We start from the raw sequence: 57,671 nt of genomic DNA, 5'->3' as shown, positions 1-57,671 counted from the left end.
TTCAAAATTAAAATCTGATGAATGGCATGACATGGTTGATGTAAATATTAAAGGCGTTTTAAATGGAATTGAAGCTGCTTTGCCTGAATTTATAAAACAAAAGTCAGGACATGTTATTGCTACTTCATCTGTGGCAGGCTTAAAAGCTTATCCAGGAGGCGCTGTCTATGGTGCCACAAAATGGGCAGTTCGTGATTTAATGGAAGTATTACGTATGGAATCCGCTCAAGAAAAAAATAATATTAGAACAGCTACGATTTATCCTGCAGCAGTGAAAACAGAATTATTAAATACCATTACAGATCCTTCTACTGCTTCTAGTACTGAAACAATGTATGACGAATATCAAATATCTCCTGATAACATTGCAGAAATAGTAGCATTTGCTATCAATCAACCTGAAAACACTAATATAAATGAGTTTACTGTTGGACCAACTAATCAACCATGGTAAGTGAGGTGAGTTACGATATTGAACACAGCTAAAATAAAGGTTGAAGATACAATATTTACTGCAAATTTTTTTGATAACCCGACTGCAATTGAAATAGAAAATCTTTTACCGTTGAAACTAACGATGAAAGAATTAAATAATAATGAAAAATATTATAATTTTCCTCAAAATTTTTCAAAAAATCCTCAGTTTATCAAACAAATTAACAAGGGGGATATCATGTTATACCAAGATAACTGTCTCGTTATCTTTTATAAAGATTTTACAACTAATATTCAATATACACCCATTGGTAAAATAAATAATGTAGAAAATCTTGGAATCATAGATAATTCCTCAGATATTTCAGTATCTTTTATAATCTAACATAAAGTAACTTAAATTTTTATTTATTTATGTGTGTATCAAGTATTATATATCATATAATTACACCCTATTCAATTTTCGAGAAATATTTCTCAATAATTTCAATTGTATAAACGATATAAAGAAACGCTCGCATTATACGAGCGTTTCTTTATATTCTTGTATTCTACTTCCGATTTCATCTCTAATACGTTGAAATTCTGACCATTCTTTTCCTGCTGGATCATCAAAGCCCCAGTGTTCTTTTTTGACGTTAGGTGGTATGATGGGACAATTATCATCTGCATTGCTACATAATGTTATGACTAAATCTGATTGTCTTAAGATATCATTATCAATCAAGTCTGATGTATGATTTGAGATATCAATACCTACTTCTTTCATAGCTTCTACTGCTTTTGGATTAACACCATGTGTTTCAATACCAGCTGAATAGACATTCCAATCTTTACCTAATATTTTCTTTGCCCAACCCTCAGCCATTTGACTACGACAAGAGTTGCCAGTACATAAAAAATAAATTGTTTTCTTATCCATATTTAAAGCCTCATTTCTTAAAATATAATTAGTGTGAGATATAAACCTAAGAGTGTGACAAATAGTACCGGGATAGTAATAATGATTCCAGTTTTAAAATATATTCCCCACGAAATCTTTACACCTTTTTGTGTTAACACATGTAGCCACAATAATGTTGCTAATGAACCAATCGGTGTGATTTTTGGTCCTAAATCAGAACCTATTACATTGGCATAAACCATACCTTCTTTAATGGTTCCTACTACATTAGATTGTCCAATCGCTATAGCATCGATTAAGACAGTAGGCATATTATTCATAATGGATGATAAAAATGCTGATATAAAGCCCATGCCCATAATACTACTGAATAATCCATGATTTGAAATATTAGATAATACATCAGCTAAAATTGATATGATGCCAACGTTTTTTAATCCAAATACAACTAAATACATCCCTATAGAAAATAGAACAATATTCCATGGTGCACCTTTAATTACTTGTTTAGTATGAACTGCTTTAGATTTACGAGCTAAGATCACAAAGATAAGTGCAATCGTACAAGTAATGATTGAAACAGGGATTTGAATAAACTCACTAACAAGATAGCCTACAAGTAATATTGCTAATACTAGCCAAGAAATCTTAAATAATTTTAAGTCTTTAATTGCATCATTTGGGTTCATAAGATTCTTTTTTTCGAAAGTTTTTGGTATAGATGTTCTGAAATAAAGCCATAATACAAATATGCTAGCGATCAGAGAGAATATATTTGGAATAATCATTCGACTAAAGTACTCAATAAATCCAATATTGAAGTAATCAGCAGAAACGATATTTACTAAATTACTCACAATTAATGGAAGTGATGTAGTATCAGCAATAAATCCACTTGCAATAATAAAAGGGAATATCGTTTTTTTACTGAAACCCAAATTTCTTACCATCGCTAATACAATTGGCGTTAAGATTAAAGCCGCACCATCATTTGCGAAAAATGCAGCTACTATTGATCCTAATAGCATGATATATACAAACATTTTTAAGCCGTTACCGTTTGAAGCTTTGACCATATGTATTGCAGACCATTCAAAAAATCCAATCTCGTCTAATATTAATGAAATAAGAATAACAGCTACAAATGTTAAAGTGGCATTCCAAACGATACCTGTTACCTCTAGTACATCAGAAAAGCTAACAACACCTGTAATAATAGAGATGACCGCCCCAATTAAAGCTGTAATACCAATATCTAAACCTTTAGGTTGCCATATCACAAAGATTAAAGTTAAAAGAAAAATTACAATTGCTAAAGTCGTCATCATCAACATTCACCTGATTTTATATTTTTACATACACAACGTTGGTTAGATGTGTTAATAATGTTTATATTTTGATTGAGCTCATCTAAAATAACATGATTAAGTTGATACATATGTTTGTTACCATCTTTACGTGTATAAACTAATTCGTTATCTACCAATAACTTCATATGATGACTGAGTGTTGGTTGTGAGAATTGAAAGTGCTCCAACAAATCACAAGCACATAATTCACCACAAGAAAGTAAGTCTAATATTTCCAATCTACTTGGATCTGATAACACTTTTAATATTGTTGAGAGTTCTTTATAAGACATATATGTACCTCCTAGATATTATATAGATATGTGTTTGATTGTCTCGTAATTACAAATATTAAAATTGGGATTTAAGAGTAGTTACTATAGTTTAATTAAAAAAGGCACATCCACATTATTGAACAATTGCTCAATATGTGATGTGCCTTTTTTAAAATTTAATATTTAAATATTAAATAAATCATTAAATGATTCTATCATAGTAGGATGTGTATATATATTGTCACGTAAAACTGTATAGTCAATATTTTGGTCAATAGCTAGTTTTACTAAATTAATGATTTCCTCGGATTGTAAACCATATAAGGTAGCGCCAAGTATTTTATTTGTTGTTGCGTCTATCACAACTTTAAACAGACCTCTAGGGTCATTATTAATTTTGTGACGAGGTATATTACTTACTGGTAGTTTACCTTCTTTAATTTCATACCCTTGTTCTTTTGCTTCTTTAGCAGTCAATCCTACACGAGATAATGGAGGATCTATAAATACCGTATAAGGTACTGCACCTCTATTTTCTGTAGTGCGAGCACCTGAACCGAATAATTTGTCTTTAACAATTCTAAAGTCATCTAAAGAAATATAAGTGAATTGCATGCCACCTTTTACATCACCTATTGCATAGATATGTTTTACAGCTGTTTCCAACTGATTATTGACTTCTATTTCGCCACGTTCACCTAGTTTAATATCAGTGTTTTCTAAATTTAAGTCAGTATTTGGCTTTCTACCAATTGCGAGTAATACCGCTTCTGCTTCAAAATCACCTTTATTCGTTTTAGCGATTGTATATCCATCTTTATCTTCAAATTCTGAAGTTTGGGCACCTAACTCGAATTTTACACCTTTATCTTCTAAATCTTTAATCGCATGTGAAACGATTTCTTCATCTTCTCTTGCCATTAGTTTGTCATTAGCTTCTAATACAGTCACTTCTGTATCAAAGTTCGAAAACATAGATGCGAATTCTAAAGAAATATAACCTCCGCCAACAATAACTAATCGTTTAGGTTGCTCACGTAAATTCATTATTCCTGTAGAATCGTATAAATGCTTAGATTCTTTAATACCTTTAATATCAGGAATAACTGGTATTGCACCAGTGTTTATCACAATGTCATCTGCTGTTAAAGTATCTACTACTTTGCCTTGCTCATCTAATAATTCTACTTCCGTATTGGATTTAAAGCTAGCCTTGTAATCTAATACCGTTATATTTTTATCGTCTGCTAAGTTATGATAATTCTTTTTATTAAGGGCCGTTACGACTTCTTCTTTACGCTCAAATGCTTGATTGAACGAACCACGCTCTAATCCTTCGTGCACTAATGTTTTAGATGGAATACAACCGATATTTATACATGTACCACCATACATTTTTTTGGATTGTTCAACAACTGCTACTTGTTTCCCTTGAGCCGAAGCTGTTTTTGCTAGTGTTTTTCCACCTTTACCAAACCCTAAAATTAATAAATCATACTTTTTCATTGTAACCCTCCATTAATATATCGTTTAATATATCTCCAATAGAAATATTTTGATAATATTTTTCAATTATTTCAAATTCTCTTCGATGATAGTTTGACATTACTCGACTCATTTCATTTGAGATTTTACAGTCACTTTCTTTTGTACCTGTATAAATTCTGCCAAATGATTGACTAGAAGCGAATAATTTAAATAAATTGGATAATGGCGTATCTAACACATTACCATTTATACGATACCCTCCATATTTGCCCTTTTGTGTTGTAATGTAACCTTCTTCTAATAGTTTGCTCATAACTCTTCTTAATTGCACAGGATTAACACAAACTTTTGATGACAATTCGACACTACTAAATCTTTCAGATGAATGTTTACTTAAGAAAGTTAATACGTGAACTGCGATATTAAATTCTAAATTCAATGAATCATCTCCTTTTTAAATGTAACTATAATAATTACATTTAAACATATCTACTTCTTAAGTTCAAATAAAAAAATCACGCCTATAATAAGACGTGATTTTTTCTTATAAAATTATTGATTGTTGTTGATATAAGAATCTGGATTAACTGAATATTGATTACCTACGCCACCTTGCATACGTTGGAAATGTAAGTGAGGTGCTGTTGAATTACCAGTATTACCTGATTGTCCAATTTGTTGACCTGCTTTTACTTCGTCACCTTTATTTACATTTAATTTATTCATATGCATGTACCATTGATAATAATCACTATTTTTCTCTTTTATTGTTACTTGGTTACCACCACCGTAGTTACTCCAACCACTTTGAATCACAGTTCCATCTGCTAAAGCGTATACAGGGGTATTTTCTTCCATAGCATAATCTACACCGTAATGTGCACCACCGCCGTGATATTGACCATATTCTTGTAACTTTTTATTTTTAGTAAGCCAATTTGATGAAGCTTCTGCATTACCTTTGGCTTCCTTAGTGTTTGCTGCATCGTTGTTATGAGTTGATTGTTCTTTAGAAGAAATATTGTTATATTGAGCTGATTCTTGATTATCATTTGTTTCATTAGAAGTCGCTACATATCCATTACTTCCTGTTTCATCATGCTTATCTGTTTGATTATTATTTGCTAGCGTTTCTTTATTTGTTTCAGATGTTTGATTTTCATTTCCATTATTTACTTGATAACCTTTATCCTTAATTGTTTGATTTGATTGAGATGGTGAATAATCATTATCATCTTTTACAAAATAGTAATAATGCGTAGCACCATTTTGATCTAATTCATACGATTTATACTCTTTACGATCAAACATAGATTGATTCCAATTACCGTCTAATGTGTGGTGATAGTTCCCTTTACTATCTATTGTATAATAAACACCATTTTCAATTCCCGTATAGTTGTGAGTATTTTGCGTAGATACACTACTTTGTTCTTCAGCTTGTGCATCTTGTTGAGCAATACTCATAGTTAGAATTCCAATAGTCGCTATTGAAGTTGTTAATATTTTTTTCATTTTAATAAACCTTCCTTTTCTTTAACTATAGAACTCAATCTATCACGTGCTTTAATGAAAATAAATACTTGTAATCGATTTGTGCATACTAAATAAAAAGCTGTAATATTTCCAAAATAATATTACTGATTTCTGAATTTTTGATATTAATGTAAACTCTTATTTCACATAAGGTGTATGCTTTAAAAGGACTATTTTTTCAAAAGACTCATTACAAACTAAGAATCTAATAACGTTCAAAAGATAACTAAATAGATGTTAATATTACTCCTAAAGTAAGATATTAAATTAGAAGGCATTTAAATGATACACTTCGCTTATTAGTGATTTTGCGATATAAAGTTAAAATATGGTGCGCATAGCTTACCGTTCACCATAAAATTTATCTATCACATTTTTTTAAAATTAAAACTCTAACACTTTTAATAATTAAAAATTTAATATCATTTTGATTTAGATCACATAAAAGAAAATACAAATGAAGTATTGAATAGCAGGTTGTTTTGTTCATAGACCCTAACTTCTCTTGCTTAATGTATAATTTTCATAAAAAATCGACCTCTTTTTGAGGTCGATTTTCTTTGCCTGCAAGAAATGGCTATATTGATATGCTTATTATAAAGTAGAAAATTGTCGTATTTTTGTCGTTTTTTATTTTTATTTTACCATGTTATAATATAAAAATTATAGGAGGTATAAAAAATGAATTTAGGAATTTTATTTATTCGACTATTTTTAGGTATTACTTTTATTATACATGGTAGCCAAAAAGTTTTTAGTGGTTTTGGCGAGCCAATGAGCATGATGGAATCGTTAGGAGTTCCTGCCTTTATTGGCATTATACTGGCTCTCTTTGAATTAATAGGTGGCATTCTAATTGTGTGTGGTTTATTTATTAATTTCATGGCTAGTGGTTTCATAGTTATCATGTTAGGTGCTTTATTTACAGTACATTTAAAACAAGGTTATATGGATTCAGAATTTGTTGTTGCATTACTAATCATGAGTGTTTCTATGTTATTATCTTATGATTGGAAAAAAACAATTCAATTATATTAATAAAATGATTGTTTTTATTTAGGATGAATGTCTATAGGTCTAAACAAAGAAGCAGATAACTCACTATGAGCTGTCCGCTTCTTTAGTCCACTTATTTATAGATGGTGGTCTCATAGTTATTTATTTTTATCCTATATAGTATACTTTCTATATAGTTCAGATTAAACCTACAACAATTAATCATGTGGTCGCTATCGATTTAGCGTTATTTTGTTATATATTCATACCTCTAAACAAAAGCATAGCAATACTTATTATTATATTTCTACTGCTTCCTAATGGTTTAAAATAATCATCCCAGTTATATAAAGCGTTCAACACTATATTAAGTATTTTCGCTAAACCTATTCCAAGCATTCTACATACAATCATATAATGTCTTAATAACTTCAATATTCCATTATAAAAGATATATAAGGTGTCAGTCTCTTAACATTCCAATTTTATATATTATATGATCAAGCTCTTCTTTCTTTTGTTCTAATTGCTTAATTGTTAATAACCTTTGCTTTTCTAACATTTCCAATCTTTTATATTTTGTAGTTTCCCCTTTTTCAACAAGAAATTTAAACTCTTTTATTTCTTTTAATGCCATCCCTGTACCTCTTAAATGTTTTACAAATGTAATCCATCTTATATTTTCTTCGGAATATACACGCTTGTTACTATCATTTCTATAATCTGGCGAAATTAATCCCTTTTCTTCATAAAATCTCAAAGTTTTTATAGGTAAATTTGTAATTTTCGAAACTTCTCCTATGAACAATTTGCTTGACCTCCAGTAACTGTACATATTTATACTATTAATTGTACAAAATAAATCAATATGGAGGTAATAAAATGACTTTTTCAAATAATACAATTTTAATCTCAGGTGGTTCTTCAGGTATAGGGCTAGGTTTTGCAAAAAAATTTTTAGAATTAGGTAATCAAGTAATCATTACAAGTCGTTCTAAAGAAAAGTTAGATTCACTCGTAAATTCACATCCTAATCTTTATGGTTATATAGTGGACGTTACAAATGTTGAATCAGTATATTCACTAAAAGAACAAGTTTTATTAGATTTTCCAAACCTTAACGTATTGTTTAATTCTGCAGGAATCATGAAATCTTTTGATCTATTTGATGATAATGTGAATCCTCAAATGTTACATTCAGAAATAAATACTAATTTAATAGGTACTATTAATATGACGAAAGTGTTCTTAAGTCATCTGATTAAACAAAATACCCCCTTAATTATTAACGTGTCAAGTGGTCTTTCCTATGTATCTTCTGCTGCCCATCCTATTTATTCAGGCACTAAATCAGCTGTACACATGTTTACTGATGCAGTACGTGAACAGGCTATTTATAAAGGATATAACCATTTAACGGTAATGGAATTAGTTCCACCATTAGTAGCTGAGACTAATTTAGAAGAACATGCTCCAATAGATGCACCTAACAATATGAAACTTTCTGATTTAATTGATCAAGGTATTGAAGCAATTCAACAAAAAGTAATTCGATTAGATGCAGGTTATGCAAAAGAAATGCATCGTCAAGCATTAAAAGATTCTGATACATTTACTCATACTACAGCTCAAGTAATGTTACCTAGATATTTTTCATAATCTATAAATTTGGCGACATTTTTTGGGCATATCTTTTCAACAGAAATGAGCACTTAAAAAACAAATTATTCACATTATATTTTATAATATTGTTCAAGATTTTAATCAAGTGCTTTTAATTTGCTTAAATGAAGCGTTTCTTTGAAAGAATTCGATATCCAGCATGAGCAGTCATTAAAGAGAGTGGCTATGATTAATATTTTAATAATCGAGCTAGTCATAGTTTAGTATATGAGTATATGAATCCCCATCATTCCAAAAAAGACCACGACATTATTTGTCGTGGTCTTTGACCTAAATTTAGTATATTTTTAAAGACTTTTAAGAATATATTCATTATATGACTACTAAAATTTTACCGTTTTTAATATCTATTAAGCAATTTACAAGTTGTTCACTTATAAGTGAATTTCATTCTAGCAGTGCTTTTTCAATATTAATTACATCTGCATTTCATTTTAATATAATAGAATCTATTTTTTGTTTTATTTGTGATAACTTTCTGCTTATATCAGTAAAACGTGAGGTTTTTTCACATTTAAATTTTCATGATGAAAAGTAGTCCGATTAATAGAAAGAAGTATCGCTTGGATTTTACGCTCTTCTTTTTATTACTTATAATTTATACATTACTAAGGTAATTTACTATAATGACTGAAGTTCTAGGAAATCCTTTCCTATTAAGAATTGTTCTTACTTTGCCTAAAAATTTTTGACTTTTATTTAAGTTTAATGATCACTTCTTTTAACATTATATATGAATTTACAAATTGTGACTGATTTACTATTCATATATAATTCACGCTTTAATAGATTATCCTCATTGATGTTAAAAATAATATATCTAATTACTTCTTTATTTTAAAAACGATAAATATTCTTAAGTTCAGCGATAATTTTTAATGATAAACTCTAATATCACCTTAATTTATATAAGTCAGTTCTCCACTGAATTTATCATGTAATTCACGATTTTTTTCGAAAATGATTTTATTACTTAATTGCTTCTTAAGCTTCTACTTAATCATTTTCTCTAATAACTTTATATTTTGAATAACCTCTTCTGGATTACTCAAGTGTATTTTATGGGTTGTATTTGGGATATATTTCACTGTGTTGATTCTACTTATTAATCTTTGATTCTCAATCAACTTATGCCATGTCGATTCAAATAAGCACGCTTCTTTATAAGGTATATTTTCCTTTACTAACTCTTGGATACTATAATTTTTATCCCTTCCTAAAACTATTAGCGGTAAATTCATTTGTTTAAATTCTTTCTTTATGAGTTTCGTATCTTTTCTCCAATTTGACACTTCATAGAACATTGCTCTATATAAGTTAGGAAACGTATAAAAATTAATTAATTCATCATTATATTGAGATATATCGATTTCTTTTTTTATAGCTTCTTTATCCAGTTCTTTCATTTTGTCACAAAACTTTATAAAGTCTTCTTCTGTCGTTCCCTTATTTAACTCAGGTGCATCTAATTCATCTAATATTTGTTCATCAACAGATGTTGAATATATCAATAATATAGATTTAACACGTTATTGATACATTTGTATAAAACGCTGTACGCATAATCCACCGTGTGAGTGTCCTCCTAAAATCACTTTATCTTTTATTAATTTTTCATCTAACATCTTAGATACTATTTTAGACGTATGCGTTACGTTTAAATCATTTGTATTTATAGTACTTTCACCCAAACCGGGTCTATTAAATAATATACATTGATAGTTATCTTTTAATCTCATAGCAATTTCTCTAAACTCACTTAAATGACTATATAATCCCGTAAAAAATATAATTGGTTGCCCTGTCCCATAAATTTCTATCTCTAATAACCCTTTATCTAATTCAACTAGTTGTTTCATAAGACATCCCCTTCAACATTTTTTATTTGACTACCGTTATGATAAATACAGATATAAATACAATGATACATACACTCAATATATTATTTGCCTCTCTAGAAGAGTTATAATCCACTTCCATTTATTCCAAGAACACTATTTGAGATATTTTCAATCGATCCATGTTCTTATAATATCATCTACTTGATACGTTTCATCTATCATATAGATTAAAAGCAATGCCCTTTTAAACCTTGCATAATATAAAGCTTTTAGTGGGTATATACCTAGTGAGTAGTAAACTAAAGCGTTTACATAAATTTAACTATTTATCTTCATTTCATTATACCAAGTTTAATAATTACATTTATAATCAAATTAATAAAATAGAAAAATAAATTCAATAAAAATTTCTAAAAAACACTTCTATACATTTAAAAAATAAAATTATTATTATAATTTTAAGAAACACTACCAATTCTTTACTTCTTAATATATACTTAAATTGAATAAAATAATATTTGGGAGTGTTTATATATGAAAAAACAATTTATTTTAGCATCTGCTTTAACTTTAGGAATATCAAGTTTAGGCATTGTAGGTATAGCAAAAGCTGATGTTATAAGTGTTAATGGTGGCTCTGAGAACGTAGATAATTACAATGGTTTAATACAGTCGGAAACTCATGATAATAATTCTGATATTACAACAAGAGCAATAACAACAGGCAAGAAAAGTGGTGGTTTTTGGATTAGAGGTATACGAAATAAAACAGTAGTATCAGAATATAAACACTATAAAAAATCAGCTAGAGGAACAGCAATTAATGGAAAAGGGATTGTTGGAGATGGTGGTTGGAAAAAAGCAGGTACATATTCTAAAGGACATGTTAAAAAAACTGGTTCCGGTAACAAATCTTACTATGATCATAAATAGTTGAAATATTACCCATTAAGATAATAGTTCTTAGTGGGCTCTTTTTATAGAATCGAGGTAAACATGAAAAAAATCATATTAATACTAGCAATAGTTCTATCTCTTATCGTAAATTTTATTTTAATTGACTCTTATAAATCATTATCATTTTACAATACTATAGAAAAACAAAGCGAAAAAATTCAATTTGCTTTCGATACAAAAAAACAATACAGCAAAGATTCTACACATTATTTTAAAAAATTATCGAGAGAGTATAATGTACCAATTACTAAGGTGACCTATTTAAGTAATGATAAGATTACAATCAATACAACAGATATACAATTAAAACAAAAGGTAGATAAAAATAAAAATCTCAATTTATTCGATAGCAAACTGAAAGTTAAAGTATACGATTTAAGCAATACTAATCTATCTGAAGAAGGTACATATTTCCTTTCAGGTGATAAGCAAAACATAGAAAAAATAATTGGTTTAATAAATAAGAATGTTGGTTCAGCACAAAAAGTTGACAACACAGTAAATCAGCATATTCAAATTGATCAATTTACTATAATTCTCTCAAGTTTATTCTTATTTATACTTTTATCGGTATTTATACATTATTTACAAAGTAAAAAGAATGATAATAAATTATTATATGATTTAGGATACAGTAAATTCAATCACATTATTTTTTTGTTCAACGATTTAAAATACTATTTTTTAAGTTACACACTTATCAATGTAGTTTTAAGTATACTTATGTATCTATTTATTTTTAAAGACAATCATCTCATATATGTAATAGTTCTTACTTTATGTACGACATTCTTCTTAACTATTTTATGTGTTGGTATTATAATTATCACGTTTAATATTTTTATAAAGCAATATTCTAAAAATATTAAACAAAGTAATCCGTTTTTAATGATGTATACATATATGGCACTATCTATAATTGCAGTTATATTTTTATCCTTATCAACTGATAACTTGGTGAAAAATTATAAAGAATATAAAAATCAACAAAGTAGCATTAAGCACTGGAATGTTTCAAAAGATACTTATAAAACAGAAATTTTAGATTTAGGTCAAATAAAAAATGAAGAACTAGCTAAAAAATTTAATAGTAATTTGAAAAACTATTATAATAGTTCATATAATAAAGGATTTATTATTGATACAGGGAACTTTTATAATTCTGATGGAAGACCACTATATAAATTAAATGAAAAAGAAAATACAAATATAGAACCTGATGGTAAAACAATTACAGTAGACAAAAATTATTTAAAAGAACATCGAATCAAAACAAATAATAACAAAGATGTCTTAAATTGTATTGTCCATAGTGATAATACACAAAACATTATTGTTCCCATAAAATATAAAAAATATGGTGAAATAATTGAAGATAATTTTAAAGATAATTTTACATTTAGAAAAGATATAGAGCATTATAAAAATAAAACAAATAAAAACTTAAAAATTAATATTATATGGACAAATAACCAAGTTAGTTACCATACATATGATAATGAAATTGGTGGGAAAAAAAATATAATAGTTGCACCAATTGCTATAATCGAAAGTGGTAATACAGATCCTCTTAATTTTGGAACATATTTTTCTACAAGCTATTTCTTTAAGAGCCAGTTGGATAATCCTTATATGACTATAAGAAAAGGTTTAGAGAAATATAATATAGATGGCTATATACCAAGTGTCATGTCTGTTTACGATACAAAAGTAGACGAAGTTAATAATCTAAAAGTAAATACAGTTAAATATACGCTATTAGCTTTTATGACAGGAATAACATTTATAATGATGACATTCACTTTTATTAGATTATATTTCACATCTTATCAATACCTAATATTTATCAAACGTAATTTAGGGTATAGTTATTTTCAAATTCACAAGTCAATTTTAGCGTTCCTTTTATTTATTAATTTATTAATGGCAATCCTAATTTTAATCCAACAAAACATCATATCTTATTTTATCTTTATTAGCATCATTTTAATTGAAATAATTATATTTTATTATTCGTTTATAAAATTGAATAAAGAAAATACAAATGAAGTATTGAAAGGAAAAAAAGATGATTAAACTTAAAAATATTCATAAATCATATGACAATAAAAATATTATAAAAAATTTTAATTATAGTATAAACAAAGGTGATTTTGTTATTATAAAAGGGGCAAGTGGAACAGGAAAATCAAGCTTATTAAATATTTTTGGATTATTAGAATCTCCAGATATTGGTGAAGTAACATTCAATGAAACACCTATTCATAATGAAAAAAACAAAAGATTATTTAGACGAAAAGACATTGCCTATATTTATCAAAATTATGGACTATTAGAGAATGAAAGTATTCTTAAAAATTTAACCTTACCTTTAAATATTTCTAAAAAAGATATAAATAAAATTGAACGAGTTACTAATCAATTAGGAATATCTCATATACCTTTAAAGACCAAAGTATATACTTGTAGCGGCGGAGAACAGCAAAGAATCTCTATTGCAAGAGCAATTTTAAAAGAACCTTCTTTAATTATTGCTGACGAACCGACCGGCAATTTAGATAAAGCAAATGCTTTTAATATTATGGATATCTTCGAAGAATTAAATAAAAAAGGTATAACAATAATAATGGCAACACATGACCATAAGTTTTTTGATATTGGCAATAAGCAAATAGATTTAAACTTTAAAAGTACTGACTGAGTCATTCATTCCTTTCTTTCTTATCCAAAAAACACTCATTATTCTTAAGCTTTATGACATCGCCTTTTCTGTTGTAAAGTCATAAAAATAAATAGCACATCGTAGTTTGATCAGTTTCAAAGGAAGTGATTTTTTTGGTAACATTAGCAGAAATTATAATTTTCATAGCCTGTATTTTCATTGTATCTATTACTGTTAATAGACTTTAAAAGTAGTAATATGAGAAACATATCTGTAAATACAAAAATGTATTGATACCATTTCTTTTTAAAAAATCGATTTTCTAAAAATGTTCTGTAAGTCCAAATAGCAAAAAATACAAGGAATAACATAAATGTCTTTACTAAGCTTTCCAACGATACTAGATTAGAAGATATATGTTCAACAGTATGATTAATAGTAGATAGAACATATACAAAGACTAAATCAAAAAACAATTCGGACATACTAACTTCTTTCTTGATCATTTAACAATCACCCTCTTTTTCTAATAATTTGAACTTATCATCCAAAGTTTTTAAAGCTTGGTCGATAAGTTCCTTTTGTTTAATTAGATTTTCTTGGTGTTCGATAAATATTTTTTTCCTTTCTAAAACTGTAGAGCGTCCTTGATCATAAAGTTCAGCTATTTCTTTTAATTTGGAAACAGGCATGTGTGTTTGACGCATACATTTTATGAATTCTAACCAATACAAATCTTCAACCTTAAAATCACGGTAACCATTGTTATCTCTTTCAATAAATGGAAATAGGCCTGATTTATCATAATATCTAATGGTATGCTCACTTATACCGACACTTTCAGCTGCTTTTTTTACGTTCACTATTTTACCTCCTTAGTACAAGAAGAGGCAGCTCTGTATGGCTACCTCTCATTTATAAACTTTTTTTGATTAATTATTTAAAAATTTTAAGCAGTTAAATTTAGAATTAATGTCTCATAGTTTGATTCAATAATTGCTTTAAATCCAAAAGTAGATTCTAAATCATTTTTTAGTCTATTAATATCTTTATAGTATATTTCACCAATATTTGAAATTAATAAACCAATACCGTTTATATCATTATGAAATAAGCTATTTCGATGAGATAGCTCTATAATTGCTTTTGCTAAATATTCAACATAGTTATCTACATTTATATATGTTTCTTTTTCATCTATGACTTTTTCTTTGGTAATAATACTTATAGTTGTAGTATCCCCATTATAAGAGGCTAAAAAATAATACATAAAATTCTCCTCCTTATTTAGCGTGTTGTATAACCACCATTTGCAAATAAAGTTTGTCCATTAATCCACCAACCATCTGTTGTTAAAAACTTAATAATTGGTGCAATATCATTGATATCTGTTAATTGATTGTGTAATGCTTGTGATTTATGAAACTCTACGGCTTCGTCGCTTTCTTGAGGGTAGAAGAAAGGTGTGTCCATTGGACCAGGTGCAACTGCATTAACAGAAATACCTCTATCCATAAATTCTTTTGACGCAGCACGAGTATAGTGTTCAATAGGTGCTTTCTCACCAGCATAAGTAGAATAATAACCCGTATATGCAGCAAGTAAAGATGTTGCAAGTGTTATAATTTTCCCATTATCATTCATATGTTTTTCTGCATATTGTATAAAGAAATAAGCCGATTTAGCATTAATAGCTGACATAGTGTCAAACTCATCTTCAGTTATTTCAGAAATAGGTTTTTTGAGTACTTTACCAACAGTGTTAATTGCAATATCAACTTTTCCTAAAGTAGATTCAGCGTGCTTAAATAAATCTTCCACATTTTTTACTTCTGTGAGATCTCCGGAAAATAAAGTTCCTTCTGAACCCAATGATTTAATTTCATCTAATGTTGCCTCAGCTTGTTGCTTACTATTATCATTATGATGATGTACAACAATTTTTGCGCCTTCTTTTGCGTAAGACTTACTTAACAAAGCACCTAAATTTTTGGCACCACCAGCAATTACAACGACTTTACCATTTAATGATTCATATTTACTCATCTTATTACCTCCTTTAAGTATAATTAAACAATACACCTTAGAGTGCAATATCAAACAAGTGGAAATTTGAATTTTTAAACAAAAAAGAAGGAAATTATGTTATTAGGAATATCAAGACTAATACCTTTAATTAGAGTAATGATTGGTATTATAAAAAGAGTGAATAAAATACATTAAAAAATAATCAACTCGTGTTTTTAGCTTAGTATAAAATTGAAATGGTAGCACGTTTATGTTAATGCAAAAGAGTAAATAAGAGCAATAAAAAAGAGGCAACATTCGCTAACATGTTACCCCTTCAGAGCCACTTGAAAAGACGGTGACTTTTTGTAAAGGTATAAAAATAACTATTACCCTGTCAAAGTTGGATAGTTATTTTTTTGATCTATATTGCTAATTAACACTAAGCCAATGATTGTTAATTAGCAATAAACATTTCATAATCAGACATGCTTCTCACTTCTTGAAAAGAAGTTGATGCCAAATATATAAATTATAGGCATCACCTTACTTTAATGAGATTAGCCTCCATCTATCCAACTTGCCCTGCTCAATATCATAACATCTAACTGAATAATTGAAATATATTTATGATCTATTACTATAGATAATCATTCCATTGATGATTTGGATTAGTTAATTTTAAATTTTTCACATTCTTTAAATGTCATATTCACACCTTCAAATTATCATATATTTATTCGTATTTTACTAATTTAAATCAAGATTATGTTTCAGCCTTTCAACATAACCTTGATTAATTAATACTTTTTAACACATTTATATCTAATAACTCCAGGATATTTCTCACCTAAAGAAAAAATTTCAAAATCTAATCTTGAATAGAAAAGTGCAGCATCTCTATCCGTTTCTGCTACTATTACTTTATTTGGATATAAATCGTGAATTGCATTTACAATTGTTTTTCCTATTCCTTGCTTTTGAAGATGATTCAGAACGGCTATATGCTTAATAATAACTTCTTTATCGTTAGTAGATACACCTAGTAAACCAATAATATTGTAAATCTTAAATATAAAAGGAACCTAGTTCCGTATAAATATTTTTTAATTTATTTTTCATGTCTATTAAGTCTCCATTAAAAGCAATCATCATAACCAAATCAGAATATTTATCATTATATCCTTGAACACCTGAACCAATTTGAATGATTCCATCAACATTTTCATTTACTAAACTGTCTATAATTATATTTCTAATATTTTCTCTGTCTAATGCACTATACATTTGAATACATATTTTCTTTAAATTTGATAACTTATTATTAATTAATCTGATATACATTCTTCATCTTCTTACCCTATTTTTTGTTTTATTTGTGATAACTTTCCCCACGCATTATTTTAAATGCTCTATACACTTGTTCCATCAGGATGACTTTCATCATTTGGTGTGGGAAGGTCATTTTGCTGAATGATAGGGCGTAGTTGCTGCGTTGTAATACTTTTTGATGCAGTCCGTTTGATCCGCCGATGATAAATGTGATGTGTGAATTGCCTCTTGTCATGAGGTTATCGATTTCTTTACTGAGTCCTTCGCTTGTTAACATTTTTCCTTGTATTTCCAGGGTAATAACGTAACTGTCTTGTTTGATTTTAGACATGATTCTATCCGCTTCTTTTTCTTTCACAATCTCTATATCTTTATCGCTCATATTATCAGGTGCTTTTTCATCTGCTACTTCGATGAGTTCTGTCTTTGTATATGCACCTAAGCGTTTGTTATATTCATCTACGGCTTGTTTCCAGTATTTCTCTTTTAGTTTTCCTACCGTTATGATTGTTATCTTCATTTTTATCCACCTTTATTCATCTTGTTAAAAGTTATCCACATGTTATTAACTTATACACAGTTTTCTTTATTATTATATCAACAATTTTAATTTTTTGTACGATTTCTAAATATTAAGTCGTTTATTTTTATACATTTTATTATGATTTATCCACGGATTTATATACATTGTGGATAAAACAGTGGATAACTACATATATTATTCACAGTTTGTGGACATTTGTGTATAACTGTGGGTATATATGTGCACAAACTAAAAAGATATCCCCAAATCAATAATTGGGGATATCTTTTTTTTAAATATAGTATATTGGTGTTGCTTTTTCTTTATCTGTATCACATAAAATGACTTCTTTATTTGTATCAATATCATGTTCGTTTAATACTTGACCGACACTCATTCTTGCTAAATCTTTCATGTTGTTGTCTTGGCTTAAGTGTGACAGATAGATACGTTTCGTGCTACCTGTTATAACATCACACATTGCATGTGCTGCATCTTCGTTAGATACGTGACCCATGTCGCTTAATATACGTTGTTTCGTCTTCCATGGATATTTGCCCATTCTTAACATATCCACATCGTGATTACTTTCGAATACAAAGGCATCACTTCCGTGTATCATGCCTTTCATGCGATCTGACACATAACCTGTATCTGTAATCATCGTTAACTTTTTATAGTCGTTATTAAAGATATAGAACTGTGGGTCTATTGCGTCATGTGACACGCTAAATGATTCGATATCCATACCTGCTAAAGTCTTTGTTTCATAAGGTTCAAAGTGAAATTTTTGATCTAGTGGTATGTTTTTATCTTTAACTTCTATCATTTGCCATGTCTTTTTGTTCGCATAGATAGGTAGTTTATACTTTCTTGCGAGTACACCTAACCCTTTTATGTGATCGATATGTTCGTGGGTTACTAAAATACCTTCTAAGTCGCTGATGTTACGGTCAATTTGTTGAAAGAGACCTTCTATTTTCTTTCCTGTTAAGCCAGCATCGACAAGTAGGCTTCCTTTATCTGATTCTATATAAGTGGCATTTCCTGTACTGCCACTTGCGAGTACGCTCATTGCGATCACAAGTGTTCATCTCCTTTAATTACTGCTTCTCTTACGATTCTTCTAATATGGTAGATTCTGGTTTAATAGCATCGATATACAATGTCTTCGTATCTGTTTTACCGTCTTTTTCGGATTTAATTTTAACTTCCCATGACGGTACAAGTACTTGTCCGCCTATTTCTTTAACGACACTGTAGTAACCTAACCTTACAGACTCTACTTTATCACCTTTTTTAAGGTATGTGTTGTAATACAATGTCTCTAAAGCTGTCTTCGCATCTGCTATTTTGCGTTTATTATTGTTGTCGCCATTTCCTGGTTTAAGTTTGTCTAAATACGTTTGTGTATATGACTTAGCTTTATCATTATCCATATCTATGACGATTTGTCCTTTGTTGTTGTTGAGTATTGGTAAATCTTCATAGTTTTGTTCATAGACGACTTTGTTTTTATCTGTGTTGTTCTTTTTATATTCGTAATCTTTACCTTTAAAAGCATCTTTGTTAATAAAGCTCTTAAATGATGTTTGTTTACTATCTTTATCTAAATCTGCACTGACGTCTTTGTTGATTTTCGTGTCTTTTTCACTTAATGAATAAACACCTTCAAGTTCATCTGAATCGAATGATTTACTACTACCTGTTATGGCTTGCATCTTCTTATCTCGATATTCTGGTAACTGCGGAATGTCTATGCCTTCTTTAGCAAAATTAACATCTGATTGTGCGTTTGATTCTTGAACAATAGAATTATTTACTTTATTAAAGTATACAACGACTAATCCTATATTAATGAGAATAAACACAATGATGAAGAGTGACTTAGCATGTTTCCAATCCATTAAGAAAGCCCTCCATTCTCGTACCGTTTCCATTCACCGTCATATTTTACATACCATTTCGGTGTAAATTCAATCGTGTCTTGTAAGTTATTAATTTCGTCTTTTGGTAATGATAAATCATAACCAATTGCTAAATTCGTAACTTTGTTAAAATCAATCGAACCATTTGAAGCTAGGTTAAATCTAACTTCTTCTGATGAAGGTAATCCATCCGCTTCTTTTTTAGACGGTACGGCTACTCCTGTTGTAATAAGACCGCGATTATATTCATTAATCGTATCTCTACCCCACACCGCTTCTATTGAAGATAACTTATCATCATTAAACACTGGATAATTATTTAAGAACATTTGATAGTCTATTTTACCAGACTTTTGATCCGTACTAAATAGACGGAATTCATCTGTATATCCTGCATGTTCATTAATAAATTTAAATGAATTTGTAATCGATTTTGACATATCTTTTTGACGATTTTCATCTTCTGATAAATTCGTATAACGATATGTTTGTTTCGCTTCATTCACGGTAGAAATCCCCGTATTGTTATTATAAGTCGAGACGTTATGTTCATTACTACGCGCAATCACCGAATCACCGAGAATAACGTCATTTAATTCAGATACGGATATTTTGTTAGAAACGTAACGGTAAATATTCATATTATCCGCATTCTCTGGTGCATAAATTTGATTGATTTCATTCGTAGTCGTCTCATTTGTAATCATGCCTGTATAAGGTTTCAAATCAGGTGCTGCTTCTTTATTCACCTTATCAAATTGCGTGCTTTTAATATTTGTCTGTAGTTTAACAGCCTTTTGTTTATTCTCACTTAAAAGATACACAACAGCTTCTTTCGTTGATTTCGTATCTACAAGTATTCGGTCAAAATTAATATTAGGATAATAGTTCATATTCATGCCTAATACTTGGTTCAAATACATTTCACTCGGAATGCTATCGGGGAAGTCTAAAATCGTATATCGTTCAGATAAATCTTCAAGTTGAACGACTGACTCACTGCTTAAAATATCAACTTTCTTCACTTCTTTACTCAACAATTGATCAGTAATCTTCTTGATATCTTTCACGTTAGACGTCCCTTTCACGTCCGTGCCATTTCGATTAATCATTCTAAATGGCATAATCACACTATCAATAGGCTTACTAATTTTAGGTCCAATAGAAGGTGTTTCTGTATTCACATCTGTTTCTAAATCTGTCAGTTCAGGTGTAAATGTCCATACACGGTATGTCATAAACACACTGATAAGCACAAGGATTATGAGGATAGTAGATTTAATCAGTTCTCTATTACGCATCCCAATCACCAAACTCATCTTCCATGACTTCACATGGTAATGTTATATAGATGGATGTACCTTGACCTTCTTTACTGCTCGCCCATATTCTACCTTTATGTGCTTCTACGATTTCTTTAGTGATGGCTAAACCTAAACCTGTACCACCCATTTTACGTGCTCTCGCTTTATCTACTCTGTAGAAACGATCAAAGATTTTATCTACTTTATTCACCGGGATACCAATACCATTATCTTTAATTTGTATTGTCATTCGGTTATATAAAGTATTTTGTTTCACATGAAACTCTACACGTTTATGAGATTCTTGTGAGTATTTAATCGCATTTGTAATAACGTTATCAAACACTTGTGTCATCTTATCTGGATCAATTTCAACGAATAAACCTTTAACAGGTATGTCTCTAATAAATGTCACGTTCTTACCTTGTGTCATTTCATGTCTATTAATGATTTTGTTAATAAACATATTAAAATCAATCAATTCAGAGTTCATTTGATCACTTGAACTGTCCATTTTAGAAAGTTGTAATAAGTCATTAACAAGACGAATCATACGGTCTGTTTCTTCACGTGTAACATTTAAGAATGTTGGTGCAACTTCGGGATCTCGCCATGCTCCTTCTTCTAATGCTTCTATATAACTTCTCATAGATGTTAGTGGCGTACGCAATTCATGTGAAACATTCGCAACGAATTCACGTCGTTCATTTTCTAAAATGTGCTGCTCCGTAACGTCATGTAATACGGCAATATAACCATTGATAAATCCTGTATCTTGAATAATTGTACTGAAGTTAACACGCGCGATAATACCTTCTTCACTATTAATATCAATAATGAAACTATCATTATTCTCTTGTAAGTCATCTAATGAATAATCATCATCAATATTTAGAATATCTAATATATGTTTCGCTTCTACATCGGCACGTTCTAGACCTAACATTTTAAGCGCCATTTCATTAATAATACGTACGCGACCGCGTCTATCAGTAGCAAGGACACCATCGCTCATATGTGTGATAACCGAGTCTAGACGACGCTTTTCACTTTCAGTATTAGCTTGTGCTTCTTGTACACGTTTAGATAAGTTGTTAAATGACAGCGCAAGTTCACCGATTTCGTCATTTCCGTATATCTTAACGCGCTGCGTATAGTTACCTTTAGACATCTCTAACGTTTGGTTACGCATGTCTGATATAGGTTTCGTAATGGTTCTCGCAATGAAGAAACCGAGCACGATTGTGATCAATAATGAGATTGCTGTACCGATGATGAAGATTTGGTTAATGTTGTTTAACTGTTCGTAAACAGAATCAATATCTGATTCAACATATATATCTCCGACGACTTCACCTTCGTATTCAACAGGTTTATTTTTGATCCATACTCTATTACTATCGGATGAATCATTTTTTAATACGATTTTATCATTAGCTTTTCCTAAAGATAACGCCTTTTGTACAGAGCTATCGTTTACTTTTTGATTGACGGTATTTTGATTAGTAGCTTTAGATGTCGCCACAATAATTTGATCTTGATCAATAAACTTAATCTCATCAATTTCAGTTCTATTGGCATAATCATCTAATATACTTTGTATTTCTTTTTGGAAGTTCCGATTTGGATCTTCTGAGTTGTACGTTTTCTTTATGTTGTAATTAATCTGTTTCACGTGCTGTTCAATATTTGTCTTGAAGTTACGTGTCAGTTCTTTCTCAAGACTATTTGTAAAATATAATCCAATAATTTGCATACCAATAATGATTAATAAAACATAAATAACGACAAGTTTAATGTGTAAGGACTGAAACTTCTTTAGCCAATTCATAATATCAGCCTACTCTTGTGTTTGTAGGAAATAACCCACACCTCTACGCGTCACAATATATTCTGGGTGTGATGCATCGTCTTCGATTTTTTCACGTAGACGACGTATCGTAACATCAACTGTACGTACATCTCCAAAATAATCATAACCCCATACAGTTTGGAGTAAGTGTTCACGCGTCATAACTTGTCCAATATGTTTTGCTAAATAATGAAACAATTCAAATTCACGGTGTGTCAATTCGATATCGACACCACGTTTTTTAATTGAATATGCATCAGGATATACGGTAATATCTTTAATGACGATTTCATTTGTTTCTTCGTCTTCTGTTTGCGTTGGTTGAGAATAATGTCTACGTAAGTTTGCTTTCACACGCGCGATTAATTCACGTGTTGAAAAAGGCTTCGTCACATAATCATCTGCACCTAACTCTAACCCTAGAACTTTATCAATTTCTGAGTCTTTTGCTGTTAACATAATGATTGGCATTTCAAATTTCTTACGAACCTCTCTACAAACTTCCATACCATCTCTACCAGGTAGCATAATATCTAGTAATACGATGTCTGGTTCTTCTGCATATATCAAATCTACTGCGTCATTACCGTCATATGCGCAATAAACATCATAACCTTCTTTTTTTAAATTAAATTCAAGTATATCTGCAATTGGTTTTTCATCATCAACGACTACTATTTTTCTAGCCATACATTTACCTCATTTCTTTTTGAAAATAAGTATCTCTAAGCACACAATTGTGCATGATATCCTATACTATAATTTAACACTATTTGTCTATTAATTCTATTGTTTGACGTTAATCTATGATTGAACAACAAAAAAATGCTTATCGTTATTACGATAAGCATTAAAAGCGGTCCCGACGGGAATCGAACCCGCGATCTCCTGCGTGACAGGCAGGCATGTTAACCGCTACACCACGGGACCTTATGTATAAAATTGAGATGGTGACCCCTACGGGATTCGAACCCGTGTTACCGCCGTGAAAGGGCGGTGTCTTAACCGCTTGACCAAGGGGCCTCTATTTAACACAAGATTGATTATAGCATGACTAATATACAGAAGACAAGATTTTATTTTAAATTTTTTATATAATAAATATAGAAGTATTAAAAAGGGATGATAATATGGAACAAGCACAAGCTATTAGAAAAGGACATCGTAAATTACGTAAAGGAGAAATCCTCAAACGATTCATATTTATCACCATCGGCAGTATATTAATGGGGGTAGGGTTAGAATTATTTTTAGTTCCTAACAATCTACTAGATGGTGGCATTGTCGGTATCGCAATTATTTTGAGTCATCTCACCAATTTAAAGCTTGGAATATTTATCTTTCTACTAAATATTCCGTTTTTCTTTTTAGGATACAAGCAGATTGGTAAGACATTCACGATTTCTACAATTTACGCAATTACAATATTATCTATTACAACAGCCTACTTACATCATTTTGATCCTTTTATTAAAGAAGCGTTTTTAGTAACGATCTTTGGAGGCGCAATTATTGGTTTAGGCGTAGGTCTCGTAATACGATATGGAGGATCTTTAGACGGATCTGAAATCAGTGCTATCTTAATCAGTAGTAAAGCACCATTTTCAGTAGGCGAAATTGTCATGTTGATTAACTTCTTCATATTTACAGCTGCAGGATTTGTATTCACTTGGGAATCAGCGATGTTTTCCGTTATTGCTTATTTTATAGCTGCTAAGATGATTGATGTAACCGTTCAAGGATTTGATGAATCAAAAGCCGTATGGATCATCAGCGATACATATAGAGATATCGGAGAAGCCATCAATGACCGACTTGGTAGAGGTGTGACATATCTGAATGGAGAAGGCGCATATACAGGCGAAGATAAAAAAGTCGTATTCTGTGTCATCACACGATTAGAAGAATCCAAACTAAAAGATATCGTAACAGAAATAGATAACACCGCATTCCTATCAATTGGTGATGTGAGCGAAGTAAAAGGTGGACGCTTTAAGAAAAGAGAAATACATTAAATCACAGTAAAATGCATAAGAATTTATGATTTCAAAGTATAGATAGACGTCTATGATTGCGGACAGTCTTAATTAGGAAGCCTGATTAAGTTAGTGTCTAGAGCGCAGTTGGTAGACAACCTTGAAATGATAAGTTTTTATGCTTTTTTTGTTGGGGGTGGATGTATGGTGAGAGTCGGGCGATGTATGAGGGACGACGGGTTAGGATTGAGTTGGGTCAAGGTGAGGTTGATTTAGGGTTCGCGGAGAATCTCTTGGCTTTATTCAGAAGTTAAGCTATGACTTGAGTAATCTCTTGGCTTTATTCAGGACTTAAGCTAAGACTTTGGCGATCTCTTGGCTTTATTGGGAAGTTAAGCTAAGACTTGGATGATCTCTTGGCTTTATTCAGAAGTTAAGCTATGACTTGAGCGATCTCTTGGCTTTACTCGGGAGTTAAGCTATGACTTGGGCAATCTCTTGGCTTTACTCAGGACTTAAGCTATGACTTGGATGATCTCTTGGCTTTACTCAGGACTTAAGCTAAGACTTGGATAATCTCTTGGCTTTACTCAGGACTTAAGCTAAGACTTGGACGATCTCTTGGCTTTATTGGGAAGTTAAGCTATGACTTTGAACAGAACTCAAAAATATAAAACTTAATGAGTCTATTATATGTTTCATGTAGTCCCTTAATGACCTTTATTTTTTCTGATTGTTGCTTCCATATATATATCGGTCAAGGCCTGTAACTTTTTTGATAGGCTATACCTGCCTTTAACGTCTCATTTTCATTTCTAAGTCTTTCAAGTTCTTCGCGTTCATTTTCATTTAAAGGTAAATTTTTATTATTTGATTTAGTTCGTTTTTTAGCCATACTTTAAGATCCTCCTTTTGTTTATTATCTTGTCTAAATTTTAAAACAGATAATTTAAATTTGCTAGTATAAACAGTATGTCTACTTTTTACACTCCCAAACAATCAATTATGTACATTTTTACATTGACATTTAACTCACATGTTCATCAATCTCGTGAGTTTATTTCACCTTTAACTCACATCTGCCCCCAATCTCGTCCGTTTCCCTAAACACCCCCAACAACTCAACTCACTCCAACTCAACTCACTCCAAACCTTACAACACCTTTTCCCAATATGAAAAAACCAGCAGATACGCTACATATCTGCTGGTTTCTCTTTATTTATTAGTCCCATAAGTTTTCTAGTAGGTTTGTTTGGTTTCTATCTGGTCCTACTGAGAAGATAGAAATTTTAACGTTACATAATTCAGAGATGCGTTCTAAATAACGACGTGCGTTATCTGGTAATTCTTCTAGTGAACGGCATCCTGTGATGTCTTCTTCCCAACCTGGTAGTTCTTCAAAGATTGGTTTACAACGTTCTAATTCGTTTAAGTTTGCTGGATATTCAGTGATTTCAACACCATCAATTTCGTATGCTGTACAGATTTTAACTGTTTTTAATCCTGTTAATACGTCAATTGAGTTGATTGATAAATCTGTAATACCACTTACACGGCGTGAGTGACGTAGAACTACTGAGTCAAACCAACCTACACGACGTGGTCTTCCAGTTGTTGTACCGTATTCACGACCTACTTCACGGATATGGTGACCATCTTCATCAAATAATTCTGTTGGGAATGGACCGTCTCCTACACGAGATGTATAAGCTTTACATACACCAATTACTTTAGATACGTATGTTGGACCAACACCGCCACCTACTGTAACGTTACCTGCAATTGGATTACTTGAAGTAACGAATGGATATGTACCGTGGTCGATATCTAACATAACACCTTGAGCACCTTCGAATAATACTTTTTCATTGTTTACGAAAGCATCATCTAATAATTTAGCTGTGTCTGTTACATAATCTTTCAAACGTTGTCCTGCTACATAGTAAGTTTCAAAAATTTCTTCAAAAGTGAAACCTTCAGCGTTGAACATTTTTTCGAATAATTCATTTTTATATTCAAGATTTTCTTTTAAGCGTTTTTCAAATGTTTCTTTATCTAATAAATCAGCCATACGGATACCGATACGTTGTGCTTTATCTACATAAGCTGGACCGATACCTTTTTTAGTTGTACCAATTTTGTTATCACCGCGTTTTTCTTCTTCTAATTCATCTTGTTTAAGATGATATGGTAAGATGACTTGCGCACGGTTTGAAATTCTTAAATTGTCTGTTGCAACTCCGCGTTCATTTAAAGCATCTAATTCTTTCAATAAAGCTACTGGATCAACAACTACACCGTTACCGATAACACTTGATTTCTCTTGATAAAAAATACCTGATGGTACTAAATGTAATTTATAAGTTTCTCCATCAAATTTAATTGTGTGACCTGCATTGTTACCACCTGAAAAACGTGCAATAACGTTTGCATCCTCTGCTAAGAAATCTGTGATTTTACCTTTACCTTCGTCTCCCCATTGCGTCCCAACGACTACGATTGATGACATGTGAGCACCTCCGCTTTTTCTCATTAACCATTAAGTATTCTATCAGTACTATCCTTAAATTGCAAACTAAAAACGAACATTGATTGCGAGTGTTAAATTACAATTCTTATTCATACCGGAATTGCTAAAAAACACCTTAACCACAGTATTTAAAAGGATTATAATCGTTTTATTCATTTTCAAAAACACAAACTTAAGCACATAAGTGTTACTTTACACAAAACAAAAGACGTACATTTTTGCTTAATATGCAATAAATGTACGTCTTTTAGCTCAAAAACTTTTTTTATCCAAATTCCATTCCAGCATGTTGATAGTCAATATCGGTGAATTTGTTATATTGTTTCATGAAGTGTAGTTTAACGGTTCCTGTTGGGCCGTTACGTTGTTTAGCGATAATGATTTCAATTTCACCATTCTCGTCTTGTGCACCCGCATCGACCGCTTCTCCGTCTTCATCTTCGCCACCTCTTGAATAATAATCATCTCTATATAAGAAAGCAACAATATCCGCATCTTGCTCAATCGAACCAGATTCACGAATATCACTCATCATTGGTCTCTTATCTTGTCGTTGTTCAACACCACGAGATAACTGACTTAACGCAATAACAGGACATTCTAATTCTCTTGCGATTGCTTTAAGCATACGAGAAATTTCTGATACTTCTTGTTGTCTATTATCTGAGCTACGAGAACCACTACCTTGAATTAATTGTAAGTAGTCAATCATGATCATATCTAATCCATGTTCTTGTTTGAGCCTACGACATTTAGCACGAATATCCGTAATTCGGATACCTGGTGTATCATCGATAAATATTTTCGTTCTTGATAGTTTACCTACTGCAACTGTAAACCTGCTCCAGTCTTCCTCGGTCATTGAACCTGTACGTAATCTATTTGAATCTACATTTCCCGTACTACATATCATACGTGTAGCAAGTTGATCAGCACCCATCTCTAAAGAGAAAATACCAACTGAATACAAATCTTGGTGTGTTGCAACTTGTTGTGCGATATTTAATGCGAAGGCAGTCTTACCTACTGATGGACGTGCCGCAATAATGATTAAATCATTTCGGTTAAACCCTGCTGTCATTTGGTCTAAATCTCGATAACCAGTTGGTATACCTGGTGTTTGTCCATTATTTTGATCGAGCTGTTCGGCATTATCAAACACAATACTTAATACATCTTTAATATCTTTGAAACCTTCCGTACCTCTTGAAGCAGAAATCTCTAAAATTCTCTTTTCTGCATCTCCTAACAATGATTCTAAATCAAGCTCAGGATTATACCCATCTTCAGCAATACTATCCGCCACACGAATGAGTTGGCGTTTCACTGCATGTTTAAACACAATATCTATGTAGAAATGTATGTTTCTTGTTGTTGGGACATTATTTGCTAATTCTGCTAAATAGGCTGGACCGCCCGCTTCTTCTAATAATGATTCTGCTGCTAACTGATCCATCAATGTAACAGAGTCAATTTCTTTATTCTGTTCATTTAGCATTAACATCGCTCTAAATATGTGTTGATGATTTGCACGATAGAAAGCTTCAGGTATTAATGTTTCACCTGTTGAGTTAATCAGTTCAGGATCAATCAAGATTGCACCGATAACAGATTGTTCAGCCTCTATACTATGGGGCATTTGTTTTGGGTTCATCATATTATCCATACCATCCATACTGATTACTCCTTTCCATTTTTTAATAATTTTTATTATAACGCATTAAAATAGGTCGGTAAATCAAATACCGACCATTTTATTGATGCCTTTATTCTTCAACAACATGTACTTTTAATGTGCCAGAAACTTTGTTGTGTAGTTTAATTGGTACATTTGTATAACCTAAACTGTGAATACCATTTGGTAAGTCCATTTTACGTTTATCAACTTTGATTTGGTGTTGTTTATCTAATGCTTGCGTAATTTGTTTCGTACTTACTGACCCAAATAATTTACCGCCTTCACCTGTTTTAGCCGGAATTTTAACTTCTAATTCTTTAAGTTTTTCCGCAAGTGCTTTAGCATCTTCTATTTCTTGTTGTTTGATTTCTTCTTGACGTTTGTTTTGTTGTTCTAATTGTTTTAGGTTTCCAGGTGTCGCTTCTACAGCATAATTATTTTTGATTAAATAGTTTTGGCCATATCCTACTGGTACGTCTTTCACTTCACCTTTTTTACCTTTACCTTTAACATCTTGTGTGAAAATAACTTTCATTATTCTTCCACTCCTTTTTCATCTGATTCAACAACCTGAATTAATGACTCGATTGCTTTTTCTACTGTTGTATTTTTAATTTGTGTTGCAGCATTGGATAAGTGGCCGCCTCCACCAAGCGCTTCCATCGTTAATTGTACGTTAACTTCTCCTAATGAACGGGCAGAAATACCAATTGTATCTTCTGACCTTCTTGCTACTACATAAGATGCTTCTACACCTTCTAAGCCAAGCAACTCATCTGCTGCTTGTGCAACTGTAACGGGGTGATACGTTTCATGATCTTCACCATGCGCAATTGCGACACCACCGTGGAATAATTTAACCGTCTTAATTAAGTCTGAACGTTTAATATACGTATCGATATCGTCTTTTAAGAAGTGCTGGCAAAGAATGGTATCTGCACCATGACTTCTTAAAAAGCTCGCAGCATCAAATGTTCTTGATCCTGTTCTTAATGTGAAATTACGTGTATCCACAATAATACCGGCTAACATAATCGTTGATTCGATTCTCGTTAAACGATGTTCTGTTGGTTGATATTCTAACAACTCAGTAACAAGCTCAGCTGTTGAACTTGCATAAGGTTCCATATAAACAAGTAATGGACTTGAGATGATACTTTCGCCTCGACGATGGTGGTCAATAACGACTTTTCTATTTGCTTTATTAAGCAAGTTCTCATCAATTACAAGTTCAGGTTTATGTGTATCCACGACAACGAGTGTTGTACGAGGTGTCATTTCATGCCAAGCTTCTTCTGATGTAATAAATCTTTCTTTCAAATCAGGCTTCTCGTCTATTTCAGCCATCACACGTTCTAATGTACTATCAATATCCGAATCGTTTAATACAATATATGACTCAAGATTATTCATCTTCGCAATACGTGATACACCGATTGCTGCACCGATTGCGTCCATATCTGGTGATTTATGACCCATAATGATCACTTTGTCGCCTTCAATTAAGATATCTCGTAACGCATGGGATATCACACGCGCACGTACTCTCGTTCTTTTTTCCATCGGGTCAGTCTTACCGCCGTAGAATCTCACGTTACCATTACTATTTTTAATGGCTACTTGGTCACCACCACGGCCGAGTGCTAAGTCTAAACTTGATTGTGAAAGTTCACCTAGCTCAATTAAGTTCTCACTACCTTCACCAATACCGATACTCAGTGTTAATTGGTGACCGATGTCTCTTGTCTTATCTCTTAAATCATCTAATAAGTTGAATTTCAACGTTTCGATATCTTCTAATATACTCTTGTTTAATAACGCTATAAATTGATCAGCACTATAACGTTTAATAAACAATTGATAACGTGATGACCAGTCATCTATAACACTTGTAATCAGACTATTGATTTCTGAACGTTGAGAGTCATTCATGTTCTGTGTAATTTCATCAAAGTTATCTAAGAAAATAGTTGCTATGATTGGTTTTTCATTTTCATATAATTCATATACACGGGAAGATTCAGTAATATCAAACAGATAAATAGACTGTTCATCTTCAGTATAAGTGACTTTATATTTGTATGATCCTTCTTCAATCTCTACTTCTGAAGTATTTTCTAATCTTTTTAAGATATTCGGAAATACTTCGTTAATTGGTTCGTCTAAAACGTCTCGTTCTAATCGTTTATTAACAAAATTATTAATCCATTCGATATGGTCATTTTTGTCTAATAATATGACGCCTATTGGTAAGTCACTGACTGCACTTGTTTTACTTTTCGTAATTCTACCGGCTAAACTCCCAATATATAAATCTAATTTCAAAAAGCTCTGTCTAACAAAAAATATGCTTACTGCAATTAGAATTATCGTAGCAACCGTCGAAATAATCGCCCAAAATATTGAATTAAAAAAACTGAATACAACTAGCACCAAAGCTAATATCATCATAATTATGTACGGAAATATTAGGGCTTTTTTAACAGATTGACGGTTCATAAACTCACCTCAATTTACTTTTTTATACGTTGTTTCAAGTTAAACCAAATATCCATTAATCCGAATAAGTACGCAAATGGTTTAAATATAAATGCCAATGCAAAGATGATGACACCTACTATAATTGGTAATTTTTTAACTTTTACAAATAAATGGAACAACGATAATGCTTGTATAAATATAACCCATTCTAACACAAATTGTAAGTTAGTGACTATGCCATACGCCACTACATTATCTTTCGTGACAAACAAGCTCACAAGTACTGTAATCACAAAAACGAATGCAACGCTTCTGTTGATTTGCCACATAAATAATGGTCTGAACACAGGTGTTGCGACTTTGAATTTTCTTAAAATCGGAAACGTCACAACTAAATTCACAAGCACAAATAAGAATACCCATAATACTATATACCCAGGAATGCTCGCTTGTAATATTTCTAATGAAACTTGTAAAGATTCTTCAATTTCAGTTGTTATATTACCACCCATTTGAAAATACGACACTAATACATCATGGTACTGATTAAAGAACTTGCTCGTTAAAGGTAAGTTTCCCGTAATTTGTAAAATTAACACACTACCTATCGTTAAAATACTCATAAATGTTGTCACTAAGTACAAAATACGTTCTTTAGATGTACGCTCAATAAGTAACTGTCCAATAAATACACTCATAAAAATAACAAGTGTCATGGCAGTTAATAAGAATACATGATTAAATAACACAGTTGCACATAACGTTATGACAACCGTCACAAAAAAGGACGGTTTAGAGCGATACCAAAGAATCGTTCCTGGTATCGTAATAAATGGTATGATCAATATTGCTAATAATGGTACAAAGTTTATAATAGCGGCACTTAGAACTAGTATAAGTGTTGCTATGATTGTCGCTTTTATATCGACTTTAAAAGACAAATTTTTCACTTCCCAATCTAAATTAAACATCTTTCTCTATTTTACAGATTTTTATCCTTTAAAACAATGTAGGTGACTTTTAAGTTGATATCAGCGTGCTTTAAATTTATATAATTTTAAGAAATGATAAACGTTAGGTGCCCAATCTCCAAAATTCAATAAAAACCCATCATGGCCCACGTTGTCTGGCACATAGAAATGTCTATGATACTTAAAGAATCGACCTAAAGCTCTCACTTGGTCATCTGGATATAATAAATCATCCGCAAATCCTAATGTTAATACTTTCGTTTCTAGTTGAAGTAGACGTTCCTCAACATCATCTCGTCCTCTAAATATGTCGTGACTGTCTAAAACATCTAACAATGTTAAATAGCAGTCTTTGTTAAATACTTCTTTAAATTTATTGCCTTGATATTTTTGGTAGCTTACAACATCATCTGCAGAAAATCTTGATTCGTAATCTTTACTTGAACGATACGTTAAAAAGCCAAGTTGTCTTGCGATGCTTAAACCATCTTGTCCGTTCATATGAATGACTTGTCTTGCAATCTCATTAAACGCTCTACTATATGATGAAGTCTTCTCTGTAGCAGCTAATATGACTGCTTTTTTCACTTCAATCGAACCGTCATAAAGCATTTCTAACGTTTGCATACCACCTAAAGAGCCACCAATTAATACATCAATTTTTTCATAGCCAAATTGTTTCAATCCTAATATGTTTGCTTTCGCAACATCTCTCATCGTCAAATGTTCCGGGAAATTTGGAGTATTCAATCTTGAACTTGATCCATAAGGACTGCCAATTACATTAAATGTTATAAATTGATAATCATTAATTGAAAGGTAACCGCCATCTATAATTTCACGCCACCAACCTGCATGCTCATCATCACCATATGTTAAATGGTTGCCTGTTAGCGCATGACAAACTACAACGAGTGGCTGGCCTTTATAACCCACATACTCATATTGAAGTTTCAAGTTATCAATCACTTCACCAGATTCTGTTTCAAAATGTCCAAGATCTACTATGCCTGTTTCTCGAGAAATAATCACATTAAAACCCCCCTCTTATTTAAATTGAAAGACTTCTTACTCGTCAAAGAAGTAAGAAGTCCTCATCATCCTTATTATGCGAGTATACTCGTTGGTAGTAGCACCGTATCTATTATGACCGGTTGCTGAAGTGTCGTCGGGCCAATTCCCTCAACTTCTCTGAATAAGCTTTGCTATGTAATTTATATTAAGAATACTAGAAATGAGCATTTCTTTCAATAAGTTAACGAATGAAATTAAAAGACTAATCTCACAATCGCCATAATAAACATACCAGCTATAACTGTAATCGTTAAACTTTTAAATATGAGTGCTATTAGAATTGTTGGTATCGAGACTATAATACTCTCAAAATTTAACGTAAACCCCGCATTGCCTTCTTGATTTAACATGCCTTCTAGTATTAATGCCGTAAAGAGACATACCGGCACATATTGTAACCACTTGATCACACTTTCAGGTAAGTCCGCTTTTGATAACAATACAAATGGAGAAACACGGATAATCCAAGTTAAAACAAAACAACTTATCGTAATTAAAATTAAATACATCGATATACTCATTTATCAAACACCACCCCTACGACAGAAGCAATAATTGTCGACACAATAATGGATAAATAAGTTGGCATAAATAATGTCAGAATAAGCATGCATACAATCGTTAATAATATTAAATAAAGATATACTAAGACTTTGCTTTTATGTATCGTTTCAAACTGAGCAATTAATAAAAATATAAACATCGCTGTTAAAGCATAATCGAGGCCAAACATTTCAGGTTTAGGTATTAAGTTACCGACTAAACCGCCAATAATAGATGTGACAATCCATAATAAATAAGCTGAAATATTTAAACCATGCATCCAAGTCGCATTGAGTGATTTCTCTTTCACATATTTCGTAATCGCAACACCGAATGACTCATCCGTTACAAGTGTGCCTATTCCTATATTCGACCAAAAACCATTTCCTTTAAATGCTGGGACTAAAGCCAAACTTTGAAGAAACATTCTTGAGTTAACAAAAAATACCGTCAATAGAATTGCTGAAATAGGGGAGTGGATGGCGACCAACGCACATATAATAAATTGAGCAGCACCCGCATAGACAAAAATAGACAACAATGCAATTTCCAAAATAGATAAACCAGATGAAATACCGACGATACCAAAAGCTAATGCAACACTAAAGTATCCAAGCATAGTTGGTATACAATCTTTAACACCTTGAAGAAACAAACCTTTATTCGTAATACTCGTACTTGTCACAACGATGCCTCCAATCTACAGTTAAAGGTAAGTCTAACGTTTGTCTAACCTCAATCTTACTTACCTCTAAAGAATTTTAATATGTATTAGTTTTATCATACCTATATTACTTTATCAATAACACTTGATTAAATATTCGGAAAATAATTAATCAATTTGATACTGGATTAATCATTTGGGCTTAGATGGCCATAGATGATCAAGTCTTCGTGCGTTATACCTTGATTTTGTACCTTAGCGCACGATATCTCTCAGTCTTCGTGCGTTATGCCCTTATTTTGTACCTTAGCGCACGATATCTCTCAGTCTTCGTGCACTTATATTTATATCTCAAACCATATAAAAAACAGCAGAAATTCAATTGAATGAATTTCTACTGTTTGATTATCTATATAAATTATTCACTTAAACCGAATTCTGCACTTGCCTCGAATTTAACATCTCTACCGATCATCACGCCACCAGTTTCTAATGCTTGGTTAAATGATACGCCGTATTTTTCACGGTCGATTTTACCAGTTACTGCGAAACCTGTTACTGTTTCACCATTTAATGGGTTTTTACTTACGCCGTTGAAATCAACGTCAAATGTTTCTTCGTGTGTTACGCCAGCGATTGTTAAATCACCTGTAATTGAATCTTCACTGATTGATTTTGATTCAAATGTAATATTTGGATTTTCATCTGCACTAAAGAAGTCAGCTGATTTTAAGTGAGCGTCACGGTCAGCGTTTTTAGTATTGATTGAATCTGCTTTTATTGTAACTGTTGCTTTTAATGTAGAAAGGTCATTAATATCTCCTGATACTTCTACGTTATAATCTTCAAAAGTACCTTTAACGCGAGATACCATTAAATGTTTTACTGTAAATTCTAAACTACTGTGTGCTTTGTCGAAATTGAAATTAGTCATCTGTCAAAACTCCCTTTATTTATTTTGTATAATTAGTATATCAAATATAAAAAGTATATTCAAGCATTAAATCAAAAAAAGAGTAACCAATATATGATTACCCTTTTTGTGAGATTTAACTCACTTATAATTCAATTGTTTTTAAGCCGCCCATAAATGGTACTAATACTTCAGGTACAGTGATTGTACCGTCTTCATTTTGGTAGTTTTCAACGATTGCAGCAAATGTACGACCTACTGCTAATCCACTTCCGTTTAGTGTGTGTACGTATTCTGGTTTCGCATCTTTGCTTCGTTTAAATCTTATATTTGCTCTTCGTGCTTGGAAATCTGTCATATTTGAACATGAACTGATTTCTTTATAATCGTTGTAACTTGGTAGCCATACTTCTATATCATATGTTTTAGAACTTCCAAATCCAATATCCCCTGTACATAAGTTCACAGTTCTGTATGGTAATTCTAAAGCTTGTAAAATATTTTCAGCGTGTTGAGTTAATTCTTCTAGTGCTTTAAATGAATCTTCAGGTCTTTCATATCTCACCATTTCAACCTTATTAAATTGGTGTAATCTAATTAAACCTCTTGTATCTCTACCTGCTGAGCCAGCTTCACTCCTGAAACATGCAGATTGCCCTGTAAATTTAATTGGGAATTGTTCATCTTGTAACACTTCATCACGATAGAAGTTTGTTAAAGGTACTTCAGCAGTTGGAATTGTATATAATCCTTCTTTTTCTACTTTAAATAAATCTTCTTCAAATTTAGGCAATTGGCTAGTACCAAACATAGAATCTGCGTTTACAAGTTGAGGCACCATCATTTCAGTATAACCATGTTGCGTTGTATGCATTGTTACCATGAAGTTCATAAGTGCTCTTTCAAGTTGTGCACCTTTGCCTGTTAAGAATACGAAGCGTGCACCTGATACTTTAGCAGCTCTTTCAAAGTCTGCCATCTTAAGATTTTCAACTAAATCCCAGTGCGCTTTAGATTCAAAATCAAATTGACGTGGTGTACCCCATTTACGTACTTCTACATTATCATCTTCATCTTTACCCACTGGTGTTTCATCACTAATTAAATTAGGAATTCTTACTAATCTGTACGTAACATCTTCATTTAATTGATTTAAATTTTGGTCGATTTCTTTAATTTGATCGCCAACTTGACGCATTTCTAAAATAACATCGTCTGCATTTTCTTTATTGCGTTTCTTCTGCGCAATTTCACCGCTTACTTTATTACGACGTGATTTAAGTTCTTCTGTTTGAGCAATGAGTTCACGGCGTTTTTTGTCTAATTCTAAAATTTCATCGATGACCTTTGGATCGTCACCTCTTTTGGCTACTTTATCTTTAACAAATTCCGGTTCAGACCTAATTAATCTTATGTCTAACATAATATTTCCTCCCTCTTATACTATAATTGTTTAAGAAAAAAGCACCACGTTCCTCGTTGTTACACAAGGGACGTGGTGCTTACGCGTTGCCACCCTATTTAACAGTTATTAAAAACTGCACTCTAAGTCATATAACGGTTTCTACCGATTGTTCTTCTTAAAAGGATAGATTCGTTTAAGTTTCATGACTTGTTTACACCAACCACAAGCTCTCTATACATGTACGCTTAAATTACTTATTCCTAAACAATATAGTTATTAAATTAACATAAATATATCAAATTGATATCATATTTTCAAGCTATACTTATGATTCAGTCAAGAGACCTGTGTTTTCATAGACTTTTTTGCCGTTAATGATGACTGTTTCGGCATGATTTACACCGTAATGATATGGTAAATATTCATGGTTTGGAATATCCCATACAACTACATCAGCTTGATCGCCAACTTCAAGTGTACCTGCTTCTGCATCAATTGCTTTAGCTGCATTAACTGTAACAGCATTCCAAATTTCATTAGGCGTAAGCTTAAGCTTTAATGCCGCAATGCTCATTACAAGTTGAAGATTGTTCGTAACACAGCTACCTGGATTGAAGTCTGTCGCAATTGCAACAGCACCATTATGATCAATCATACCTCTTGCATCTGCATATTGATCTTTACCTAAATAGAACGTTGTGCCTGGCAATAATACAGCTACAGTGGCACTGTCTTTTAACGCTGCCTTATCTTCTTCACTAGAAGCTACGAGATGGTCTGCAGATATTGCACCTTCATCTATCGCTAACCCTAGTCCACCAAGTGGATCGATTTCATCAGCATGAATTTTAACTTTTAAACCTTTATCTTTTGCTGCTTGCATATAACGTCTTGATTCATCAATTGTGAACACACCTGTTTCACAGAAGATATCCGCGAAGTCAGCTTTATCTTTCACATCATCTAATAAATCAATCATTTCTTGTAAGAATGTTGCATTGTCTTTCGCATCTTTAGGCACTGCGTGTGGTCCTAAAAATGTATGTTTCATTCGAATCGGTAAGTCTTGCGCTAATTGATGTGCCACATTTAATTGTTTTAATTCAGTTGCTTTATCTAAACCGTAACCACTTTTAGCTTCTACAGTTGTCGTACCGAATTGAATCATTCTAATAATTTCTTTTTTAGATTTTTCGTATAGTGTTTCTTCACTTGATTCACGAGTCGCTTCAACCGTACTTAAAATACCGCCACCTTGTTTCAAGATATCAAGATAACTTACCCCTTGTTGTTTAAGTGCCATTTCATGTTCTCTAGATCCACCAAACACTAAGTGTGTATGTGCGTCTACTAAGCCTGGTGATACGACTTTATGAGTGGCATCAATGACTTCTTTAGCTTCAAATTCTTCAGTATGATCACCTGCATAAACGACTTTACCTTCATTTATAACAACTGTGCCATTCTTGATAATATTTAATTCATTTAAAGCTTTCCCTTTAAGAGGTCCGTCAGTTTTCTTCGGTAAAATTAATTCGCCTATATTTTGGATTATGATATCATTCATGGTTATCTTTCTCCTTTAACATTGGAATATCTACGTTTCTTTCTTTTGCAGTATCAATTGCAATGTCATACCCTGCATCAGCATGTCTTGCTACACCCATACCTGGATCAGTTGTTAATACTCTGCCTAGTCTTCTATCAGCGCGTTCACTACCGTCTGCTACAACGACCATACCAGCGTGTAATGAGTATCCCATACCTACACCGCCACCATGGTGAACTGAAATCCAAGAACCACCTGCAGCTGTGTTTACAAGTGCATTTAAGATTGCCCAGTCACCTACAGCATCTGATCCGTCTTTCATTGATTCTGTTTCTCTATTTGGTGATGCTACTGAACCTGAATCTAAGTGGTCACGTCCAATAACGATTGGTGCTGATATTTCACCTTTTCTAACAAGTTCATTTAATGCTAATCCCATTTTTGCACGTTCGCCGTAACCAAGCCATGCAATTCTTGAAGGTAAGCCTTGGAAAGCAATTTTTTCACTTGCCATATCCAACCAGCGCATTAATTTTTCGTCTTCAGGGAAGAGTTCGCGCATTAATTCGTCTGCTCTTTCAATATCTTTAGGGTCGCCACTTAAAGCAGCAAATCTAAATGGTCCTTTACCTTCACAGAATAATGGACGGATATATGCAGGTACAAATCCTGGGAAATCAAATGCATTTTCTAAACCTTCATCAAATGCTACTTGTCTAATATTATTACCATAGTCAAATGCAACAGCACCATTTTTTTGGAATAATAACATTGCTTCTACATGTTTTCTCATAGATGCTGAAGACAATTCTACGTATTTTTTAGGGTCACTTTCACGAAGTTTATCCGCTTCTTCAAGTGAATATCCTTCAGGCACATAACCGTTTAATGGATCATGTGCAGAAGTTTGGTCAGTCACGATATCAATTTTAAATCCCCTATTTAAGATTTCATGATGAATTTCAGCAGCATTACCTACTAAACCTATTGATAAAGGTTTACCCGCTTTTTTAGCTTCTTCTGCTTTTTCTAAAGCTTCATCTAATGAATCTGTCATAACATCGCAATATCTTGTTTCGATACGTTTTTCAATTCTAGACGGATCGACGTCTACACAGATAGCGACCCCACCATTCATCGTTACAGCTAATGGTTGCGCACCACCCATACCGCCTAATCCAGCTGTTAACGTAATCGTACCTTTTAATGATCCTCCAAAATGCTGGTTCGCACATTCAGCAAACGTCTCGTAAGTACCTTGAACAATACCTTGAGAACCGATATAAATCCAGCTACCAGCAGTCATTTGACCGTACATCATAAGCCCTTTTTTATCTAATTCATGGAAATGTTCCCAGTTAGCCCATTTAGGTACTAATACAGAGTTTGATAATAATACACGAGGTGCTTCTTCATGCGTTTTGAAAACAGCAACTGGCTTACCAGATTGAACAAGCATCGTTTCATCATTCTCTAATCTTCTTAACGTATCAACAATCGCGTCGAAACTTTCCCAGTTACGCGCAGCTTTACCAATACCACCATATACAACTAACTTCTCAGGATGTTCCGCAACCTCAGGATCAAGGTTGTTGTATAACATTCTTAGAACCGCTTCTTGTTCCCAACCTTTACACTCAATTTCTAAACCTTTTTTCGCTTTAATTGCTCTAGACATATCTCATTTCCCCTTTTCTAAAATATTAATAAACTAAATGGTATTGCAATTAATAAAGTAAGTGCAACACGGATAAACCAAATCACTACTAACTTCCATATTGGAATTTTGATATCTGTTGCTAAAATACAAGGTACCAAAGCAGAGAAGAATATAATTGCTGAGATACTTGTAATTGCTGTAACAAACTTCACTTCAATTGATGCTTTAACAACTAGAAGAGAAGGTAAAAACATTTCTATAATTGAAATCGTTGAAGCTTTTGCTAATAACGGTTTATCATCTATTGGAAAAATATAAATAAATGGATAAAATATATAACTTAGCCAATCAATAATAGGTGTGAAATTAGCTAATACTAAACCTAGAAATCCGATTGATAGGATAGAGGGTAGTATAGCCATTGTCATCTCTATACCATCTTTTAAATTGGTCATGATATTTTTAAATAATGTTAATGATTGGTGTGATTGTCTTTTTGCTTCTGTATAAGCTGTTTTAATATAACTACCTTGGACTTTTACTTCTTTTTGACCTTCTTGGTTATTGTAATATGCTTCCGATTCTCTTGAAATCGGTGGTAAATGTGCAGAAATTGCAGTCACAGCAAATGTAATAACTAATGTCGACCAAAAGAATAAATTCCACATATCCATTATATTTAGTGTCCTTGCGACAATTACCATAAATGTTGCTGACACTGTAGAAAATCCAGTCGCAATGATAACTGCTTCTTTCTTGTTATACATGCCATCTTTATACACTCTATTTGTGATCAATAAGCCTAATGAGTAACTTCCAACGAATGAAGCTACTGCATCAACAGCAGACTTTCCAGGTGTCTTAAATATTGGTCTCATAATAGGTTGCATAAAGACCCCAATAAATTCTAAGAGTCCATAACCTACTAAAAATGATAATGCAATGGCACCTACAGGAATCAATATACTTAGTGGTAACATTAACTTTTCAAATAAGAATGGCCCATAGTTAGGCTGAAATAATAGTTTCGGTCCTATATTAAAGACGTACATACACCCTATTATTGCACCGATGATTTTCACGACAACTAAAATAAAATCTGTCACTGACTTTTTAAAATCCATTCTTATGATAGGTAATATTGCGCCAATTAATATAATGATTAAAGCATAATAAGCAGTATATCCTCCTAATAATGAACGCAATGATAAATGTATATGGTCTACTAGTATCGTATTATTCTTACCAATCGTTATAGGAACAAAAAATAATATAATTCCTAATAAACTAAATACATAAAACCTCCACATATCCTTACCTTTGTTGTTTAGTTGTTGATTATTCATCACAAAACCCCTTTGTTTGTTAAATGATTATCTTAAATATTCACAAACTTTCTCTATATCATGATGGAATACTCTATCTTGTGTTATTGAAGGAACAATCGCTCTTAATTCATCGTATTTCTCTTTTGTCTTAGGCGACAGTTTCTCTACCCCTTTAATTTCTACAGCTTGTAAAGCGATGATACACTCTATTGAAATGACTCTTCTTACATTTTGGATTATCTGATAAGCATGCCTAGCACCAATCGTTCCCATTGATACATGGTCCTCTTGGTTTGCAGATGATGGTATTGAATCAACGCTTGCTGGATGTGCTAATGTCTTATTCTCTGAAACGAGTGATGCTGCTGCATATTGCATAATCATAGCACCACTTTGTAATCCTGGCTCTGGACTTAAGAATGCTGGTAAGCCTCCATTGAGTTGTGGATTAACTAATCTTTCAAGTCTTCTTTCTGATACATTCGCTAACTCAGCGACACCTATTTTTAAGAAATCAACGGCAAATGCAATGGGTTGCCCGTGGAAGTTACCACCTGATATTACAAGAGTTTCATCATCATTATCAAAAATCAACGGATTATCATTAGCTGCATTCATTTCAAATTCTAATTTTTCTTTTACATAATTCAGTACTTGGAAGCTTGCACCGTGAATTTGAGGTATACATCTCAATGTGTATGCATCTTGCACGCGCACTTCACCTTGTTTAGTTGTTAATTTAGAACCTTCTAACCAATTTCTCATACGCTCTGCTACTTCAACTTGTTCGTTAAAGTTTCTTACGATATGCACATGTTCATCATATGCGTCTACAATACCGTTCAGTGCTTGATGCGTTAAAGCAGCAATCCATTCTGCATGATGCGCAATATTTTCAGCTTCAATATATGCAATCACACCTTGAGATGTCATAGCTTGTGTACCGTTTATAAGGGCTAATCCTTCTTTTGCTTGTAATGAGTGTGGCTCTAATCCTACTTCGTGTAAGACTTCTTTCGCATTTCTTGTTTCACCTTTATAATGGACATCTCCTTCGCCAATTAAGGCTAAAGCTAAATGAGATAATGGCGCTAAATCTCCTGAAGCACCTAATGATCCTTGCTCAGGTATGACAGGGATAATTCTTCGATTAATAAATTCTACAAGTAACGCTACAAGTTGCTCAGTAACACCTGAATGTCCTTTTAACATAGTATTTAACCTTAAAACCATCATGATTAATGACACATTATCAGGAAATGGTTTACCTGTACCACAAGAATGAGAACGAATTAAATTGACTTGTAAATCGTTATATTTTTCTTGTTCTATTAGCACATCACTAAATAATCCGAAACCAGTCGTAATACCATAAATCGTTTCTTTATTTTTAATGATTTTTTCAACTGTTTCACGACTTTTTCTGACATTAACTAATGCCTCTTCTGAAATGGATATTTGACCATTTTCTTTTAAGAATTGTTTAATGTCTTGAATTGTTAATTCTTTACCATTCAATACTAAATTCACTAAAAAACACTCCTTTTTAGGACACAAAAAATACAACAAACCTAAATTTGTTGCACCTTTCTTCTATCTAGTATCTAATAGGTGTTTCTATGTCTTATATATGATTAATACCTAATCCAATTGTTTCATGCTCTTTACCTTTAATAGGTGCGCCGATTGTGCCATATAAACTCACAGCTATCCATTCACCTTCTGTTTTATCTTGATAAGGATAACCTCTTACTATTGAAAATTTCAAACCAACCGTTCGCATAATTTCACCAATAGATAATTCACCTCTTGTAATACCATTCACCGCTTCTAAAATCGCATGGTATAACGCGTGTGTTTCTCTATACTGACTTTCCGAAATAATCCCTTGTCTTCTAGCTGCTGTTTCAACAGATGAAATAATTTTATTTAATGACATCGTACCAATTTTGCCTACAATAAATCGCATGTCATGACATTGAGGCATTAACTGCTTTGCTGTTTGTTCATCTGTGATTGTTAATAACGTAGCATACTTGCCAATTGATATTTGTTCAGTCATGTGAAAGCTCCTATCTTATCTAATAACTAATGTCTATATTTATTTTAAGTATACGCTTTCAGAAATTTTCTGACAATACTTTTTAGAACATCCATAACTCAGTGATTGATTAATATATTAGTCTGTTAAAGTAATTTCTTTGTGATCTTTTAGAAAATACACTGTTCAATTTCAACTTTAAGTGGCATAATAAATCGTACAATTATTTGAAGGTGGGTTAATATGAAGACTATTTCATCTGTCACAATTCCAAAAAGAGAACAAGAATCTCACAAAGGGGATTATGGTAGGATATTATTAATCGGAGGTAATGCTAATTTAGGTGGGGCTATTATTTTAGCAGCTAGGGCATGTGTTTTTAGTGGTAGTGGGCTTATAACCGTTTCTACACATTCATCAAATTTTGCTGCATTACATTCAAGATGTCCTGAAGCAATGGTTTCAGATATCACTGATTTAAAAAAGCTTTCCAAATTAATTGAGCAATCGGATTGTATATTAATTGGTCCAGGTCTCGGTTTAGATTTTAAAGGGAATAACACATTAACATTTCTATTTCAGAATATTCAGCCACACCAAACATTAATTATTGATGGAGATGCTATTACAATTTTAAGTAAGTTAAAGCATACTTTACCTGAATGTGAGATTATCTTTACACCTCATCAAAAAGAATGGGAAAGACTGAGTAATATCCCGATTGAAGAACAAACATATGAAAATAATAAAGAAGCGGTTGATGCTTTAAATGCAACAGTCGTATTGAAAAAACATGGTACTGAATTATTCTTTAAAGATCATGAATATAAATTATCTATCGGTACACCTGCTATGGCAACAGGTGGAATGGGAGATACGTTAGCAGGTATGATCACAAGTTTCGTTGGACAATTTGAGTTAGAAGAAGCGGTTATTAACGCAACTTATATTCACAGTTATATTGGTGAAAAGCTTTCTAAAGATATGTATATCGTACCGCCATCCAAACTTATAGATGAAATTCCATATGCTATGAAATCATTCGAAGCATAAATATTCAAAATAAAAAAGCATATCACGCTACTGATGATGATCAGTAAGATTGTGATATGCTTCTTTTATATATTATTCTTCGTTATTATCTTGTTCTTCGATGTCTTCATTCACACGTTCAATGAAGTCTTCTCTTAAATCTTCTTTACCATCTTGTGTTTCAGTTTCAACAACTTCAGTCTCTGTTGTTTCTTCTAACACACCTTCAACTGGTGATTCTGCAATTTCATTTTCATCTGGTTCAACTTTAGCTACTGTTGCCACATGTTGATTATCACCTAAACGAATTAATCTTACACCTTGAGCACTTCTACCATTTTGAGAGATATCCGCTACGTGTAGTCTAATAATAACACCTGAATTTGTAACAATCATCAAGTCTTCGTCACCGTTGACAGTTGTGATACAAACAAGGTTACCATTCTTCTCAGTTAGCGTGGCAGTCTTAATACCTTTACCACCTCTATTAGAAATACGATATTGATCAGCTGAAGTACGTTTACCATAACCTTTTTCAGTTACGATAAGTATTTCATCTTGTTGATCTTCATCTGTTACATCTAATCCAATAACTTCATCATCTTCTCTTAATGTAATACCCTTCACGCCAGCTGCTGTTCTTCCTAATGGGCGTAATTTAGATTCATCAAAGCGTATCAATGATGCATGTTTCGTACCAATAATGATTTCTTTCGTACCATCCGTCAGTCTAACCGCAATAAGCTCGTCGCCTTCTTTAAAGTTGATTGCAATTTTACCGTTTTTGTTAATTCGTGAGAAATTAGATAATTTAGAACGTTTAACTGTACCATGTTTAGTAGCAAAGACTAAGTAATCTTCTTCACTTGATAAGTCTTTAACAGCTATCATTGTACTAATCATTTCATCTTTATCGATTTCTAAAGCATTAACGATTGGTAAGCCTTTAGATTGTCTAGACATTTCAGGAATTTCATAACCCTTAAGTTTGTATACACGACCTTTATTCGTAAAGAATAAGACATTATCATGTGTACTTAAAGTTACGAGTTGGCTAACAAAGTCATCTTCTATCGTATTCATACCTTGTACACCACGTCCACCTCTATTTTGTGAACGATATGTAGATACCGGTAATCGTTTAATATAGTTGTTATGACTTAATGAAATAACGATTTGTTCTTCTGGGATTAAGTCTTCATCTTCAATTTGATCAAGACCCGCTGCCGTAATTTCTGTACGACGCTCATCACCATATTTATCTCTTATTTCAGTAATTTCTTCTCGGATGATTTCTAGTAATTTTTCTTCATCACTTAAAATCTCTTTTAATTCTTCAATAAGTTTAAGTAAATCTTGATATTCTTTTTCGATTTTGTCGCGTTCTAAACCAGTTAAACGACGTAAACGCATATCTAAAATCGCTTGCGCTTGTCTTTCAGATAGGTTGAAACGATTTTGTAAACCTTCCATCGCTTCTGAGTCACTTTGTGATTCACGAATTAATGTAATGATTTCATCGATATGATCTAACGCAATTCTTAATCCTTCTAGAATATGCGCTCTATCTTGAGCTTTTTTCAAGTTATATTTCGTACGTCTTGTTACGACATCTTTTTGGTGTTCTAAATAATGATATAGAACTGCACGTAAGCCTAATAATTTAGGTTTACCATCAACTAGTGCAATCATATTCACACCAAATGATGTTTGTAATGGTGTTTGTTTATATAGATTGTTCAGAATAACATTAGCATTTGCATCTTTTCTAACTTCTATAACAATACGTACACCGACTTTTAAGCTTGTTTCATCTCTTAAGTCTGTAATACCTTCAATTTTCTTATCACGCGCTAATTCAGCAATTTTCTCGATTAATCTTGCTTTATTAACTTGGTAAGGTATTTCAGATACGACGATACGTTCCTTACCATTTTTCATAACTTCAATTTCAGAACGAGCTCTCATTAAGATTGATCCACGACCAGTTTCGTATGCACGTCTAATTCCGCTTCTACCCATAATTAAACCAGCTGTTGGGAAGTCAGGACCTTGAACGATATCCATTAACTCATTTGTTGTAATTTCTGGGTTATGACTAAGCGCTAATACGCCGTCTATAACTTCATTTAAGTTATGAGGTGGAATATTTGTTGCCATACCAACTGCGATACCTGATGTACCATTCACCAATAAATTAGGGAATCTTGCAGGTAAGACTACCGGCTCTCTTTCATTTCCATCGTAGTTGTCTTGGAAATCAATCGTATCTTTATTGATATCTCTTAATAATTCACTTGTGATTTTAGCCATACGTGCTTCTGTATAACGCATTGCAGCAGCACCATCACCATCCATAGAACCAAAGTTCCCTTGGCCATCTACTAATGGATATCTATAACTAAAGTCTTGTGCCATACGTACCATTGCTTCATAAATAGATGAGTCACCGTGTGGGTGATATTTACCCATTACGTCACCAACAATACGTGCAGACTTCTTGTAAGGTTTGTCTGAAGTCATACCTTGATCATTCATACCATATAAAATACGTCTATGAACTGGTTTTAAACCGTCTCTAACATCGGGTAATGCACGAGATACAATTACACTCATTGCATAGTCTAAGAATGATTCTTTCATTTCTTTACTGATGTTACGTTCACTAACTCTTGATTGTGGTATTTCAGCCATTAATCATATCCTCCTTAAATCGTAAATGATGCTTTATATATCTAACGTTGCGTATTCGGCATTTTCTTCAATAAATTGACGACGAAACTCAACAACATCTCCCATAAGCATTTCAAAAGTTTCGTCAGCTTCTATCGCATCTGTTAGTGTTACTTGAAGCATTGAACGATGTTCAGGATTCATTGTTGTTTCCCACAATTGATCAGCATTCATCTCTCCAAGACCTTTATAACGTGCTATAGACAATTTCGGTGTTGAGCTAAGTTCTTCTTTTAATTTATCTAATTCTCTATCGTTAAATACATAATATTTTTTCTTACCTTGTTCAACTTTGTATAAAGGTGGTTGTGCAATGTATACATAACCCGCTTCAATAAGTGGTCTCATAAATCTATAGAAGAATGTTAATAATAACGTTCTAATATGGGCACCATCGACATCGGCATCTGTCATGATAACTAATTTATGATATCTCGCTTTACTAATATCAAACTCTCCACCAATACCTGTTCCCAGTCCTGTAATCATGGCACGAATTTCGTTATTACCTAAAATTCTATCTAAACGTGCTTTTTCAACGTTTAAAATCTTACCACGTAACGGTAGAATCGCTTGTGTCTTAGAGTCACGACCTAATTTAGCAGAGCCACCGGCAGAGTCACCCTCAACGATATATAATTCACATTCTTCAGGTTTCTTACTTGAACAGTCTGCAAGTTTACCAGGTAAGCTTGAAACTTCTAATGCAGATTTACGTCTTGTAACTTCTCTCGCTTTTTTAGCGGCAAGACGTGCTCTAGAAGCCATGACACCTTTATCAACAATAATTCTTGCCACGTTTGGATTCTCTAATAAGAATCGTTCAAAGAGTTCAGAGAATAATTTGTCAACGATTTGACGTACTTCTGAGTTACCTAATTTAGTCTTTGTTTGACCTTCGAATTGAGGATCACCGTGTTTAACAGATACAACAGCAGTCATACCTTCACGTACGTCTTCACCAGAAAGCTTTTCTTCTCCTTCTTTAAGAAGCTTATTCTTAATACCATAGCTGTTAATAACACGCGTTAATGCACGTTTAAATCCATCCTCATGCGTACCACCTTCATAAGTATGAATGTTGTTTGCATAAGTTAATAAATTCGTCGCAAAACCGTTGTTATATTGAATTGCAATTTCAACTTCTACGTCATCTTTAGTATCGTGAATATAAATTGGCTCATCATATAGTACTTCTTTAGATTTATTTAACATTTCAACATAAGATTTAATACCGCCTTCATAGTGGTATGAATCTTCTTGAATGTTTTCGTCATCTCTTTCATCTCTCAAAGAAATTTGGATACCTTTATTTAAGAATGCTAATTCACGAATACGTTTTTGTAATGTTTCATAGTCATATTCAGTTGTTTCAGTAAAGATTTCACCGTCAGCTTTAAAGCGTATTGTTGTACCTGTATGATCTGTATCACCAATGACTTTCAAATCAAATGCTGGTACGCCTCTTTCATACGCTTGATGATAAATTTTATTATTAAGGTGAACGTAAACTTCTAAATTAGAAGATAACGCATTTACGACAGATGAACCTACACCGTGTAAACCACCAGATACTTTGTATCCGCCACCGCCAAATTTACCACCGGCATGAAGTACTGTTAAGATAACTTCTACAGCAGGACGTCCCATTTTCTCTTGAATATCAACAGGTATACCTCTACCGTTATCTGTTACTTTAATCCAATTGTCCTTTTCTATTACAAGTTCAACATGATCTGCATATCCAGCTAATGCTTCATCGATACTGTTATCTACAATTTCCCAAACGAGATGATGTAATCCTCTTGCAGATGTAGAACCTATATACATACCAGGGCGTTTACGGACTGCCTCTAAACCTTCTAATACTTGTATCTGATCTGCACCATAACTTGAAGCGTTATTTTGTTCTGACACGTATTTCCACCTTCACTTTCATCTACTCAATAATATTGCCTTTAGATACGTTAAATACCTTGGCATCTTTCATAATCTCATGCTCTATTCCATCAACAGATGTTGTTGTTACAAACGTTTGTACCTTCTCTTGAATTGTACTTAATAAATGGGTTTGTCGATTATCATCAAGTTCACTTAGCACATCGTCTAACAGTAGAATTGGATATTCACCAACAACTTGATTAATCAACTCAATCTCAGCAAGCTTTATGGATAATGCTGTCGTACGTTGCTGTCCTTGAGAACCATAAGTTTGTACATTCATATCATTAACATGAAAACTAATGTCGTCTCTATGCGGTCCAAACCGTGCACTTCCACGCTCAATCTCTTTATCCATTGAATCATTAAGCAACGAACAAAAAACATTTTTAAGTCCAGATACATCTTGATATGTTTCTGACAGTTTAATATTCGGCTCGTATTGAACCTTTAAACTTTCTTTTTCGCTCGTAATGCCTTGATGAATCACTTCGGCAATCTTTTCTAATTCACGAATAAAGTGCGCACGTTTCAAAGTCACATTTGCTGCCGCTTCTGAAAATTGTTCATTGAATACTTCTAACATCGTTCGATCTTTCATTTTCCCAATTTGTAATTGTTTGAGGTAATGATTTTTTTGTTTAAGTAATCTTTGATAATTAGATAAATGATTTAAATAGACCGCAGACATCTGACCGAGTTCCATATCAATAAAACGTCGTCTGATTTGCGGGCTACCTTTTACAATATTTAAATCTTCTGGTGCGAACAACACCACATTTAAGTGACCAATATACTGCGTTAATCGGCTCTGTTCTAGATGATTAACTCTCGCCTTTTTGCCTTTTTTCGTAATGATTAAAGAAATAGGCATTGAGCCGTGGCGATAACTTAGTTCACCTTCTATTTTACCATACTCTTCACCAAACTGTATGAGTTCTTTATCATTCGAAGTCCTATGACTTTTAGCTAGTGCTAAAGTATAGATAGATTCTAATAAATTCGTCTTACCTTGCGCGTTCTCACCAATTAATATATTAACATTGGAATTAAAATCAAGTGTACATTTATCATAATTTCTATAATGAGTTAAAGTAAGTTTCTGTAATATCATAATCTATTCACTGAGATGGTTAATACGAAATTGACCTTCAGAAGGAATTTCGACTAAATCACCATCATGTAATTTTTTGCCACGACGAGTTTCACGTTCACCATTTATTAATACTTCTTCATCTTGGAGGAACCATTTAGCCTGACCACCCGTTCCAATGACGCCTTCATTTTTTAGGAATTGACCTAAAGTAATATCGTCTTTTACTGAGATATCTTGTACCACTATCTTCACTCCAATCTTAATTAGTCATCTCTATATTATACCTTTTTTTCACCAAAAAATCATGCTTTTACGCACAATTCATTTTAAGATAAATTAATCTTCAAAATATTTATATTCTAAGTGAAAAATTAAGTCCGGAACTTAAACATTATTTTCATAATAAAATCAAAAAAGTATAGCTAACGAGTATAGTGAGATACTATGGCGCCTGTTAGTTACACTTCACGCGACTTTTGTTACTATAGACACCCTATCCTTAAACTTTCACACGAAAAAGCTGAGACAATGATCTTTGTCTCAGCTTTCTAAATATTTATATTGCTTTATCTTTCTTTGTAAAAATTAAAATCAAACTGATTAACAGGAATGCTGTTCCTGCTAAAAATGGAATTGTGATGAAGCCAAATACATTAATATACTCTGATGAACATGGAACACCTTGTGTACATGGTTTGATTTCTGCAAATCCTGGTACTTTTTGCTCTAAGTAATGCCATGTGGATATCAATAGTCCAATGATTGATAACGGTAGGGCTATTTTTTTAACATTAAAATCATTTTGGAATGAGCCAATTCCGAGTATTAACACGAGTGGATACATACAGATTCTTTGATACCAGCACATTGTACATGGGACAAATTGTCGTATCTCACTAAAGTATAAACTACCTAACATAGCTACTAAAGCTATTACCCAGGAAATAAATAGTGCATATTGTTGCTTCAAATATATCACCTATTTTTATTTATTTTTCTTTTCTATAGCTTGATCGATTGCTTTAGAAACTTTGTCGTAATCCATTGGATCTGATAATACTTTACCATCTACTACAATTGTAGGTGTAACGTCTACATCGTATTTATTTGTTAAATCTGAATCATTTTTCATTTGTTTATAAGACTCTGAATTTCTATCTTTCACTAATTTCATGATTTGATCTTTTTTAGATTTATTAATATCTAATCCGTCTACTGCTTTTTGGACTACTTTAAGATCTAACCATTCGTCATCTGTTTCTGCATTGTGGTCATCTGGTTGTGCTTCAAATAATGCTCTATGGAAATCCCAATATGCATCAGGTGCGATTTTATAAACAGCATGTGCTGATGCACCACCAATTTCAGATCCTTCACCGTGGAATGGTGCGTTCACAAATCTATATTCCACTTTGTCTTTATCGATATAATCTTTTTCTATTTGATCCATGTAATTCGTTTCAAATGCTTTACATGCTGGACATTTAAAATCTCCGAATTCAACTATTTGAACTTTAGCTTTATCTTTTTTATGTGTTGGATTATCTTTTGTATCTTTTGATAAGTCTGTGGCTTTAACAGTTCTATCAAATAGACTATCTTCTTTGTTGTCACTTCCGCTTCCACCAAACACAACAAGCAATACGATACCTACGACAACAACAAGTATTGCTATCATTAAAAACATAATATTACTGTTACTATTTTTATTCGCCATATTAATCCCTCAATCTCTTTTGTTGATAATATAAATTTTATACTATCACTTAAAGAAATTCTATATCATTCAATAAAAATTCATTAAGGTTTTGTGACAAAATGGTGATTAATATTTTCGTAAAAATTATTTAGTAATTTTTAATGCATTTTTTAAATTTTTGATAACGCCTTTTTCATAAGTGAGCACGCTACCACGATACGTTTTCGCTGCAAACACCAGTAGAATGATACATGTAACGATTGAAATGACAATTCCTAAAATTAAATGCCATTCAGGTGTAGTTTCTGATGTTGTTCTTAATAACATCACCATTGGCGATAACATTGGAATAAAGCTTGTCACTTTTACAAGCATTGTATCTGGGTTTGAAATACTAAATATCGCAATATAGAATGCTGCTAATGAAATAAATGTAACTGGCATCATAGATTGAGCAAGATCTTCTATACGGCTCGTTAATGCCCCTAGAATAGCCGCTAATGAAATATAGGATACAACACCCAAAATTAAGTAAACGGCGCCATAAATAATGATTCTCGTCGTCTCAGAGCCATATTCAACGCCAGCTGACTCAAATAGTCCTTTCAAATCAAATGCGAATATACTAATTACAATTGCAAGTATGATAAAGAATATTTGTGTAAAGGCTACTGCAATGATTGCGAGTATTTTCGCGGATACATGAATCGACGGTTTCACACTTGTAACAATCATTTCAATCACACGTGTTGTTTTTTCAGTCGCAATTTCTGAACCGATTTGGTTAGCGTAATTGATTGTGATAAAGAATGATAAGAAAATGATGATGTAGACAACAGCTGAGTTTAGTGCTTGAACTTTCGGATTAACATCACTAGATTGTTTTTCATCATTCGATTTAATTTCTTCTGTCTTCACATCACTTGGTGTATTTAACGTTTTCAAATCTTTTTCTGATAGATTTAATTTTTGTGCTGTTAATGATGATTGCATTTGGCTAAGCGTTGATTGTAAGGTCATTTTCTCACTTTCACTTACATTGCCTTTTTCATAAATTGTGCCATCTACTTTTTCACCATTCACGTTTACTTGAATTAAACGTTTATACTTTTCGTCTTTAACACCTTTTTTACCTTTTTCGAGTGAAACTTTTTCTACTTTTTCAATATCATCGTTTTGTTTATATTGCTTTTCTAATACTTTATAGATCATATCGTTATCTGTTTGTATCGCAACAACTTTACTATCGTTATCAAAGAAATCAATAATTTTGTCGATGTTACTTAATGCAAAGATTAAAATCATAAAAATTGTAGTCATGATGATAAATGATTTACTTTTCACTTTTTGCATATACGTTAAATTAAATGTCGGCCAGAATTTATTCATGCTTATCACCTACCTTAGCTATAAAGATATCGTTTAGAGATGGTTCTGCAACTTGGAATCGTTTGAGGTAACCTAACTTCGTCACATTTTGATAAATACTTTCTGCATGTTTTTCATCAGAAATTGTGATTTTAACGCCTTTTTTAGTCGTTTTAAATGCTTCTACACCTTCAAAGTCTTTTAAGAATTCTAAATCATAGTCGCCTTCGATAAATACATCTTTCTTACCAAAGTCATCTTTAACTTGATCAAGAGAACCAGCAACGACTGCTTTACCTTTATTCATAATGCAAATATAGTCACAAAGTTCTTCTACATGTTCCATTCTATGTGAGCTGAATATAATCGTTGTGCCTTGTTCTTTTAAATCTTTAACAGCAGCTTTAAGCAATTCAACATTGACTGGATCAAGTCCACTGAATGGTTCATCAAGAATTAATAATTCGGGTTTATGAATGATTGCAGCAATCAGTTGTACTTTTTGTTGATTACCTTTCGATAATGCTTCGATCTTTTTTTCTTTATTTTCAAATGCATCAAATCGTTTCAACCAATAATCTAATGCTTCTGAAATATCTTTTCTTTTCATGCCTTTTAGTTCAGCTAAATATTGCACTTGCTCCCAAACTTTTAATTTTGGATGCAATCCTCTTTCTTCAGGTAAATAACCAATCGTATTGGTCATATTATAGTCAATTGGCTTGTCGTTAAATGTCACAACTCCAGTTGTCTTTGGTAATAAACCTAAAATCATACGAAATGTTGTCGTTTTACCTGCACCATTTCCGCCTAAAAATCCATACATCGTACCTTTAGGAACTTCCAAATTAACATCATGTACAGCCGTAAAGTCATTGAATTTTTTGGAAACATCTTTAATTAGTAATGTCATAATGTTTACTCCTTTTCTTTAGATTCTATTTCTGAAATATCTATATTCTCGTCTTCTTCGAAAATAAATAATTCATCTATAGATACTTCGAACACTTGAGAAAGCTTATGTGCTAGTACTAACGTAGGATTGAATTTGTAACGCTCAATAGAATTGATTGTTTGTCTAGACACTTTAACCAATCGAGAGAGTTCACTTTGTGTCATGTTTTTCTGTGTGCGATATTCATAAACTTTGTTTTTCAATTCATCACTTCCTGTCAAGTTAACTTTACAATATATGAATTTTTACACCGTGTCAAGTGAACTTGACACAAAAAAAATAGCTGAGACCCAAATTAGGTCCCAGCCATTACATGTTTATTAATATGTTCTGATTGGTAAGATAAGTTGTACGACAGTTTCGTCGTCTTTAGGTTTAAGAATAAACGGTCTCATTGTACCAAAGAATTCTACTTGTACTTCATCGTTGTCGATAGCTTTTAATGCATCCATCATGTATTTAGAGTTAAATGAGATTTTTAATGATTCACCTTCAACATTGTCTGTAGATACATCTTCTTTAACTGTACCGATTTCTGGTGAAGTAGATGATAATTCAACTTTATCAACATCCGTAGATAATTTAATGACGTTGTTACCACCCTCACGTGCTAATAGTGATGCACGATCTATTGCATGATAGAACTCACTATTATCTAAGATGATTTTAGTTTCATAGTTCTCTGGGAATAGTCTTGTTGTATCTGGATAGTTCCCTTCAAGTAATCTTGAAATAAAGTTAATGTGACCAACTTTAAATAATACTTGGTTACTTGCAAAGAAGATATTGATGTCTTCTTCAGAATCAGAAACGATTTTGTTTAATTCAGATAAAGCTTTACCTGGGATAATAACATTTTTATCATCGATTTCTTCGTCTTCTAATTTTAATTTTCTTAATGCAAGTCTGTGTGAATCTGTTGCAGTACAGATTAGTTCATTGTTTTGAATAAGCCAGTTAACACCTGTTAATACAGGGCGTGTTTCTGACGTGGACACTGCAAAGTTCGTTTGTGCGATAATGTTCTTTAATACTTTAATTGGTAATTTAATTGCATCGTCTTCAGATACTTGCGGTAATAATGGATATTGATCTGGATCTAAGCCACTTACGTTAAATTCAGAATGTCCTGATGTGATCAGTGTTTTAAATTGATCATTCGTTGATAAATTAACGGTTTTACCTGGTAATTTTTTAACGATATCTACAAAGAAACGTCCTGGAAGTACTACAGAACCTTTTTCTTCAATATCTACAATTTTTTCACCATCAATATTTTGATTTATTGTTATTTCTATTGATATTTCAGAGTCTGATCCTGTTAAGATGATGCCTTTATCTGTAGCATCTATCTTGATTCCTGTAAGTATCGGTAATGTAGTTCTTGGTGAAATTGCTTTTAATGTATCATTCAATTGATTAAGAAAGTAATCTCGTTGAATTGTAAATTTCATAACTTATAAAACTCCTTCCAGTCGTTATATATTTAATTATATATCTTTTAAAATCATAGTAATAGTCATAGGGGCTGTGGATTGGTGGATAACTCGGCTTAAATGGTGATATAAAAGTTATTCACATGTTGATAAACTGTGTATGAATGTGCACAACTTATCAACATTATCCACGAATTTGTTTTTCCAGTTGTTCTAAATCATTTTTGAGTTCTGGGTTGTTTTCTAAATCTTTTTTAATTTTATCATGTGCATGGATGACAGTTGTATGATCTCGTCCACCAAATTCTTCACCAATTTTAGGTAATGAAAAATCAGTAAGTTCTCTTGATAGATACATAGCGATTTGTCTCGGATATGCAATTGATTTTGTACGTTTCTTAGCAGCAAAGTCTTCGATTCTAACGTTATACATTTTACCAACAGCTTGTTGAATGTCTTGAATCGTGATTTTAGTAGATCTTGGTGATGAAATAATATCTTTAAGTGCTTCTGCTACTAAATCTGTATTAATCGGTTTATTTCTAAGTTTGGAGTACGCTAATACTCTCGTTAAAGCACCTTCTAATTCACGTATATTGGATTGAATTGAATTAGCGATATAAGTTAAAGCTTCAACAGGTATATCTAAGTTTTCTTCTTCGATTTTCTTTTGTAAAATAGCCATTCTCGTCTCAAAGTCAGGAGGCGTAATATCTACTATTAATCCCCATTCGAAACGTGTTCTTAAACGATCTTCTAAAGTTGGAATTTCTTTAGGCGGACGGTCACTTGAGATGACGATTTGCTTTTTATTTTGATGTAAATCATTAAAAGTATGGAAGAATTCTTCTTGCGTTTGCTCTTTCTTTTGAATGAATTGAATGTCATCTATTAAGAGCACATCGATGTTTCGATACTTGTCTCTAAAGCTTTCCGTATCGTTCATACGTATAGACTTAATAAATTCATTTGTGAATTTTTCGCTAGATGTATATAGAACGTTAGCATTTGGATTTTGTTCAAGCACATAATGACCAATTGCATGCATTAAATGTGTCTTTCCTAAACCGACGCCTCCATATATGAAAAGCGGATTATAAGCATTGGCTGGTTCTTCGGCTACTGCTAGTGAAGCAGCGTGCGGGAACTGGTTACCAGGTCCAATAACGAATGTATCAAAAGTGTTATTACTGTTCAGCTGACTATTTGTAACTTCTTCATATGCTTCAGTTTCTTTAGGTTTTTCTGGCTGTTCAGTGAAATCTTCACTTTGTAAATCTTCTTCTGATATAAATTTAACTTGAACTTTGTCTCCAATCACTTCATATATAAAGTTTGTGACGTGTTCATGATATTTATTGGTTAACCACTCAGCGACAAAAGGACTTTGTGCAACAACTATTGCGCGCTTACTATCAATTTGATGTAAGTAAGTCCCTTTGAACCATGTATTATAACCAGCAGAAGCGATTTGATCTTCAGCAATAGATAACACTTGCTCCCAAATTTCTTCTTTTGAATTCAT

Annotated in this window: 57 protein-coding genes, 2 tRNA genes, 1 riboswitch and 1 other annotated feature (1 of these 61 running past the window's edge); of the genes, 9 read left to right on the top strand and 50 right to left on the bottom strand. The window is 32.3% G+C overall.

The features are described 5' to 3' along the window. Together MHH94_RS00290 and MHH94_RS00285 are read left to right on the top strand one after the other, a co-directional pair. On the top strand, positions 1-454 hold the 3' portion of the coding sequence (locus MHH94_RS00290; protein WP_058590987.1) for an SDR family oxidoreductase. The gene continues 293 nt to the left of window position 1, outside the view; 454 of the gene's 747 nt are visible here — the last part of the coding sequence; its start codon lies off the left edge, out of view; its stop codon occupies positions 452-454. 18 nt (positions 455-472) lie between these two features. Continuing rightward, positions 473-820: a cyclophilin-like fold protein gene (locus MHH94_RS00285; RefSeq protein ID WP_058590988.1), complete on the top strand. Its 348-nt coding sequence runs from the start codon at positions 473-475 to the stop codon at positions 818-820. A gap of 135 nt (positions 821-955) precedes the next feature. On the opposite strand, the gene arsC is transcribed toward MHH94_RS00285, so the two are convergent. The 6 genes from arsC to MHH94_RS00255 form a co-directional block, all read right to left on the bottom strand. Beyond that, the gene (gene arsC / locus MHH94_RS00280) at positions 956-1,357 is read right to left on the bottom strand and encodes an arsenate reductase (thioredoxin) (protein ID WP_107609559.1); all 402 of its coding nucleotides are present in this window, start codon (positions 1,355-1,357) and stop codon (positions 956-958) included. A 17-nt stretch (positions 1,358-1,374) separates the two neighbouring features. Further along, positions 1,375-2,664, bottom strand: coding sequence for an arsenite efflux transporter membrane subunit ArsB (gene arsB / locus MHH94_RS00275; RefSeq protein WP_107609561.1), 1,290 nt, complete (start codon positions 2,662-2,664; stop codon positions 1,375-1,377). Between the two features lie 2 nt (positions 2,665-2,666). Continuing rightward, positions 2,667-2,981: an ArsR/SmtB family transcription factor gene (locus MHH94_RS00270; RefSeq protein WP_107609560.1), complete on the bottom strand. Its 315-nt coding sequence runs from the start codon at positions 2,979-2,981 to the stop codon at positions 2,667-2,669. A 165-nt stretch (positions 2,982-3,146) separates the two neighbouring features. Further along, positions 3,147-4,469 (bottom strand): hypothiocyanous acid reductase MerA, encoded by a 1,323-nt coding sequence (merA, locus tag MHH94_RS00265; protein WP_075578240.1) that lies wholly within the window; start codon positions 4,467-4,469, stop codon positions 3,147-3,149. Then, positions 4,456-4,890, bottom strand: coding sequence for a redox-sensitive transcriptional regulator HypR (gene hypR / locus MHH94_RS00260; protein WP_075578239.1), 435 nt, complete (start codon positions 4,888-4,890; stop codon positions 4,456-4,458). Before hypR ends, merA begins: the two co-directional genes overlap by 14 nt. 113 nt (positions 4,891-5,003) lie before the next feature. Continuing rightward, positions 5,004-5,966 carry a M23 family metallopeptidase gene (locus MHH94_RS00255; protein WP_107609540.1) on the bottom strand — a complete coding sequence of 321 codons (963 nt, stop codon included), beginning with the start codon at positions 5,964-5,966 and terminating at the stop codon, positions 5,004-5,006. A 702-nt stretch (positions 5,967-6,668) separates the two neighbouring features. On the opposite strand from MHH94_RS00255, the gene MHH94_RS00250 reads away from it, so the two are divergent. After that, positions 6,669-7,025 carry a DoxX family protein gene (locus tag MHH94_RS00250; RefSeq protein WP_048540334.1) on the top strand — a complete coding sequence of 119 codons (357 nt, stop codon included), beginning with the start codon at positions 6,669-6,671 and terminating at the stop codon, positions 7,023-7,025. A gap of 421 nt (positions 7,026-7,446) precedes the next feature. Here the strand turns inward: MHH94_RS00250 and MHH94_RS00245 are convergent, their stop codons facing one another. Next, a complete protein-coding gene (locus tag MHH94_RS00245) occupies positions 7,447-7,791 on the bottom strand; it encodes a MerR family transcriptional regulator (RefSeq protein WP_158258779.1) in 345 nt (114 codons plus the stop codon). A 74-nt stretch (positions 7,792-7,865) separates the two neighbouring features. Here MHH94_RS00245 and MHH94_RS00240 point away from each other — a divergent pair, with 74 nt between their 5' ends. After that, positions 7,866-8,642: an SDR family NAD(P)-dependent oxidoreductase gene (locus tag MHH94_RS00240; protein ID WP_078355410.1), complete on the top strand. Its 777-nt coding sequence runs from the start codon at positions 7,866-7,868 to the stop codon at positions 8,640-8,642. A gap of 1,016 nt (positions 8,643-9,658) precedes the next feature. On the opposite strand, the gene MHH94_RS00235 is transcribed toward MHH94_RS00240, so the two are convergent. Both MHH94_RS00235 and MHH94_RS00230 read right to left on the bottom strand, forming a co-directional pair. Beyond that, the gene (locus tag MHH94_RS00235) at positions 9,659-10,177 is read right to left on the bottom strand and encodes a hypothetical protein (RefSeq protein WP_340839279.1); all 519 of its coding nucleotides are present in this window, start codon (positions 10,175-10,177) and stop codon (positions 9,659-9,661) included. Between the two features lie 18 nt (positions 10,178-10,195). Beyond that, the gene (locus MHH94_RS00230) at positions 10,196-10,525 is read right to left on the bottom strand and encodes an alpha/beta fold hydrolase (protein WP_340839278.1); all 330 of its coding nucleotides are present in this window, start codon (positions 10,523-10,525) and stop codon (positions 10,196-10,198) included. A 516-nt stretch (positions 10,526-11,041) separates the two neighbouring features. Here MHH94_RS00230 and MHH94_RS00225 point away from each other — a divergent pair. From MHH94_RS00225 to MHH94_RS00215, 3 genes are all read left to right on the top strand, one after another. Next, on the top strand, positions 11,042-11,440 hold the full coding sequence (locus MHH94_RS00225) for a hypothetical protein (protein ID WP_048542813.1): 399 nt from the start codon (positions 11,042-11,044) through the stop codon (positions 11,438-11,440). Positions 11,441-11,503: 63 nt separating this feature from the next. Then, on the top strand, positions 11,504-13,540 hold the full coding sequence (locus MHH94_RS00220) for a DUF1430 domain-containing protein (protein ID WP_048542815.1): 2,037 nt from the start codon (positions 11,504-11,506) through the stop codon (positions 13,538-13,540). Continuing rightward, positions 13,533-14,165: an ABC transporter ATP-binding protein gene (locus MHH94_RS00215; RefSeq protein ID WP_048542817.1), complete on the top strand. Its 633-nt coding sequence runs from the start codon at positions 13,533-13,535 to the stop codon at positions 14,163-14,165. Before MHH94_RS00220 ends, MHH94_RS00215 begins: the two co-directional genes overlap by 8 nt. A gap of 143 nt (positions 14,166-14,308) precedes the next feature. On the opposite strand, the gene MHH94_RS00210 is transcribed toward MHH94_RS00215, so the two are convergent. The 14 genes from MHH94_RS00210 to MHH94_RS00150 form a co-directional block, all read right to left on the bottom strand. Next, positions 14,309-14,632 carry a low temperature requirement protein A gene (locus MHH94_RS00210; RefSeq protein ID WP_048542819.1) on the bottom strand — a complete coding sequence of 108 codons (324 nt, stop codon included), beginning with the start codon at positions 14,630-14,632 and terminating at the stop codon, positions 14,309-14,311. Beyond that, a complete protein-coding gene (locus MHH94_RS00205) occupies positions 14,633-14,989 on the bottom strand; it encodes a MerR family transcriptional regulator (protein ID WP_058590996.1) in 357 nt (118 codons plus the stop codon). Between the two features lie 86 nt (positions 14,990-15,075). Beyond that, positions 15,076-15,396, bottom strand: a complete 321-nt coding sequence (locus tag MHH94_RS00200; RefSeq protein ID WP_232157010.1) for a hypothetical protein — start codon at positions 15,394-15,396, stop codon at positions 15,076-15,078. 17 nt (positions 15,397-15,413) lie between these two features. After that, positions 15,414-16,172, bottom strand: a complete 759-nt coding sequence (locus tag MHH94_RS00195) for an SDR family oxidoreductase (RefSeq protein WP_106417469.1) — start codon at positions 16,170-16,172, stop codon at positions 15,414-15,416. Positions 16,173-16,933: 761 nt separating this feature from the next. Then, a complete protein-coding gene (locus tag MHH94_RS14335; protein WP_373421233.1) occupies positions 16,934-17,188 on the bottom strand; it encodes a GNAT family N-acetyltransferase in 255 nt (84 codons plus the stop codon). A 13-nt stretch (positions 17,189-17,201) separates the two neighbouring features. Beyond that, a complete protein-coding gene (locus tag MHH94_RS00190) occupies positions 17,202-17,477 on the bottom strand; it encodes a hypothetical protein (RefSeq protein WP_048542831.1) in 276 nt (91 codons plus the stop codon). A 28-nt stretch (positions 17,478-17,505) separates the two neighbouring features. Next, on the bottom strand, positions 17,506-17,985 hold the full coding sequence (gene rlmH, locus MHH94_RS00185; RefSeq protein WP_037589681.1) for a 23S rRNA (pseudouridine(1915)-N(3))-methyltransferase RlmH: 480 nt from the start codon (positions 17,983-17,985) through the stop codon (positions 17,506-17,508). A 295-nt stretch (positions 17,986-18,280) separates the two neighbouring features. Further along, positions 18,281-19,063 (bottom strand): MBL fold metallo-hydrolase, encoded by a 783-nt coding sequence (locus MHH94_RS00180; RefSeq protein ID WP_078354894.1) that lies wholly within the window; start codon positions 19,061-19,063, stop codon positions 18,281-18,283. A gap of 40 nt (positions 19,064-19,103) precedes the next feature. Further along, positions 19,104-19,895 carry a two-component system regulatory protein YycI gene (locus MHH94_RS00175; protein WP_048542836.1) on the bottom strand — a complete coding sequence of 264 codons (792 nt, stop codon included), beginning with the start codon at positions 19,893-19,895 and terminating at the stop codon, positions 19,104-19,106. After that, positions 19,895-21,217 carry a YycH family regulatory protein gene (locus tag MHH94_RS00170; RefSeq protein ID WP_048542837.1) on the bottom strand — a complete coding sequence of 441 codons (1,323 nt, stop codon included), beginning with the start codon at positions 21,215-21,217 and terminating at the stop codon, positions 19,895-19,897. The genes MHH94_RS00175 and MHH94_RS00170 overlap by 1 nt, the downstream gene beginning before the upstream one ends. After that, positions 21,210-23,051, bottom strand: coding sequence for a cell wall metabolism sensor histidine kinase WalK (walK, locus tag MHH94_RS00165; RefSeq protein WP_048542839.1), 1,842 nt, complete (start codon positions 23,049-23,051; stop codon positions 21,210-21,212). Before walK ends, MHH94_RS00170 begins: the two co-directional genes overlap by 8 nt. 9 nt (positions 23,052-23,060) lie before the next feature. After that, positions 23,061-23,762 carry a response regulator YycF gene (yycF, locus tag MHH94_RS00160; RefSeq protein WP_025906262.1) on the bottom strand — a complete coding sequence of 234 codons (702 nt, stop codon included), beginning with the start codon at positions 23,760-23,762 and terminating at the stop codon, positions 23,061-23,063. Between the two features lie 167 nt (positions 23,763-23,929). After that, positions 23,930-24,002, bottom strand: a tRNA-Asp gene (locus MHH94_RS00155). A gap of 18 nt (positions 24,003-24,020) precedes the next feature. Continuing rightward, positions 24,021-24,095, bottom strand: a tRNA-Glu gene (locus MHH94_RS00150). 107 nt (positions 24,096-24,202) lie between these two features. Here MHH94_RS00150 and MHH94_RS00145 point away from each other — a divergent pair. Then, a complete protein-coding gene (locus MHH94_RS00145) occupies positions 24,203-25,087 on the top strand; it encodes a YitT family protein (protein ID WP_048542842.1) in 885 nt (294 codons plus the stop codon). A gap of 718 nt (positions 25,088-25,805) precedes the next feature. Here MHH94_RS00145 and MHH94_RS00140 read toward each other — a convergent pair. The 16 genes from MHH94_RS00140 to hutP all read right to left on the bottom strand — a co-directional run bounded on the left by MHH94_RS00140 (position 25,806) and on the right by hutP (position 43,907). Continuing rightward, complete coding sequence (locus MHH94_RS00140; protein WP_153654248.1) at positions 25,806-25,943, bottom strand: hypothetical protein; 138 nt, start codon at positions 25,941-25,943, stop codon at positions 25,806-25,808. Between the two features lie 328 nt (positions 25,944-26,271). Then, complete coding sequence (locus tag MHH94_RS00135; RefSeq protein WP_058590706.1) at positions 26,272-27,558, bottom strand: adenylosuccinate synthase; 1,287 nt, start codon at positions 27,556-27,558, stop codon at positions 26,272-26,274. A gap of 286 nt (positions 27,559-27,844) precedes the next feature. Beyond that, on the bottom strand, positions 27,845-29,245 hold the full coding sequence (dnaB, locus tag MHH94_RS00130) for a replicative DNA helicase (RefSeq protein ID WP_025906258.1): 1,401 nt from the start codon (positions 29,243-29,245) through the stop codon (positions 27,845-27,847). Positions 29,246-29,345: 100 nt separating this feature from the next. Continuing rightward, positions 29,346-29,792: a 50S ribosomal protein L9 gene (rplI, locus tag MHH94_RS00125; protein ID WP_048542849.1), complete on the bottom strand. Its 447-nt coding sequence runs from the start codon at positions 29,790-29,792 to the stop codon at positions 29,346-29,348. Then, positions 29,792-31,756 carry a DHH family phosphoesterase gene (locus MHH94_RS00120; protein WP_048542851.1) on the bottom strand — a complete coding sequence of 655 codons (1,965 nt, stop codon included), beginning with the start codon at positions 31,754-31,756 and terminating at the stop codon, positions 29,792-29,794. The genes rplI and MHH94_RS00120 overlap by 1 nt, the downstream gene beginning before the upstream one ends. Positions 31,757-31,770: 14 nt before the next feature. Next, the gene (locus MHH94_RS00115) at positions 31,771-32,688 is read right to left on the bottom strand and encodes a DUF2232 domain-containing protein (RefSeq protein WP_232157076.1); all 918 of its coding nucleotides are present in this window, start codon (positions 32,686-32,688) and stop codon (positions 31,771-31,773) included. Between the two features lie 81 nt (positions 32,689-32,769). Next, positions 32,770-33,738 (bottom strand): homoserine O-acetyltransferase MetX, encoded by a 969-nt coding sequence (gene metX / locus MHH94_RS00110; RefSeq protein WP_058590792.1) that lies wholly within the window; start codon positions 33,736-33,738, stop codon positions 32,770-32,772. Positions 33,739-33,809: 71 nt separating this feature from the next. Then, positions 33,810-33,911, bottom strand: a riboswitch (SAM riboswitch). 66 nt (positions 33,912-33,977) lie between these two features. Then, a complete protein-coding gene (locus MHH94_RS00105; protein WP_119469375.1) occupies positions 33,978-34,304 on the bottom strand; it encodes an AzlD domain-containing protein in 327 nt (108 codons plus the stop codon). Beyond that, positions 34,301-34,945, bottom strand: a complete 645-nt coding sequence (locus MHH94_RS00100; protein ID WP_058590793.1) for an AzlC family ABC transporter permease — start codon at positions 34,943-34,945, stop codon at positions 34,301-34,303. Before MHH94_RS00100 ends, MHH94_RS00105 begins: the two co-directional genes overlap by 4 nt. A gap of 463 nt (positions 34,946-35,408) precedes the next feature. Then, positions 35,409-35,924 (bottom strand): YceI family protein, encoded by a 516-nt coding sequence (locus MHH94_RS00095; protein WP_048542856.1) that lies wholly within the window; start codon positions 35,922-35,924, stop codon positions 35,409-35,411. Positions 35,925-36,048: 124 nt separating this feature from the next. After that, positions 36,049-37,326, bottom strand: a complete 1,278-nt coding sequence (serS, locus tag MHH94_RS00090) for a serine--tRNA ligase (RefSeq protein ID WP_078354847.1) — start codon at positions 37,324-37,326, stop codon at positions 36,049-36,051. A gap of 63 nt (positions 37,327-37,389) precedes the next feature. Next, positions 37,390-37,585: a binding site (T-box leader), on the bottom strand. A 48-nt stretch (positions 37,586-37,633) separates the two neighbouring features. Next, positions 37,634-38,875 carry an imidazolonepropionase gene (hutI, locus tag MHH94_RS00085; protein WP_107609038.1) on the bottom strand — a complete coding sequence of 414 codons (1,242 nt, stop codon included), beginning with the start codon at positions 38,873-38,875 and terminating at the stop codon, positions 37,634-37,636. After that, positions 38,868-40,535: a urocanate hydratase gene (gene hutU / locus MHH94_RS00080; protein WP_058590712.1), complete on the bottom strand. Its 1,668-nt coding sequence runs from the start codon at positions 40,533-40,535 to the stop codon at positions 38,868-38,870. The genes hutI and hutU overlap by 8 nt, the downstream gene beginning before the upstream one ends. 17 nt (positions 40,536-40,552) lie before the next feature. Beyond that, the gene (locus tag MHH94_RS00075; RefSeq protein ID WP_078354849.1) at positions 40,553-41,863 is read right to left on the bottom strand and encodes a YjiH family protein; all 1,311 of its coding nucleotides are present in this window, start codon (positions 41,861-41,863) and stop codon (positions 40,553-40,555) included. 27 nt (positions 41,864-41,890) lie between these two features. Then, positions 41,891-43,375 (bottom strand): histidine ammonia-lyase, encoded by a 1,485-nt coding sequence (hutH, locus tag MHH94_RS00070; protein ID WP_048542867.1) that lies wholly within the window; start codon positions 43,373-43,375, stop codon positions 41,891-41,893. Between the two features lie 94 nt (positions 43,376-43,469). Next, positions 43,470-43,907 carry a hut operon transcriptional regulator HutP gene (gene hutP, locus MHH94_RS00065; protein WP_078354850.1) on the bottom strand — a complete coding sequence of 146 codons (438 nt, stop codon included), beginning with the start codon at positions 43,905-43,907 and terminating at the stop codon, positions 43,470-43,472. Positions 43,908-44,129: 222 nt separating this feature from the next. Between hutP and MHH94_RS00060 the strand changes: the two genes are divergently transcribed. Further along, positions 44,130-44,939: an NAD(P)H-hydrate dehydratase gene (locus MHH94_RS00060; RefSeq protein ID WP_048542870.1), complete on the top strand. Its 810-nt coding sequence runs from the start codon at positions 44,130-44,132 to the stop codon at positions 44,937-44,939. 72 nt (positions 44,940-45,011) lie between these two features. Here MHH94_RS00060 and gyrA read toward each other — a convergent pair whose 3' ends face one another. The 11 genes from gyrA to dnaA all read right to left on the bottom strand — a co-directional run bounded on the left by gyrA (position 45,012) and on the right by dnaA (position 57,671). Next, the gene (gyrA, locus tag MHH94_RS00055) at positions 45,012-47,612 is read right to left on the bottom strand and encodes a DNA gyrase subunit A (protein ID WP_078354851.1); all 2,601 of its coding nucleotides are present in this window, start codon (positions 47,610-47,612) and stop codon (positions 45,012-45,014) included. Between the two features lie 33 nt (positions 47,613-47,645). Then, a complete protein-coding gene (gene gyrB, locus MHH94_RS00050) occupies positions 47,646-49,568 on the bottom strand; it encodes a DNA topoisomerase (ATP-hydrolyzing) subunit B (RefSeq protein WP_025906237.1) in 1,923 nt (640 codons plus the stop codon). Positions 49,569-49,590: 22 nt separating this feature from the next. After that, positions 49,591-50,706 (bottom strand): DNA replication/repair protein RecF, encoded by a 1,116-nt coding sequence (gene recF, locus MHH94_RS00045; RefSeq protein WP_107609037.1) that lies wholly within the window; start codon positions 50,704-50,706, stop codon positions 49,591-49,593. Positions 50,707-50,709: 3 nt separating this feature from the next. Then, a complete protein-coding gene (yaaA, locus tag MHH94_RS00040; protein ID WP_269750679.1) occupies positions 50,710-50,940 on the bottom strand; it encodes a S4 domain-containing protein YaaA in 231 nt (76 codons plus the stop codon). Between the two features lie 304 nt (positions 50,941-51,244). Further along, on the bottom strand, positions 51,245-51,658 hold the full coding sequence (locus MHH94_RS00035) for a disulfide oxidoreductase (RefSeq protein ID WP_025906234.1): 414 nt from the start codon (positions 51,656-51,658) through the stop codon (positions 51,245-51,247). A gap of 15 nt (positions 51,659-51,673) precedes the next feature. Then, the gene (locus MHH94_RS00030; RefSeq protein ID WP_058590717.1) at positions 51,674-52,405 is read right to left on the bottom strand and encodes a DsbA family protein; all 732 of its coding nucleotides are present in this window, start codon (positions 52,403-52,405) and stop codon (positions 51,674-51,676) included. A gap of 126 nt (positions 52,406-52,531) precedes the next feature. Then, positions 52,532-53,776, bottom strand: coding sequence for an ABC transporter permease (locus MHH94_RS00025; RefSeq protein WP_107609114.1), 1,245 nt, complete (start codon positions 53,774-53,776; stop codon positions 52,532-52,534). After that, positions 53,769-54,668 (bottom strand): ABC transporter ATP-binding protein, encoded by a 900-nt coding sequence (locus MHH94_RS00020; RefSeq protein ID WP_078354854.1) that lies wholly within the window; start codon positions 54,666-54,668, stop codon positions 53,769-53,771. The genes MHH94_RS00025 and MHH94_RS00020 overlap by 8 nt, the downstream gene beginning before the upstream one ends. Before the next feature lie 5 nt (positions 54,669-54,673). Then, the gene (locus MHH94_RS00015) at positions 54,674-54,913 is read right to left on the bottom strand and encodes a helix-turn-helix transcriptional regulator (protein WP_048542884.1); all 240 of its coding nucleotides are present in this window, start codon (positions 54,911-54,913) and stop codon (positions 54,674-54,676) included. 117 nt (positions 54,914-55,030) lie between these two features. Further along, positions 55,031-56,164: a DNA polymerase III subunit beta gene (dnaN, locus tag MHH94_RS00010; protein WP_037589476.1), complete on the bottom strand. Its 1,134-nt coding sequence runs from the start codon at positions 56,162-56,164 to the stop codon at positions 55,031-55,033. Positions 56,165-56,330: 166 nt separating this feature from the next. Next, the gene (gene dnaA, locus MHH94_RS00005; RefSeq protein ID WP_048542887.1) at positions 56,331-57,671 is read right to left on the bottom strand and encodes a chromosomal replication initiator protein DnaA; all 1,341 of its coding nucleotides are present in this window, start codon (positions 57,669-57,671) and stop codon (positions 56,331-56,333) included.

The organism is Mammaliicoccus sp. FSL K6-3158 (assembly GCF_038005105.1).
In the GTDB taxonomy this organism is placed as follows: Bacteria; Bacillota; Bacilli; order Staphylococcales; family Staphylococcaceae; genus Mammaliicoccus; species Mammaliicoccus sciuri.
The sequence above is the reverse complement of the archived record's forward strand: the minus strand, read 5'-3'. Positions and strand labels throughout refer to the sequence as shown.

Bases quoted from the DNA above. Each gene is read 5' to 3' on its own strand.
- arsC (WP_107609559.1), bottom strand. From the start codon at position 1,357: ATGGATAAGAAAACAATTTATTTTTTATGTACTGGCAACTCTTGTCGT.
- arsB (WP_107609561.1), bottom strand. From the start codon at position 2,664: ATGACGACTTTAGCAATTGTAATTTTTCTTTTAACTTTAATCTTTGTG.
- MHH94_RS00270 (WP_107609560.1), bottom strand. From the start codon at position 2,981: ATGTCTTATAAAGAACTCTCAACAATATTAAAAGTGTTATCAGATCCA.
- merA (WP_075578240.1), bottom strand. From the start codon at position 4,469: ATGAAAAAGTATGATTTATTAATTTTAGGGTTTGGTAAAGGTGGAAAA.
- MHH94_RS00255 (WP_107609540.1), bottom strand. From the start codon at position 5,966: ATGAAAAAAATATTAACAACTTCAATAGCGACTATTGGAATTCTAACT.
- MHH94_RS00250 (WP_048540334.1), top strand. From the start codon at position 6,669: ATGAATTTAGGAATTTTATTTATTCGACTATTTTTAGGTATTACTTTT.
- MHH94_RS00240 (WP_078355410.1), top strand. From the start codon at position 7,866: ATGACTTTTTCAAATAATACAATTTTAATCTCAGGTGGTTCTTCAGGT.
- MHH94_RS00230 (WP_340839278.1), bottom strand. From the start codon at position 10,525: ATGAAACAACTAGTTGAATTAGATAAAGGGTTATTAGAGATAGAAATT.
- MHH94_RS00225 (WP_048542813.1), top strand. From the start codon at position 11,042: ATGAAAAAACAATTTATTTTAGCATCTGCTTTAACTTTAGGAATATCA.
- MHH94_RS00220 (WP_048542815.1), top strand. From the start codon at position 11,504: ATGAAAAAAATCATATTAATACTAGCAATAGTTCTATCTCTTATCGTA.
- MHH94_RS00215 (WP_048542817.1), top strand. From the start codon at position 13,533: ATGATTAAACTTAAAAATATTCATAAATCATATGACAATAAAAATATT.
- MHH94_RS00210 (WP_048542819.1), bottom strand. From the start codon at position 14,632: ATGATCAAGAAAGAAGTTAGTATGTCCGAATTGTTTTTTGATTTAGTC.
- MHH94_RS00200 (WP_232157010.1), bottom strand. From the start codon at position 15,396: ATGTATTATTTTTTAGCCTCTTATAATGGGGATACTACAACTATAAGT.
- MHH94_RS00195 (WP_106417469.1), bottom strand. From the start codon at position 16,172: ATGAGTAAATATGAATCATTAAATGGTAAAGTCGTTGTAATTGCTGGT.
- MHH94_RS00190 (WP_048542831.1), bottom strand. From the start codon at position 17,477: ATGTATATCAGATTAATTAATAATAAGTTATCAAATTTAAAGAAAATA.
- rlmH (WP_037589681.1), bottom strand. From the start codon at position 17,985: ATGAAGATAACAATCATAACGGTAGGAAAACTAAAAGAGAAATACTGG.
- MHH94_RS00180 (WP_078354894.1), bottom strand. From the start codon at position 19,063: ATGAGCGTACTCGCAAGTGGCAGTACAGGAAATGCCACTTATATAGAA.
- MHH94_RS00175 (WP_048542836.1), bottom strand. From the start codon at position 19,895: ATGGATTGGAAACATGCTAAGTCACTCTTCATCATTGTGTTTATTCTC.
- MHH94_RS00170 (WP_048542837.1), bottom strand. From the start codon at position 21,217: ATGCGTAATAGAGAACTGATTAAATCTACTATCCTCATAATCCTTGTG.
- walK (WP_048542839.1), bottom strand. From the start codon at position 23,051: ATGAATTGGCTAAAGAAGTTTCAGTCCTTACACATTAAACTTGTCGTT.
- yycF (WP_025906262.1), bottom strand. From the start codon at position 23,762: ATGGCTAGAAAAATAGTAGTCGTTGATGATGAAAAACCAATTGCAGAT.
- MHH94_RS00145 (WP_048542842.1), top strand. From the start codon at position 24,203: ATGGAACAAGCACAAGCTATTAGAAAAGGACATCGTAAATTACGTAAA.
- MHH94_RS00140 (WP_153654248.1), bottom strand. From the start codon at position 25,943: ATGGCTAAAAAACGAACTAAATCAAATAATAAAAATTTACCTTTAAAT.
- MHH94_RS00135 (WP_058590706.1), bottom strand. From the start codon at position 27,558: ATGTCATCAATCGTAGTCGTTGGGACGCAATGGGGAGACGAAGGTAAA.
- dnaB (WP_025906258.1), bottom strand. From the start codon at position 29,245: ATGGATAATATGATGAACCCAAAACAAATGCCCCATAGTATAGAGGCT.
- rplI (WP_048542849.1), bottom strand. From the start codon at position 29,792: ATGAAAGTTATTTTCACACAAGATGTTAAAGGTAAAGGTAAAAAAGGT.
- MHH94_RS00120 (WP_048542851.1), bottom strand. From the start codon at position 31,756: ATGAACCGTCAATCTGTTAAAAAAGCCCTAATATTTCCGTACATAATT.
- MHH94_RS00105 (WP_119469375.1), bottom strand. From the start codon at position 34,304: ATGAGTATATCGATGTATTTAATTTTAATTACGATAAGTTGTTTTGTT.
- MHH94_RS00100 (WP_058590793.1), bottom strand. From the start codon at position 34,945: ATGCTTGGATACTTTAGTGTTGCATTAGCTTTTGGTATCGTCGGTATT.
- MHH94_RS00095 (WP_048542856.1), bottom strand. From the start codon at position 35,924: ATGACTAATTTCAATTTCGACAAAGCACACAGTAGTTTAGAATTTACA.
- serS (WP_078354847.1), bottom strand. From the start codon at position 37,326: ATGTTAGACATAAGATTAATTAGGTCTGAACCGGAATTTGTTAAAGAT.
- hutI (WP_107609038.1), bottom strand. From the start codon at position 38,875: ATGAATGATATCATAATCCAAAATATAGGCGAATTAATTTTACCGAAG.
- hutU (WP_058590712.1), bottom strand. From the start codon at position 40,535: ATGTCTAGAGCAATTAAAGCGAAAAAAGGTTTAGAAATTGAGTGTAAA.
- MHH94_RS00075 (WP_078354849.1), bottom strand. From the start codon at position 41,863: ATGAATAATCAACAACTAAACAACAAAGGTAAGGATATGTGGAGGTTT.
- hutP (WP_078354850.1), bottom strand. From the start codon at position 43,907: ATGACTGAACAAATATCAATTGGCAAGTATGCTACGTTATTAACAATC.
- MHH94_RS00060 (WP_048542870.1), top strand. From the start codon at position 44,130: ATGAAGACTATTTCATCTGTCACAATTCCAAAAAGAGAACAAGAATCT.
- gyrA (WP_078354851.1), bottom strand. From the start codon at position 47,612: ATGGCTGAAATACCACAATCAAGAGTTAGTGAACGTAACATCAGTAAA.
- recF (WP_107609037.1), bottom strand. From the start codon at position 50,706: ATGATATTACAGAAACTTACTTTAACTCATTATAGAAATTATGATAAA.
- MHH94_RS00030 (WP_058590717.1), bottom strand. From the start codon at position 52,405: ATGGCGAATAAAAATAGTAACAGTAATATTATGTTTTTAATGATAGCA.
- MHH94_RS00025 (WP_107609114.1), bottom strand. From the start codon at position 53,776: ATGAATAAATTCTGGCCGACATTTAATTTAACGTATATGCAAAAAGTG.
- MHH94_RS00020 (WP_078354854.1), bottom strand. From the start codon at position 54,668: ATGACATTACTAATTAAAGATGTTTCCAAAAAATTCAATGACTTTACG.
- dnaN (WP_037589476.1), bottom strand. From the start codon at position 56,164: ATGAAATTTACAATTCAACGAGATTACTTTCTTAATCAATTGAATGAT.
- dnaA (WP_048542887.1), bottom strand. From the start codon at position 57,671: ATGAATTCAAAAGAAGAAATTTGGGAGCAAGTGTTATCTATTGCTGAA.